Origin of the sequence: Kribbella sp. NPDC003505, from assembly GCF_040610875.1 — a bacterium.
Classification (GTDB): Bacteria; Actinomycetota; Actinomycetes; order Propionibacteriales; family Kribbellaceae; genus Kribbella.
Map to the genome: position 1 here is coordinate 333,083 of NZ_JBEXNA010000005.1, position 56,475 is coordinate 389,557.

Consider the following 56,475-nt stretch of genomic DNA (forward strand, 5'->3'; position numbering starts at 1 on the left):
GCGTCCTGCTGGCCCTGGGCACGGCGCTGCACGACGCGCCGGTGTCCCTCCCGTTCCTCGGACCTCCCCAGTGGTCCGAGTCCCCATCCCCACGAACCGCACCGAAGGAGGTGTAAAACATGGCACTTCTCGACCTTCAGGGTCTGGAGACCCCGGGTTACGGCCACGGCGGCCACCACCACGGCGGCTCCACGCTGACCGTGCTGGGCTGCGCTTCGCAGACCCCGAGCAACCTGAGCCTGCTGCTCTGCCACTGATACGGCACCTGTATTGCCAGGTAGTGAGGCCCTGGGCGGTGACCCCGCCCAGGGCCGACCTGTAGCTCCGGGCCTGGCTGCTCGTTGTGTTGGTGGGACCAAGGGGAGAGTGAGGTGATCGACCCGTGCAGTCTTATCCATGCGCCGAGCGTCTGACGCTCGTGGAGCAGGTGCACGGTAGTGACGTCGCGGACCCGTACCGCTGGCTCGAGGACTCCGTGGCCGCGCAGACCGAGCGATGGCTGCGTGACCAGGACGAGCTCTGGCTGACGTACGCCGCGTCGCTGACCAGCCGGTTCGGCTGGAAGAACCAGGTCCGGCGGTTGTCGGACGTCAGCAGCGTGTCCACGCCCGTCTGGCGCGGAGACCGCCGCTTCACGCTGCGCCGTGCGGCCGGGCAGCAGCACGCCGTCCTGTACGTCGACGAGACGCCGCTGATCGATCCGAAGCAGCTCGACCCGACCGGCCTGACCACGCTCGACGCCTGGCAGCCCTCGCCGGACGGCACGAAGCTCGCGTTCCAGCTGTCCCGCGGCGGTGACGAGCGCTCGTCGCTGAGCGTCCTCGACATCGCGTGCGGCCAGGTGGTCGACGGGCCGATCGACGGCTGCCGCTATTCGCCCGTTGCGTGGCTTCCCGACGGAAACACCTTCTACTACGTGCGCTTCCGGCAGGTGCGCCGTCACCGCCTGGGCGACCCCGACGAAGTCACGGTCCTCGCCGACGAGGCGTCGTACGGCCTGGAGATCAGCACCGACGGCCGCTGGCTGACGATCTGTACCGCGACCGACGTGTGGCTCGCCGATCTGACCACCGACGCACCGCCGCGGCATCTGCCGCAGGACGCGACCACGATCATGTCGGTAGGTCCGGACGGCCGTCTGTACGTCGTCACCGCGCAGGACTCGCCTACCGGGCGGATCTGCGTCGGCGACCCGACCGAGCCGACGGTCTGGCACGACTACCTCCGCCCGGACAAGCCGCTGACCGGCCTGGCGATCCTCGACGATGTGGTCCTGGTCAGCACGACCAACGAGATCACCGTGCACGACCGGGAGAGCGGCCGGCTGCAAACGACCCTGGACCTTCCCGGCAGCGGGTCAGTGGGTGCGTTGACCGCCTACGGGAACCGGGCCTGGTTCAGTTACACGGACAGCGTGACACCGCCGACTGTCTGCTGCTACGACGCGAGCACTCGCACCACCACTGGAGCCGTCGCCGCGCGGGACGCCAAGATGCGGCGGCTGACGACCAGAACCGGTGTCGAGCTGCACGTGATCGGCGAGCCGGGGCCGCGTCCGACGATCCTCTACGGGTACGGCGGGTTCGGGCAGTCGCTCACGCCGACGTACTCCGCCTTCGCGCTGGCCTGGGTCGAAGCAGGCGGGACCTTCGTGACGGCGACCGTCCGCGGCGACGGCAGCTCACACCACGCCGGAATGCGCCGCCGCAAGCAGAACGTCTTCGCCGACTTCATCGCCGCCGCCGAGCACCTGATCGCCGACGGCTGGACCACCGCCGACCAGCTCGCCATCTGCGGCGAGTCCAACGGCGGTCTGCTGACCGCGGCTGCGCTCACCCAACGCCCCGAACTGTTCGCCGCCGCGGTCTGCTCGGCCCCGCTGACCGACATGGTCCGCTACGAGCTCTCCGGGCTCGGCGAGCGCTGGACCGGGGAGTACGGCACGGTGCAGGACGCAGACGACTTCGAGGCCCTGCTCTCCTACTCGCCGTACCACCGCGTCGCCGACGGCGTGAAGTACCCGGCGGTCCTGCTGACAGCCTTCGGGAACGACACCCGCGTGGATCCCTTGCACGCAAGGAAACTGTGCGCGGCGCTGCAGCACGCGACGGCCGGTAGCCGACCGGTCCTGCTGAGGTTCGAACCGGACGCCGGGCACACCACCGGCGGCATCGGGCTCGCCGCCGACATGCTCGCGTTCGTCGCGGACCAGACGGGCCTCCGCCGATGATCACCTTCCAGGAGGTGGCCAAGCGCGGGAGGGGCTGGTTGCCGCTGATCGGAGTCAACGCGCTCATCGGCAGCGCCGTCACGCTCGCACTCCCGACGGTCCTCGGTCGTTCGGTCGACTCGATCGTGGCCGGCGACGGGTACACGCGCTGGCTGGTCGTCGCGGCGTCGCTCATCGGGCTCGGCATCGCGGCCAGCATCATCGACGCGTTCGCGGGCGCGGCCTGCGTCGCCGAGACCACGGCCTGGCTCCGCCACCGGCTGGTCCGGCACGTCGTTCGCGGCGGCCCCGGCGGCGCGCGCGACTTCGAGACCGGCGACCTCGTCACCCGCGTCTCGGCCAATGCGACCGACGCCGCCCAGGCCGGGCCGGCCGCGGTGACCGCGATCGCGGCGGTCGCTCCCCCGCTCGGCAGCCTCGTCCTGCTGGCCGTGATCGACCCGTGGCTGGCCGCCGCGTTCTTCGGCGGCGTCCTGCTCGTGGTCCTCGTGCTCTGGACCTTCGCCAAGCGGACCGCCGACGTCAGCCTGGCCTATCAGGAGACCCAGGGCCGGATCGCCGCGCTGCTGTCGGAGGCGCTCACCGGCATCCGCACGATCACTGCCGCCGGTACGACGGAGCGCGAGGAGCGCCGCATCCTCGGCCTGTTGCCCGAGCTGCACCGCAACGGCGTCGTCACCTGGCGGATCCTGGCCCGCTCCGGCGCGCAGGCCGCGGTCGTCGGCCCGCTCGTCCTGGTCGCGGTCCTGGCCGTCGGCGGCGTCCAACTCGTCGGCGGCGACATCACCGCGGGCGAACTGTTCGCCGCCTCGCAGTACGCCGTGCTCGGGGCCGGTCTCGGCAACCTGACCGGCGTGCTCGGCGAGCTCGCCCGCGCCAAGGCCGGCATCCGGCGGTCCGCCGAGGTGATCGCGATCGAGCCCGTCGCGCACGGCACGTTGACGCTGCCGTCCGGTCCCGGGCAGCTGACGTTCGACGGTGTCAGCGTGGTCGCCGACGGGAACGTCCTGCTGGACAACGTGAGTCTCGAGCTCCCCGGCGGCCTGACGGTCGCGGTCGTCGGCCCGAGCGGCGCCGGCAAGTCCGTGCTGGCAGCGGTCGCGGCGCGGCTGCGAGACCCGTCGACCGGTCAGGTCTCGCTGGACGGCGTACCGTTGCAGGCCGTCAGCCGGCGTGCGCTGCGGAGCGCGGTCGGGTGTGCGTTCGAGCGCCCGCAGCTGGTCGGCCGGACGATCGGCGAGGCGATCGACCCGCACGCGGTCAGCCCGGTCCGCACACTCGCGGCCACCCGCGCCACACATGCCCACGACTTCGTCAGCCGGCTGCCCGACGGGTACCTCACCTCGTTGCGCAAGGCACCGATGTCCGGCGGCGAACGCCAGCGCCTCGGCCTGGCCCGGGCCTGGCCGGCCCGCCGGCTCCTGGTCCTCGATGACGCCACGTCGAGCCTGGACACCGCCACCGAACGCCAGATCAGCCGCACCCTCACCGAGGACCGGCACCGCCGCACCCGCCTGATCGTCACCCACCGACCCGCCACAGCGGCCCGCGCCGACCTGGTCATCTGGCTCGACCACGGCCAGGTCCGCGCCATCGCCCCACACGCCGACCTCTGGCACAACACGTCGTACCGAGCCGTGTTCGGATGAAACGAGAGCTGTCAGACGGCGTTGCTGCGTTGCGGAGGCGGGCCGCGGTCGGGTTGATCGCGTGGTCGGTTCCGGAGATTCTGCCGACGGCGGTGTACGGGATCGCGGTAGCGCGGGCTACGGACAGCTTTCTGGGTGGTCACGCGTGGCAGGGAATCGCTTGGCTGGGCGGGCTGGTCGCGACCGCCGGTCTGGGCGCGGCTGGTGCGCGTCAGGTGTACGGGCGGCTCGGGGAGCTGGTCGAGCCGTTGCGGGACGATCTGGTCCGCCGGGTCGTCGGCGGCGCGCTCCGGACCGCGGACGACGGTGCCGTCGCCCGTCTGAACCGGCAGGTCGAGATCGTCCGGGACACGTTCGCGGGCCTGGTCCTCGTCCTGCGCAGTTTCGCGGTCACGCTGTTCGGCGTCCTGACCGGGTTGCTGTCGCTCGCCCCGCTCGTCGCCGCGTTCGTCGTACCGCCCTTCCTGCTGGGGTTCGCGTTGTCCCTCGCGGTGCTCGGGATGGCGGCGGACCGCGTCCGTGCGTCGCTGACCGCGGACGAGGACCTCGCGGCCTCGGCCGGGATGGTGTTCGCCGGCGTCCGCGACATCAGCGCCTCCGGAACCGAGGAGTACGCCGAATGGCTGGCCGGCGTGCCGATCGAGGCGCACGCGACTGCGGAACGCGCACTGGCGAAGGTCTCCGCGCTACGGACGCTGTGCTTCGCCGTGGGCGGCTGGTTGCCGCTGCTGATCCTGCTCGCGACCGGACCGTGGTTGGTGGGCCGCGGCGTGAGCACAGGTACGTTGCTCGGCGGACTGACCTATGTCCTGATCGGTCTGCAACCGGCGCTGAACACGGTGATGAATGCCCTGGGCGACAGCGGCCTGCGCTACGTCATCACGCTCGGCCGGATCCTCGACACCTCGACCCCGACCGACGCGCCGCGCACCGTCGACGTACTCAACGGCTATCAGGTCCGGCTGCGCGGATTGACGTTCGCGTACGGGCCGAAGGCCGAGCCCGTGCTCGACAAGCTCGAACTGACGATCCCCGAAGGCGACCACCTCGCCGTCGTCGGACCCAGCGGTATCGGCAAGTCGACGCTGGCCGGCCTGGTCTGCGGCATGCTGACTCCGACCGCCGGCCACGTACAGCTCGGCGGTGCTCCGCCGGCCGACGTCAACGTCGAGCGGCTCGCGCAGACCCGGGTCCTGATCCCGCAGGAGGCGTACGTCTTCAGCGGCACCGTGCGCGACAACCTCGCCTATTTGTTGCCCGACGCAACAGATCATCAGCTGGAGCTCGCCACCAAGACCGTCGGCGCCGAGCAGCTCGTCGAACGTCTCGGCGGCCTGCACGCCACGGTTCGCCCGGGCGAGCTCTCCGCCGGCGAGAAGCAGCTGCTCGCGCTGGTCCGCGCCTACCTCTCGCCCGCGCCGCTCGTCGTGCTCGACGAGGCGACCTGCTTCCTCGACGCGGAGGCCGAGCGCCAGGCCGAGGAGGCGTTCGCCAGACGTGAGGGGACGCTGGTCGTCATCGCGCACCGGATCAGCTCGGCCCTGCGGGCCAGGCGGATCCTCGTGCTCGACGGCAACAAAGCCGCACTCGGCACGCACGCCACGTTGATGCGCACGTCCCGGATGTACCGCGACCTGCACGGCAACTGGACGCCAGGCCCTCAGATCCAGCCCGCGTCCTGAGCCTTCCGGATCGCCTCGATCCGGCTCCGGGAGCCGGTCTTGGCGAGGATCCTGGACAAGTAGTTCCGCACGGTGCCCGCGCTCAGGCTGAGAGTCCGCGCGACTTCCTGCGCGGTCGCGCCGGTGGTGACCTGGCGCAGCACCTCGCACTCCCGGTCGGTGAGCGGGTTGTCGCCCGCCTTCAGCGCGGCCACCGCCAGCCGGACGTCGACCACCGGCAGCCCTTTCGCGACGTCGCGCACGGCCTGCACCAGTTGATCGGTCGTCGCGTCGGTCGCGATCAGGCCGATCCGCGGCGCCTGCTTCACCAGCGCCAGGCTGGTCGCGGCGATCGCCTCATGATCGATCAGCACCAGCACGCCGCGCCCCGCGAGCTTGCGGCAGAGCTCCTCGATCCGGATCCGGCCGGGCAGCTGCGGGTCGAGCAGGAACACCTCCGGACGTCGCCCTGCCACCTGCAGGACGTCCTCCGAGCGGTCCAGCTCGGCCACCACGTCCAGGTCGTTCTCCCTTGCCAGCACCGCGGCCAGTGCACCACGCACCAACGTGCCACGATGGCCGAGAGCCACTCGGATCACCGCTTCTGCCCCCATCACCGTCCGTCGCCTCACCACCCCCAGCGGTGAAATCCAGCTGCCGGACGGCGGTTGCCCGTGTTTCGATCAACGAGTGAACGCACCGAATGGCACGCACGAATCCACGACCTGCCCCGGGTGTGGCGCCGTCCTGCCGGTTTCGCCGTGGCCCGGTACGCCGAAGTACAACGCGTCCGGCGAATGCGCGGAGGTCGCCGGGGAGCTGCTCGGCTTCGAGGTGCAGCACGCGGCCCGGCTCGGATACCTGCACCAGCTCCGGATCGACGCGTACGGCGCGCAGCACGTCGCCCCGGCCGCGCCGCCGATCGGGCCGGTGTTCGCGCTCAACGGTCTCTACATGTTCTTCGAACGCGGCTCGGGCAACGTCGACGTCCGCACCGCGCACGGGATCATGGCGAACGCGTGCGACGACTGGCCGCGCCTCGTCCCGCCGACCCGCGTCGGCGCGCTGACGGCGTACGACGTGCTCACCGCGGGCGGCGTCGACGAGGTCGAAGCGGCACTGCTCGAGTGGGCCCGGGAGGTCTGGGAGTCGTGGCCGGACGACGACCGGGAGACCATCCGCGAACTGACCGTGCGACTGGTCCCGGAACGCTGGTTCAAGCGCTGAAAACTGATCGGTTCCCAGGCGTGCAGCTCGGCGTGTCGCGGCCCGGAAACCGTTCTGTTGTTGGGCTTTCGGAAGTTCAGGCTCCGGAAAAACTTCGGGGCAGATCACGGATTGGTCTTGCGTTTCGGGCGATCCTCACACAGGATGACTCAGGTCGCGTCGTTACCGTGGCGTGACCATTCGGACGCTGTCCCGTGACCTGGTCGGCGACGCGTCCGGGTGCCCTCCCCTGCACGGTGCGTTCCACCATGCCCAAGCTCACGAGGAGCGCTTTTCAGATGTCCAAGGCCCGACATGCGCGCGCCCGGCGAAGCACTCGCCGGGTGGCCCGAACCATCTCCATCGCCGGTCTGGGAGCCGGTATCACCGCCGCCGGCGCCGCTTCGGCGTTCGCGACCGACTACAAGGTCAAGTCCGGCGACACCCTCTCCGAGATCGCCCAGGCCAACGGCGCCGACTGGCACGAGCTGGCCCGGATCAACAACCTGAAGGACCCGAACCTCATCCTGATCGGGCAGACCCTCACGCTCGACGGTGTGCAGAAGGCGGCCGCCGACCCGGCGCCGCGGTCCACCCAGAAGAAGGCCGAGAAGGCCGAGAAGAAGAGCTCGAAGTCGGAGCGCAAGGCGAAGACCAGCCGGTCCGAGGACCGCCCGCAGAGCAGCGGCAAGGCCAACCTGAGCGGCGCCTGGGCGAAGGTCGCGAACTGTGAGTCCAGCGGCAACCCGCGCGCTGTGAACCCGGCCGGTTACTACGGGCTGTTCCAGTTCGACCTGCGGACCTGGCGCAGCGTCGGCGGCTCCGGCAACCCGGCGAAGGCCTCCGCGGCCGAGCAGCTGATGCGCGCGAAGAAGCTCTACGCGCAGCGCGGCGCTTCCCCGTGGCCGGTCTGCGGCAAGTACCTGCGCTGACAAGCCGACCCGGCCGGGCGACGGTAGATCATCCTCCACGCCCGTCGGGCCCACTGGACCGCTTCCCGCCCATCGTGGCGGGTCAGTGCGCACACTTATCCGTGAGCGCGATGGGCGGGAAGCACCAGAGGTCAGCTGCGGGTGATGACCAGCATCTGGTCGGCGCCGACCTGGAACTCGTACGGCACCTTCCGGATCTCGTACGTCACGCCCTGGAGTGACTCCAGCAGTTCCGGCAGCCACGCGATCGGTTCGCCGGCGCCCTGTTGCACCAGCGGGAAGATCCGCACCTCGGCGTTGCTGACCCGGATCAGCTCCCGCAACGCGGCCTCGTGCCAGTCCCGGTCGTACTTGTCGGACCAGGTGAACAACAGATGTGAGCACAGCACCATCTCGAACCGGCGATCCCCGAACGGCAGGTCCGGCAGGCCCGCGGCGACGTACCGCTCCGGCGCCGCCTCGACGTCCTGCAGGAATCGGTCGGCCGCCTCGATCCGGTACTGATCCTTCCGCTCCGGCGACCCGTACCAGTGCCAGACGAAGCTCCCCGCATGCTCGTCGACGATGCCCGACGTCGCCGGCAGGCTGCGCCGGACGCTGTCGACGAGCTCGGCATGGTCCAGCTCGTACGCCGGGTCGGCGGCGATCGCGTCCACGCCACGGGCGGCAGCCTCGGCGGTGAAGCCGGCGCCGCCCGCGCAGCAGTCGAGCACGGATTCGGGGAGTTCCACCAGGTCGAACATCGCTTCGTACTCGGCGTACGAGCGCGAGGTCACCAGCACGGGTCTACCTTTCGACGGTTGTCTTCCGGCGCAACCGGCGGTCGAGGGTGGTCGCCCCCGCCGCCAGAGCCAGGAACAGTACCGCCACCAGCAGACAGTTCAGTAGCACCCGTCCGTACCCGTGCTCGTCGACGTTCACGAACGGGTACGGATAGAAGTGCACGAACTCGCCGCGGATCAGCGTGAACCCGAGCCACAGCAAGGGGTACACGATCGACCACCCGACGATCCGCCAGTCGGTCTGACCGCGCGGCCCGAACAACAGCCAGCCGAGGACGCCGGCAATCGGGGCAGCCGTGTGCAGCAGGAAGTTGGACACCCAGGCCCACCCGCTCAGATCGTCCAGCCCGGCCAGTACCGCGTGATAGACGATGCCGGTCACCGCGATGCACAGCACACCGTTGAGCCGCAGTGTCTTGTACACCGCACTCCGCGTCCTGTCCGGCCACAGCGCGAGCACGAGGACCGTACCGCCGAGCAACAAGTTGGACTGGATCGTGAAGTAGGCGAAGACGTTGAAGAGGCGTTCGGGCGCGGTGGAGAAGAAGCCCTCCTCGTTCTGCGCCGACAGCGGCAACTGGATCACGATGCCCGCCAGGACCACCGTCACGGTCAGCCAGGTCCAGATACGCCCCGTTGTCGTCATGAACGCAATGTACGACGACCACGAGGCGTACGCCGGGACCTCAGACGGACTCCTTCTCCCGGTCCGGCGCCTCGGCGCCCTCGAAGGAGTAGCTGAAGGACACGATCGCGTCGATGACCAGCACGATCGTCCAGGTCCAGGCCGGCCCGAGCGCGGCGTCGTACCCGCGGCCGGAGAGCAGGCCGAGGCCGATCATGATGCCGACGCCAACGCCGTACGCGAGCAGGTGCCGGAACCAGCCGGCGCGCTCCCGACGGGCACGCTCCGGGCCCTTCTTCGGCGGCTTGACCGGACGCGGGGCGCCTGCCAGGTAGTGCGCGGCCCACTTGTCTGCCCACTTCAACGTCTGGTGGCCGAAGCCGACGCTGACGCCGATGAAGATCGCGGCCAGCGAGTGCTTGAACGACGGCTCCGCTCCCCGATGGATGTCCACGACGCTCGCGACCAGCATCACGACGTCGACCAATGGCACGCCGGCCAGGAGCACCAGACCGAGCTTCGGCAGCCGGAGCAGGTAGCGGGCCGCCAAGCCTGCGACGAGCAGGACCCAGAACCCGATCTCACACGCGGCGATGACAGCAAGCAGCACGGTGTTCCCCTCCCGAGTTTTTAAGTACGACCGTGTTGTAAAACGAGACTAACACAGCTGTGCTAAAAAGGACCACATGCCGAAGATCGTCGACCACGCCGCCCGCCGCGAGGAGATCGCCGAAGCGCTCTGGCGGGTGGTCCGCCGGGACGGGATCCGGGCGGCCTCGGTGCGCACGATCGCCGCCGAGGCGGGCTGGTCCGCGGGCGCGGTGCGGTACTACTTCCCCGACCAGGACGGGTTGCTCAGCTTCGCGATGGATCTGGTGTCGCGCCGGGTGACCGAGCGGGTCGCCGCGATCCAGCCGAAGGGCTCCGCGACCACGATCGCGCTGCGCTACCTCGAGGAGGCGCTGCCGCTGGACGCCGAGCGGCGCGCCGAGTTCGACGTCTGGATGGCGTTCATGGCGCAGGCCCAGGCCGAATCCGGAGCCGGCGGCCTGCGCGCGCACGTCGACACCGTGCACGACGGTCTGCGGCAACTGTGCGAGTCGCTGCTGAACGCGCTCGCCGAGGACGGGGCGCTCCGGGACGATCTCGATGTCCGCCGGGAGGCCGAGCGCCTGCACGCCCTGGTCGACGGCCTCGCTCTGCACGCCGCCATCCAGCCCGACCGCACCAGCCCGGCCCGGGTCCGGCAACTGCTGCGGCATCACCTCGAGACGCTGATGGCCCGGCAGTAACCCCTTACAAACCTGGGTTTTCGGACAAGAATCGCCGGGACCGGTCTAAAACCGCGCGGCACGTGGCACGATCACCGCATGGAGTCCGAGGGGGTGATCGTCGTCAGTGGAATCATGGCGGCGGGGAAGTCGTCGGTGTCCCAGATGCTCGCCGAAAGATTCCAGTACGGCGTGCACCTGCGGGGGGACGTTTTCCGGCGGATGATCGTGAGCGGCCAGGCCTCGATGGCCGACGACGTGCTCGCCGCACAACGCCAGCTGCAGCTGCGCTACCGGCTCGCCTGCCTGGCCGCCGACGAGTACGCGAAGGCCGGCTTCACCGTGGTCCTGCAGGACGTGGTGATCGGCGAGTTGCTCCGCGAGTTCCTGGACGGGATCCGGACCCGGCCGCGGTATCTCGTCGTCCTGACGCCCCGGCCGGAGGTCATCTCGACCCGGCTCGGCGGCGCGCACCATCTGGTCGACGAGCTCGACTACGAGCTGCACGCGTTCAGTCCGCGGCGCGGGCTCTGGCTGGACAACTCCGACCTGTCGGTGGGCGAGACCGTGGACGCGATCCTCGGCCGGCTCGACGAGGCGCGCTTCGACTGATGCGGCCGTCGCTACCCGGGGGTAGTTTGAGTGGATGACCGTACGCCGGACGTCCTGCAACCTGTGTGAAGCGATCTGCGGCGTGCTCGTCACCGTCGAGGACGGCCGGGTCACCGACATCCGCGGCGACGAGTCCGACCCGCTGTCCCGCGGTCACATCTGCCCGAAGGCGGTCGCGCTCCGCGATCTCCAGGAGGACCCCGACCGGCTGACCACACCGGTCCGGCGGACGGCCGACGGCTGGCAGCAGATCGGCTGGGAGGCGGCGTACGAGCTCGTCGCCGGCAAGCTCACCGGGATCCAGCGTGCGCACGGACGGAACGCGGTCGGGGTGTACCTCGGGAACCCGAACGTGCACAGCCTCGGCGCGCTCACCCATCTGCCGACGATGGTCCGGCAGTTGCGGACCCGGAACCGGTTCAGCGCGACCTCGATCGACCAGTTGCCGCACATGCTCGCGTCGTACCTGCTGTACGGGCACCAGCTGATGATCGCGGTGCCGGACATCGACCGGACGTCGTACCTGTTGATGCTCGGCGCGAACCCGCTGGCGTCGAACGGGAGCATGATGACCGCGCCCGGTTTCGGAAAACGCTTGAAGGAACTGCGGAAACGCGGCGGAAAGGTCGTCGTCGTCGATCCGCGGCGGACCGAAACGGCAGCGGTTTCCGACGAGCATCACTTCGTCCGGCCGGGGACCGACGCCGCCTTCCTGCTCGCCCTGATCCATCAGGTCATCTCCGACGGTCACGCGCGCGTTGCGGCGTACGTCGACGGTCTCGCGACGGTCGAGGCCGCGGTGGAGAAGTGGACCCCGGAACGGGCCGCGGACAGCACCGGAATCCCGGCGGACGCGATCCGGCGGATCGCGCACGAGTTCGCGACGGCCGAGCGGGCGGCCTGCTACGGGCGGGTCGGGGTGTCGACGCAGCAGTTCGGGGCGATCTGCCAGTGGGCGATCCAGGTGCTGAACATCATCACCGGGAACCTGGACCGGCCCGGCGGCACGATGTTCCCGCGGCCCGCGGTGAACGCGTTGCTCGGACTCGGGCGCGGCCACGTCGGCGTCTGGAAGAGCCGCGTCCGCGGGCTGCCGGAGTTCGGCGGCGAGCTGCCGGTCTCGACGATGGCCGAAGAGATCCTGACGCCGGGCGAGGGCCAGATCCGCGCGATGGTGACGGTCGCGGGGAACCCGGTGCTGTCGACACCCGACGGCCGCCGGCTCGACGAGGCACTGGGGTCGCTCGAGTTCATGGTCGCGGTGGATCCGTACATCAACGAGACCACGCGGCACGCCGACGTGATCCTGCCGCCGGCGCCGCCGCTGGAACGGGACCACTACGACGTGATCTTCCACCAGCTCGCCGTCCGGAACACCGCGCGGTGGAACGACGCCGTCCTGCCGAAGCCCGCGTCGGCGCGGCACGACTGGGAGATCTTCCGGGACCTGGGGCTGGCGCTGGTACGCCGTACCCCGTGGAGCCGGCGCCGCGTACAGACCACGGCACGGCTGCGGTTGTCACCGCGGCGGATCGTCGACGCCGGGCTGCGGCTCGGTCCGTACCGCTTGTCGGTCGGGAAGCTGCGCCGGTCACCGGGCGGGATCGATCTCGGCCCGTTGCAGCCGGCGTTGCCCGGAGCACTGCGCCGGACCTCGAAGCGGATCGACCTCGCCCAGCCGATGATCCTCGACGATCTACCGCGGCTGGATGCGCTGACGACCGTCGCCCCCGGCGAGCTGCTGCTGATCGGCCGTCGGCACCTGCGCAACAACAACTCCTGGATGCACAACTCCGCACGCCTGGTGAAGGGCAAGCCGCGGCACCAGCTGCTGATGCATCCGGGCGACCTCGCCGACCGCGACCTGACCGACGGCCAGCTGGTCACCGTCACCTCGGCGGCCGGCGCCGTCTCGGTCGAGGTTGCCTCTAGCAACGACATGATGCCCGGCGTGGTCAGCCTGCCGCACGGCTTCGGCCACAACCACCCGGGCGCGCGACTCTCGGTCGCGAGTCAGGTCCCCGGCCCGAGCGCGAACGACATCACCGACTCAGCCTTCGTCGACGCCGTCGCCGGCACCGCCGCGGTCAACGGTGTACCCGTCACCGTCACTGCCGGCTGAGCAGCTCCGACACACGCGGGGTTATCCGTTCGCGCGAGGTGGGGGCGCGGAGCTCTCGCGGATGAGCAGGAGGGGCGTCGAGTACAGGTGCGACTGCGGCTGGGCGCCGGCGAGGAGATTCAGCAGGCGGTGGGTCACCTCGGCTCCGTACCCGACCACGTTGTGGCTCAGGGCGGTGAGTGTCGGATGGGTGATCCGGCACAGCGGCGAATCGTCCCAGGCGACCAGCGTGATGTCGTCGGGGATGCGGAGGTCGAGCGCCTGGACGACGGCCAGTCCGGCCACCGCCATCAGGTCGTTGTCGTAGACGATCGCGGTCGGGCGCGGGGTGACGGCGAGGACCTCGCGGGTCGCGTCGGCGCCCTGCGTGGCGGAGTAGTCGGTGTGATGGGTCGAGGCCGTCAGCGCGAGCCGGCGGGCCGCCACGTCGTACGCCTGGTCGCGGATCCAGACGTCGCCGAACTCCGGCGGACCGGCCACCCGCGCGATCACCCGGTGGCCGAGCGACGCCACGTGGTCGAGCGCCGCGGTCATCGCCGCGGCGGCGTCCGTCCAGACGCACGGCATCCCGTCGGCGAGCGCTGGATCGCCGACCAGGACGGCCGGCAGACCGAGCGTGCGCAGCACCGGGATGCGGGGATCGGCGACCCGCAGGTCGACGACGATCACGCCGTCGACCCGGCGCTCGGCGGCCCATTTCCGGTACGTCGCGAGCTCGGCGTCCAGATCCGCGACGACCTGGAGCGCCAGCGAGTACGACTTCTCGGCCAGCACCGACTCGACCCCGCCGACGAAGCCCATGAAGTACGGCTCCTCGCTCAGCGTCTGCGCACTCCGGGCCAGGACGAGCCCGAACGTCTCGGTGCACGCCGCGGACAACTGCCGGGCGGCGCGGTTCGGCGCCCACTGCATTTCCGCGGCGACCTTCAGCACTCGCGCCCGGGTGGCCTCGGACACCCCGGGCCGATTGTTCAGCGCATAGGACACTGCGCCTTGTGAGACACCGCAGCGCCGTGCGATCTCTTTGATGGTTACGTGCGGCACGATGACGCTCCTCCCCAGCGACCGGACCGCTGACGGACGATCCGGACACTCACAGTGTCCTCCGTCACGCACACCATGTCAGGATCTCCGCACAGAAAGTGATCTCCCCGGAACCGCCGGGGCTGAACGGCCTGTCAGGTGACCGCCCAGTCGTTGGGCGGAGGGTGGTGTGGACGGGGCCGGGTGGGATACGGTTGCCGTCGTTACTTAACCGGTTCGGCTTATCAGTCGGCGCCAACCCCAGGGCAGCGGGTGCGGCGCCGCCGACAAGGAGAAACCATGGTCGCAAAGGACCACCTGTCCCTCCAGTTGTACACGGTCCGGGGCAAGCTCGAGGAGGACTTCGACGGCACCCTGGCCCGTATCGCGGAGATCGGCTACACCAAGGTCGAACCCTTCGGTGTGACCGCATTCGCGGACCGTCTGGCCGAGGCGCTGCCCAAGCACGGACTCTCGGCCCCGACCACGCACGCCGGCCTGCTCCGCGAGGACAGCGCCCCGATCTTCGCCGCGGCGCAGCGGCTCGGCATCACCACGGTGATCGACCCGCACACCGACCCGGCCCGCTGGCAGGCCGCGGACGACGTCAAGGCGATCGCCCAGGGCCTGAACGAAGCCGCGAAGGTTGCCGCCGACCTCGGCATCACGGTCGGCTACCACAACCACCAGTTCGAGCTCGAGTCGACGATCGGCGGCGCGCACGCGCTGGAGATCCTCGCGGACAACCTGTCCGACGAGGTCATCCTCGAGGTCGACACGTACTGGGCCGCGGTCGGCGGCGCCGACGTGCCGGCGCTGCTGAAGAAGTTCGGCGAGCGGGTGACGGCGATCCACGTCAAGGACGGCGACGGGACCCTGAACAACAAGGCCCAGGTCGCGGTCGGCGACGGCACCATCGCGGTCCGGGACATCCTGGCTGCGGCCCCGCAGGCGCTCCGCGTCGTCGAGCTGGACGACTTCACCGGCGAGATCTTCGACGCGGTCCAGGGCTCGTACACCTTCCTCACCGGAGAGGGCGCCCCGGAATGACCGCGGTCGGTGTAGGTGTGATCGGCGCCGGAGTGATCTCCGACGCCTACATCAAGAGCATGCAGAGCTTCCCGGACCTGAAGGTCGTCGCGATCGGCGACCTCCGGCCGGAGGCCGCCAAGGAGAAGGCCGAGCAGTACGGCATCGAGGCACACGGGGGTCCCGAGGCGGTGCTGAACAACGCCGACGTCGAGATCGTGGTCAATCTGACCATCCCGATCGCGCACGTCGAGGTGGCCCTCGCCGCGGTCGCCGCCGGTAAGCACGTCTGGAGCGAGAAGCCGTTCTCGCTGGACCAGGAGAGCGGCCTGAAGCTGCTGGCGACGGCCCAGGACGCGGGCCTGCGGCTGGGCTGCGCCCCGGACACCATCCTGGGCCCGGGGTTGCAGGAGTCCCGGCGGATCATCGAGCGCGGTGACATCGGTACGCCGCTGACCGCGCTCACCCTGATGCAGTCTCCCGGCCCGGAGTCCTGGCACCCGAATCCGGCGTTCCTGTTCCAGCAGGGCGCAGGCCCGCTGTGGGACATCGGCCCGTACTACCTGACCACCCTGGTGCAGCTGTTCGGCCCGGTCGCCGCCGTCGCGGGGATCGGCTCGAAGTCGCGGGACAAGCGCACGATCGGCTCCGGTCCGCTGGCGGGGACCGACTTCGACGTCACCGTGCCGACGCATGTCAGCGCGATCGCGAAGTTCGAGTCGGGGCAGTCGTCGCAGAGCATCTTCAGCTTCGACTCGCCGCTGCCGCGGGCCGGGTTCGTCGAGATCACCGGTTCGGACGCGACCCTCGCCGTACCGGACCCGAACGGGTTCGACGGTGCGATCAAGATCCGCCGGCGCGGCGCGGAGGACTGGGAGACGATCGCCGAGACGAAGGCGGTCGCACAGCGCGGGACCGGCGTCCTCGAGATGGCCCGCGCCATCCGGGCCGACCGGCCGCACCGGGCGACCGGCGCGCTGGCGTTCCACATCGTCGACGTGATGGCGTCCATCACCGACTCGATCGACACCGGCGCGTTCGTGGACGTGGCGAGCACGGTCGAGGTCGCGCCGATCCTGCCCGACGACTGGGACGTCACGGCGGCCACCCTGTGAGTGATCTGTGAGCATCCTTCTGGATCCCCGGCGGACCGTCGTGTTCGCCGGGGACTCGGTGACCGACTGCGGCCGCCGTAGCGATCCTTCCGGACTCGGTGACGGCTACGTCCGCGAGCTGTCCGACGAGCTCGGCGATCGCCGGCCGGCGATGGTCAACGCCGGCATCAGCGGCAACCGGGCGGCCGACCTGGCCGCCCGGTGGTCCGCCGATGTGCTGGCCCACGACCCGTCGCTGGTGTCGATCCTGATCGGGATCAACGACACCTGGCGGCGGTACGACGAGAACGACCCGACGCCCCCCGAGGACTTCGAGGCGTCGTACCGGTCGCTGCTCGACCCGCTGTCGTGCCCCGTGGTCCTGATGGAGCCGTTCCTGCTGCCGGTCAAGGACGGGCAGGAGGATTGGCGGGAGGACCTCGACCCGAAGCTCGAGGTGGTCCGGAAGCTGGCCGTCGAGTACGGCGCGATCCTCGTCCCCACCGACGTCGAGCTGACCAAGCAGGCCGCGTCGGTCGGTGCGGCGACGCTCGCCGGCGACGGCGTACACCCCACCGCTGCCGGACACCGCGCCCTCGCCGATCTGTGGCGACGGTACGTCCTGGACGCCTGACGTTCCCTGCTCCCGTGCCTGGCGGGAGCAGCGCGGTTCTACTAAACCGGTTCACCTACTGTTCGCCCGCGACTCGGAGCCCGACTGTGACATCACTCAAGACCTTCGACCTGACCACCGACGGCGGTGCCGCCTGGACCGTGCACGCCGTCGAGGGGCCGGCGCCCGACGGCCTGATCGGCCGCGCCGTGGCCGCCACCGTGCCGGGCGAGGTGCACACCGACCTGCTCGCGGCCGGCGAGATCCCGGACCCGTTCGACGGCGACAACGAGTCGCGGCTGCACTGGATCGGCCGGACCCGCTGGACATTCCAGACAACGTTTTCCTGGGTTGCTGACAGCAACGACCGGCAGGAGTTGGTGGCCGAGGGGCTGGACACGGTCGCGACGGTGACGCTGAACGGTCAGGAGCTCGGCCGGACCGCGAACCAGCACCGCTCGTACCGGTTCGACGTCACCGGCGTTCTGGTGGCCGGGGACAACGAGCTGACGGTCGAGTTCGAGGGACCGGTGACCGCCGCCGAGGCCGAGCGCGCGAAGGTCGGCAGCTGGCCGCACACCAACCTGCACCCGTACAACGAGCTGCGGAAGATGGCGTCGAACTTCGGCTGGGACTGGGGACCCGACGTCGCCACGGCCGGCATCTGGCGCCCGATCCGGATCGAGTCCTGGTCCGATGTCCGGATCTCCTCGGTCCGGCCGCTCGCCCGGGTAGAAGGTTCGGACGGCATGCTCACGACGCACGTCGAACTGGCCTGGGCCGACGACGCTGCCGGTGAGGCCACCGTGACGGTCGAGGTCGGCGGCACTCGGCAGTCGGCGACCGTCAAGCCCGGCACCGACACCGTGGAGCTGGTCAGCACGGTCGCCGACGTGGATGTCTGGTGGCCGCGCGGGTACGGCGAACAGCCGCTGTACGACGTGACCGTGACGCTGAACGACGACGACTGGCACGGTCGCGTCGGTTTCCGGAACGTCGCAGTGAACGTTGCCCCGGACAACGACGGCACGCCGTTCGTGCTGTCGGTGAACGGCAAGCCGATCTACGTGCGCGGCGCGAACTGGATCCCCGACGACGCGTTCGTCACCCGTCTGAGCGCCGACACGTACCGGACCAGTGTCGAGGACGCGGTCGACGCGGGCATGAACCTGCTGCGCGTCTGGGGCGGCGGGATCTACGAGAGCGAGCTGTTCTACGACGTCTGCGACGAGCTCGGCATCCTGGTCTGGCAGGACTTCCTGTTCGCGTGCGCGGCGTACTCGGAGGACGAGCCGCTGCGGAGCGAGGTCGAGGCCGAGGCTCGCGAGGCCGTCACGCGACTGAGCCGGCACGCCAGCCTCGCAGTCTGGAACGGCAACAACGAGAACATCTGGGGGTACGTCGAGTGGGGCTGGCGGGTCCCGCTGGCCGGGCGGCCGTGGGGCGCGGGCTACTACCTCGACCTGCTGCCCCGCATCGTCGCGGAACTCGACCCGCGGACGCCGTACTCGGCCGGCAGCCCGTACTCGTTCGACCAGTTCATCCACCCGAACGACGACCGGCACGGCACCATGCACATCTGGGACGTCTGGAACCAGGTCGACTACACGACCTACCGCAAGTACAAGCCGCGGTTCGTGTCGGAGTTCGGGTTCCAGGGGCCGCCGGCCTGGTCGACGCTGACGTCGGTGGTGCACGACGTGCCCCTGGATCCCTACGGTTCGCAGATGCTGGTGCACCAGAAGGCGTTCGAGGGGAATCTCAAGCTGGAGCGCGGCCTCGGCGACCACCTTCCGGCCTGGAAGGACATCGACGACTGGCACTGGACGACGCAGCTCAACCAGGCGCGCGCCGTTGCCTACGGCATCGAGCACTTCCGGTCCCTGTTCCCGTTGAACACCGGTGCGGTCGTCTGGCAGCTCAACGACAACTGGCCGGTAGTGTCCTGGGCGGCCGTCGACGGGCACGGTATCCGCAAGCCGTTGTGGTACGCGTTGAAGCGCGTGTACGCCGACCGGCTGCTGACCGTTCAGCCCCGGGAGGACGGCCTGGTCGTTGCCGCACACAACGACACCGACGAGGTGTGGTCGACCGAGGTCACCGTCACGCGGCGGTCGACGCTCGGCGACGAGGTGCTCGCCCGGGAGACGTTCGCGGTGGAGATCGCGGCCCGCTCCGCGGTGGTGAACGAGCTGCCGTCGTCCGTCGCGGTCGCCGGGAAGCCTGCCGCCGAGTACCTCGAAGTGCGCGGCGCGGACGGCGTCACGGCGTACTGGTACTTCGTCGAGGACACCGAGCTGCAGCTCGCGGGTGACGCCTATGCGGCCGCGGTCACGCCGACCGAGGGCGGGTACGACGTGACGGTCAGCGCGACTGCTCTGGCGAAGGATCTGGCGCTGTTCCCGGACCGGCTGGACGCGGCAGCGCGAGTGGACTCCTGCCTCGTCACGCTGTCCGCGGGCGAGAGCCACACGTTCCACGTCACCGGCGCCGACGCTCCGGCCGAGATCGCCGTACCGGTGCTGCGATCGGTGAACGATCTGCTGAACTGACTTGGCTGTCTTTACGTCGAGACCTTGACTAATGGTGCGGCGGGACCGCTACTTGGGGGTGAAACCCCTTGGTCCCGCCCCACCTCGGAGGTCTTGCCATCATGCGCGCTCTCGCCGTCGTCCTGCTGAGTTTCGCTTCCCTGCTGGTTGCTCCGGCCACCGCGTCCGCGGCCCTGCCGGCCTGTCAGCACTTCTACACCGGACCGATCCCCGACCGGCCGGTCTCCGGCGGGTACGGCAACGGTACGACGGCGCCGCCGTACGACGTCAGAGGCCGGTTGCCCGCACCGGGCGGGATCAACGGCGGCCTCGGCGCGGACGGGAAGGTGACGTTCACGTTCAACCGGGTGGTCGGCGCGAAGGCGTACCGGGCGTTCCGGAACGGGCAGGCGCTGCAGTGGATCAGCGACTGGGGTCAGCCCACGTTGCAGGTCACTGACGCGAGCCCGTGCGACGGCGCGCACTACCAGGTGTACGCGATGACGGCCGAGGACACAGCCGCGTCGTCGATCGGCCAGATCAGCACGTCGTACCGGCTGGACTCCTCGAACCGCTTGGCGGCGTACCGGATGCCGGCCGGGACCACGCTGAACTATCGCGTGTCGGCGTACAACGACGTCGCGCAGACCGCGCTCGGCTACAACGCCGGCACCGGGATCTGCGCAGTGGATGCGCGGATCATCCCGTGGGGTACGCGGCTGTACGTCCCCGGCTACGGGCACTGCTACGCGGCGGACATCGGCAGCTGGATCAAGGACGACATCGTCGACGTCTGGTTCCCGCCGGGATCGGACGCGGACAACTGGGGCATCCAGCGCCTCACACTGACCATAGAATGATCCTTTGTGACCTGGGGGAAACGCGTTGCGGTCGGTGTGTTGCTGCTGACTGTTGCCGGATGCAGCGACACCACGCCGACCGCCGGAGTCGTCACTGAGACACCACAGACGCGTGCTCCCGCTGCACCGGCACGCACGGTTCGCCCCACGCTTGCACCGGTGCACGCCAGACCAGGTGCCTCTAGCAACGTCAAGCTGATGCCGGTGCTCGACGACGGGCCGCGGGACCGCAAGCGGGTCGCGTTGACCTTCGACGCCGATCTGACCGCGCTCATGCGCAGACGGCTGGTGTCGGGGCAGGTCAAGTCGTACTACAACAAGGCACTGATCGACGTGCTCCGGGCGCTGCATGTCCCGGCGACCATGTTCTTGACGGGGATGTGGATGGAGCAGTACCCGCAGGTGGTGAAGGAGCTTGCCGCCGACCCGCTGTTCGAGCTGGGGACGCATACGTACGACCACCGTGGTTTCACCGAGCACTGCTACACCTTGGGGACCGTGCCGCGTGCGCAGATGCTGACCGACGTACAGCGCGCGGTCGTACAGCTGGACCAGCTGGATCCGCACGCCACAAGGTGGTTCCGGTTCCCCGGCGGCTGCTACGACGCCGCCGTACTGCACGAACTGGCCCCGGCCGGCGTCACGGCAGTCGGCCTGGACGTGCCAGGCGCCGACGGCTTCGCCAAGTCCCCGCAGCCGATCATCAAACAGGTCGTGGACCACGTCCAGAACGGCTCGATCGTCGTCCTCCACATGCACGGCGGCGACAACGCGCCGTACACCGCCCAAGCCCTGGGCCCGATCGTCCGAGAACTCCGCGCCCGCGGCTACGAACTCGTCACCGTCACCCGGCTCGTCAGTCGACGTTGACGGCGACGTACTTGATTTCCAGGTATTCGTCGATGCCGACGGTGCCGCCCTCGCGGCCGAGGCCGGATTGTTTGACGCCGCCGAAGGGTGCGGCGGGGTTGGAGACGATGCCCTGGTTGAGGCCGATCATCCCGGCTTCGAGGCGCTCGGAGACGCGGAGGGCGCGACTCAGGTCCTTCGTGAACAGGTAGGACACCAAGCCGAACTCCGTGTCGTTCGCCATCCGCACGGCCTCGTCCTCGGTCTCGAACGCGGTCAGCGGCGCGACCGGCCCGAAGATCTCCTCCTGCTGCAGCCGGGCACTCCGCGGTACGTCGGCGAGCACCGTCGGCTGGAAGAAGTACCCGTTGCCGTCAGCAACCGCTCCGCCGGTGAGCGCGCGGGCGCCCTGGGCGATCGCGTCGGCGACCAGGTCGGCCACTTTGTCGCGCTGCTTGCCGTCGATCAGCGGGCCGACGTCGACGCCTGCCTCGGTGCCGCGGCCGACCTTCAGCCGGGACATCCGCTCGGTCATCCGGGTCGCGAACTCGTCCATCACCGACGACTGCACGTAGATCCGGTTGGCCGCCGTACAGGCCTCGCCGCCGTTGCGCATCTTGGCCAGCATCGCCCCGTCGACGGCCTTGTCGAGGTCGGCGTCCTCGAACACCAGCAGCGGAGCGTTCCCGCCGAGCTCCATGCTGGTCCGCAGCACCTGCTCGGACGCCTGCTCGAGCAGTGTTCGCCCGACTGCCGTCGACCCCGTGAACGAGAGCTTGCGGGCGCGGCCGTCGCGGATCAGCGGCTCCATCACCCCACCCGCGTCGTGGGTGATCACCACGTTGAGCACGCCGGCCGGGAGCCCGGCCTCGGTCATCAGCTCAGCCAGCTTGAGCATCGACAGCGGCGTCTGCGCGGCGGGCTTGATCACCATCGTGCAGCCCGCCGCGACCGCCGGGCCGATCTTGCGGGCGCCCATCGCCGCCGGGAAGTTCCACGGAGTGATCAGCAGGCACGGACCGACCGGCTGGCGCATCACCAGGAACCGGCCGGAGCCGTTCGGCGCGATCTGGTAGCCGCCGTCGATCCGGACCGCCTCCTCGGCGAACCAGCGGAAGAACTCGGCCGCGTAGGCGATCTCGCCCTTGGACTCGGCGACCGGTTTGCCCATCTCGAGCGTCATCAGCAACGCGAGGTCGTCGGCCCGCTCGGTCATCAGCTCATAGGTACGGCGGAGGATCTCGCCGCGCTCCCGTGGCGGCGTCGCGGCCCAGTCGGCCTGCGCGGCCACGGCGGCGTCCAGGGCAGCCTTGCCGTCGGCCGGACTCGCGTCGGCCACGTCGCACAGCGCCGTACCCGTGGAGGGGTCCTCGACGGGCAGAGTCTTGCCGCTCTCGGCCGCCACCCACTTGCCGCCGATGAACAGCTCGGTCGGACAAGCCTCGACGACTTCCCGCTCTCGTGACATGAGCCTGCCTTTCGCCTAGTCGGGCAGTACCCAGATTAGGCGGTCTGGATGAGCGCCCCGAGAGGTACGCTCGCCGCAGCCGAGAGCTCACTCCGTGGCCGAGTAGCAGCGGCCACGGCCTGGCTCCCGGCTCCCGCACAAATGTGGGTGCCGATCCCCCATGCGCGCCGTCGCCCTGGCTGGCAACCTGTCAGCGTGCTCAACTCAGCGGTGCGCCGGGACAGCCTCGCGGCGGAGTCCGGCTGCGAGTTGTACGAGCTCGACGCGCACCGCCCGGACCAGGCCGAGGAGCTGACCAGCCGTCAGATCGCGATCGGCCGCCTGATGTCGACCGGCCTGAAGGACGCCGCAGTGGCCCGCGAGCTAGGTCTGTCGCTGCGGACCGTGCGGGCCGAGATCAGCGCGATGGTGGCCGCACTCGGCGCCAGGTCCCGCTTCCAGGCCGGCTGCTTGCTGACCCGCCGCTACGGCTGAGCCATGTTCTGACCTGCGGCGCCGAGGCGCCGTCGTTACAGTTGGCTGCCATGCAGCCCCGTTCGCCCGCGGTGGTCGGCAGACACCGGGAGATCGAGGGTCTTCACCGGCTGCTGGCCGATGCTCGCGGCGGGCGCGGCGGCGCGGTCTTCCTGGCCGGCGAGCCCGGGATCGGCAAGAGCCGGCTGGCCGCTGCGGCCGCCTCCAGCGCACTCGACGTCGGTATGGCGGTCCTGCGTGGCCGGGTCGGCGCGATCGGCACGATGGTCGCGTTCAGGCCGTTCACGGAGGCGCTGCTGTCGCTGGTGCGGCGCGGCGGGATGCCCGCGACCGACGCTCTCGGACCGTACCGGCGCGTGCTGGGACGTCTGGTCCCGGACTGGGACGACGGTACGTCGCACGACACCTCGGCTTCGCCGATCCTGCTCGGCGAGGCCGTACTGCGGCTGCTCGCGCTCGTCGGGAAGGACCGCGGCTGTCTGCTGGTCCTGGAGGACCTGCACGGTGCCGACCCGGAGACGCTGGCGGTCACCGAGTACCTGCTCGACAACCTGGACGGGCAGCCGATCGCACTGGTCGCGACGACGCGGGACGAGGCCTGTCCGGCGTACGACTGGCCAGCTCGTCGGCACAGCGTGGCGCGGCCGGACTGGTCGCGTTACCGCCTCTCCCGCGCCATGACGTGGCTGAGCTTGCCGCAGGCTGCCTAGAGGTTTCGGTTGATGGCGTACCGGAGCGACTTGTCGATCAGTTGTGGCTGGACAGCGCCGGAGTCCCTTTCATCGTTGAGGAACTACTGCAGGAGGCGGCCCGCTCCGGCCAGCTCGTGACGAGCCCGGACGGCCGCGTGCAGGTGGCCGATGACCTGCACGGGAACGTGCCGGACGCGGTAGTGCGCAGCGTCAACAGCAGGACGGCGCAGCTCGGGCCACAGTCGCAGAACATCCTGGTGCTGGCCGCTGTCATCGGGCACCGGTTCCCGTTGAGCGTCGTACGCAAGGCCACCGGGGCGGACGAGCGCTCGCTCCTGACAACGCTCCGGGCTGGTACGGCGGCGCAACTGGTCGAGCCCGACGAGCCCGCGCCGGACTGGTACGCGTTCCGGCATCCGCTCACCGCCGACGCGTTGGTGACCGGTCTGACGCCGACCGAACGGTCCGCGCTGGCCCGGCGCTGTGCGGACGCGGTCGAGGAGCTGTACCCCGGACTGCCCGGCGAGTGGTGCCCGATGGTCGCGGAGCTCGCCGAGACCGGCGGGGACCGCGGCCGCGCCGGGCGACTGTTCGCACTCGCAGGGCGCCGGTCGTTCGACGACGGGTCGGCCGGCTCGGCCGTCAATCTGCTCGACCGCGCGAACGCCCTGCTTGCCGATGCCGACGTCATCGACCGGGCCGACGCCCTCGGTTCGCTGCTGCTCGCCCTCAGCGCAACCGGCCGGCTGGAACACCTCGCCGTTCACGCGGACACAGTCGACGAGCTCGCGGACCGTAACCTCGACAGCCGCAAGGTGGCCGCGTTGCACGTCCAGCTGGCGAACGCCGAGATGATCGCCGGCCGCTGGGCGGACGCGCTGACACACGTGGCGACCGCCCGCTCGCTGCTCGGGCCCGAGGCGGACGATGCCGATCTCGCACCGGTCGACGTCGTCGCGGCGAACCTCGAACTGGCCCGGACCAACCCCGACCGGATCGAGACCGCCGCCGCACTGGCCACCCGGGCCGTCGCGGCCGCCGAGCGTGCCAAGCTGCCCGAGGTGGCCTGCGAGGCCCTGGACCTGCTGGGAATCCTGGCCCGGGAGCACGACCTGGACCAGTCGATCGCCTATTTCCACCGCGCACGCCAGGTGGCCGACGACCACTCGCTGGCGTTCCAGCGCGTCTGCTCGCACATCTTCCAGGCGGGCACGATCTGCCTGGCCGACGGCAGCGTCCACGAGCTGGAGCGCGCCCGGCAGCAGGCCCTGCGGATCGGGGCGATGCCGCTGGCCTACGAGATCGACGGCATCCTCGGGCAGCAGGCGGTCCTGCGGTCCGAGTACACGCGGGCCGCTGCGATCATCGACGAGTGTCTCGAGGTCACCCGGCGGCTGCGGGTCGGCCGCTCGGCGACGTACTTCCTGGCCACCAAGGCGATGCTGGAAGCCCACCAGGGCCGACGGTCCGCGATGGAGGCGGCCCTGGCCGAGGCCGCGAACTGGGGCGGCGAGCGGGCGTCGTACGAGCTGCCGTACTCCTACGGTCTGGCCAGGACTTTCTGCGCGCTCCTGGAGGAGGACCGTGAGCTGGCTGAGGCCGACATGGCACAGGCGCTCGAGTACGACGCGCAGAACCCGACCACGCTGCACATGGTGGGTAAGAACGGTCTGGGGCTGCTACTGGACGTACTGTCCGGCCGGAGCGGCTGGGCGCAGTTCAAGACGGTGACCGCGACGGCCGCCAGTGGGATGCGGTGGAACAAGCAGTTCGTGCAGCTGGCGCATGCCGTACTGCTCGGACGGGATGGACAGGTCGAGGCAGCCAATGCCGCGGTGCGGGCGGCGATCGACACCGCCTCCCTGTACCCGATGGCGGGTCAACTGGGTCTGCGACTGGTCGCGGAGCCCGCCCACGCGGATGGGTGGGGTGTACCGGTCGGGTGGTTGCGGCAGGTCGAGGAATACTTCCACAACGCCGGCATCCCGGCGGTGGCCAGCGCCTGCCGCGGTCTGCTGAGGCAGTTCGGTGCGACGGTGCCGCAGCGGCGGAGCGGTTCCGAACACGTACCGCCGTCCCTGCGTCAGCTGGGCGTCACCGCGCGGGAGTACGAGGTGTGCCGATTGCTCCTGGACCGGATCGGTAACAAGGCGATCGCAGCCCGGCTGCACATCTCGCCGCGAACCGTCGAGAAGCACGTGGCCGGTCTGCTCACGAAGACACAGCAACCGGACCGCGACGCGTTGAGCAGTTTCGTCCGGAGCGTTCTTCGGAACTGAGCAGTGCCGATTCCGGGCACGGATGCGTGTGCAGGACGCTCCGGGACCTCTCGGGTGATAGTTGTCGACTCACGCACCGGTGTCCGCCAGTCGGCGCGCGCAATGGACAGTATTTACGAACGCTCGCTATCTATACTGTGCGAGTGGCAGGCAAGGGGTCGGACATGAGCAAGGGAACGGTCGGCGGCGGCGGTACGACGATGCTGCGGCGGATCAATGTCGCCTCGGTCCTGGATGCGGTCCGCCGATCCGCGCCCGCACCGCTGCGCGTCGCCGAACTGGTCGAACGCACCGGTCTGGCGAGACCGACGGTCGCCCAGGCCGTCGACGAGCTGCTCGACGCCGGCTGGCTGCAGCAGCACGGCCCCGACTCCGCGGACCGCTCGCTCGGCCGCCCGGCCATCCGGGTCTCGCTGCGCGGGCGCGCCGCTCCGGTGCTCGGTCTCGACGTCGGCCCGCACCGCGTCACCGTCGGCGTGTCCGATTTGGCCGGTCGCAAGCTGTCGCTGGTACGGCGCTCCGGGCCCGGCTGGACCGCGCAGGAACTCCTCGGGGTCATCAGCGAGGTGATCAACGAGGCGCTCGCGGAGGCCGAAGTACCGGCCGAGGACATCGCCGCCGCAGTGGCGGCGAGCCCGGGCATCGTGGACGAGCACACCGGCCGGGTCCAGCTGGTGCCGAGCGTGCCGGGCTGGTCGGCGATCGACCTGATCAAGCACGTCCGCGGCCTGCTCGACTGCCCGGTCATGCTCGACAACGACGCGAACCTCGCCGCGCTGGCGATCGCGGCCGCGCGCGGCGGGACCGGCACCCTGCTGGCGGTCCAGTGGGGTGAGCGTCTCGGCGCCGGCATCGTGATCGACGGCCGGCTGCACCGCGGCACCGGCGCGGCCGGTGAGATCGGCTTCATCGCCACCGGCCCCGACGACGTGATCAACCCCGACGACAGCCGCGGCCCGCTGGAGCGCGCGGTCGGCTCCGAGGCGATCGCGGCGCTCGGTCGTCAGGCCGCGCTCGACAACCCGCAGTCGCGACTGGCCGAGCTCGGCGGCGAGCAGCTCGACACCGCGGACGTGTTCGCCGCGGCGGCGGAGCGTGACCCGGTGGCACAGGCCGTCGTACAGCAGGTCGCTCGGGCGTTCGCGCGGGCGTTGGCCCCGTCCGTCCTCGTGCTCGACCCGACAGCCGTCGTGATCGGCGGCGGTGTCGCGCGCGCCGGCGCCGTACTGCTGGACGCCATCTCGGACCAGCTGCGCCTGCTGACTCTCAACCACCCGAAGCTGGAGCTCTCCGCACTGGCCGAGGACGCGGTGGTGACCGGCGCAATGCGCATGGCCCTCGACGAGGTCTGGCAGCGCAAGCTCCCGACACCGGCAATGACCAGCACTACTTAGGCCCTTTCACCAGCTTGGTATCGGGCGCGCCGCACCGGCAGGTGTAGGCGAGCTCGTACAACACCTGCCCCCCAGATCCACCCGGCGGTCCAGGCCCGTCACCATGCTCATCGGCAGCAACATGCGCCGGTCACAGGCCGCACAGGTAATGACGATCATCGCCGGTGCCAGCCGTAGGCGCGGTTCAGGTAGAGCCGGTGAACCAGACGCCAACGCCCCTGAACATCATCAAGCCACCACTTCCACCGAAGGCTTGCCGCTATGCGCTCACTCATTGTGCCCATCCACTACAGATGATGACTGCCACGACTGTTTCAGTGGACTAATCGTACGTCGCCCTTGGCCCCCAGCGAAAGGGGCGCACATGGGCGAGCACAGGCGCGACTGATCGACGCCTGCCTTGTTGCAGACCGTCCATGGACCTAGTGCAATTGAGTACATGGCCAGCAAGGCGCTCCCAAACCAGGCTCGACCGCTGGACATCACTGGCAGTGCGGACCTGCAAACAGAGATCGACGCGGTCGCCGGCCTGCTCTCGAAAGGCCCAGTGGCAGATGGCGGCCTCGCGTGGGATGTGGACGGCAAGAAGGTGATCGTCCGCCTTGTCGGTCGTGTCGACGGGACTTCGGCGATCGTCGAAGGTGTGAAGGCGTCGGTTCTGACCGCGGCTGACGGATTGATGGCCAAAGGCTTCAGCGTCGAGTTCCGATCGGTCCGTTACTCGCGGTCCGAACTGGAGGAGCTGGCCGCCCGGCTGTTCTCCACTGTGGAGGAGTGGGCGCCGGGCCTGACGACGTACTCCAGACGGACCGGCACCCGCACTGGACTTGGTGGCGGTTGGGACCCCGAGAAGAACCGGGTCGTGCTTGTCGTTCCGCAGGAAAAGAGTGCGGCATGGAGCGAGCGAGTGGGCGCACTGAACGACGACCGAATCACCCTCGAGACCTACCTACCGACACCTGGCGGCATCGAGCAAAGGCGCCCGCGACTCTGACGTCACTAGGGCCGATCTACCCCGGAAACGGCGGCGGCGATGGCGTCAGGGCGGTCCAGGTGGACCAGGTGGGCTGAGTCGGGGAGGACTTGTACGGTTCCGGCCAGGTGGTTGGCCAGGCGTTGTTGGCCGGCTAGCCAGCGGTTGGCGGTGAAGCGGGAGGTGCCGCCGGTGGCTACCAGCAAGGTGGTGGGGGCTATGGCTGCTGCGGGGCCTGCCACCAGTTTGGCGACCTCCGCTGCCAGTTCCCAGCTGCCGGCCAGTTCGTCCCAGAACAGCAGCCACGACGTGTCTCCGCCGTACCGTGCTCTGGCTGTTGCCTTCGACAACAGATCCTGGTTCGACATGCTGCCGAGTCGCACGATCAACCGCCGCACGGCCGGACCCAGCAACCGCGGTACGCCGGCCCGCCCCAAGAAGCGGGCCACCGCACGCATCGCCCGGTCCCCCTGCTTCCCGGGATAGAAGGCGCGCAGCCCGGTCTCCGACGTGAGGCTGGTGTCGACCAGCACCAACCTGGTCACCTCGTGCGGCCGCGTCAGCGCCCACCGCAGTACGGCCAGTCCACCGATCGAGTGCCCGACCAACCCGATCTCCGCGCCCGGCTGTACGCCGGCCGCCGCGCGCAACGCGTCCACGTCGGACGAGATCGGCGTCCGCCACGGATCGATGACGCGAACGTCCTCCCCCGGCAACAACTCGACCACCCGACCGAACTCCTCCGGAGTCTCAGCCAGGCCAGGCACCACGATCCACGTCACGGTCATCGGGGTAAAGCGTGCCTCAGACCTGGTAGCAATGTCCCCAGCATTACGCAGACGAGCAGTATCGCTACGCGTTGGAGGATGCCTGGGGCGTGCAGGTCGTTGCCGGTGACGACGTCGTAGCCGGTCTGCAGGCCGAGCCAGGTCTGCGTCACTACGACCCCAAGAGCGAGTACGCCGACCACCTTGCCTCGGGCTCGGCCCCAGCCGGACCGGCGGAGGACCAGGACCGCGAAGACGCCCATGACGATGCTGCCGAGGCCTGCGAGTGTCGAGGTCACCTCGTGCAGGACCAGTGCTATCCCTACCTGGCCGTTCGCCTCAGCTGCGCGGCACGCGGCGCTGGCGGACGGTGCGCAGTCCATCGGCGAGAAGGAGTCGAACAGTGTGCCGAGGCCGAAGACCGCCGTACCGGTCAGCAGACCGGTCACTTCCCACCGGAACCGCGCTGCCGGTCTGGCCAGCAGTACGGCGACCAGCAGCAACACGCCCGTCGCCAAGTCCATGGCCCGTGCGTACAAACTCGTGGGCTGGTCCCGGGCGCCCAACTCACTGAGGAACGAGTGCTGGACGTCGAGCGGAAAACCGGCCGCCGCCTCCAGCAGCAGGCTGCAGTACAGCACACCGGCAGCGAGCATCAGGTTGCGGATGAGACGGTAAGGAAGGGCGGCCATGGCTACACCGTGGCATGTCAACCTAAGTATTGACTGTGGCGTCAGCTGTACTGTCGAGGTAGTGCTAGGTCGACCGAAGTCACAGCGAACTAGTGGGATGATCGGCTGGTGCGGTCGGAACAAGCAGCAGTGATCCCGGCGTGGCAGCACCGGGCCGCGGTCTGGGTGGGCCGCGTCGTCGTGCTTGCCTCGGTGTGGTCGTTCATCGCCATCCCGTTGCACGTCGCCGCCCCGATATTCGTCAAGCACGTCGACTTCGCGTTCGACTTCGTCGGGATCCCGGCCGGGCACACGATCTTCTCCGCGGTCTACCTCGCGGTGGTCGGCAGCGCGTTGCTGCGCGGGAAGCGAGCCGCGCTGCTCTGGGTGCTGTGGGTCTTCGAGGCGCTCTGGTTCCTTGCCCAGGTCGCCGGGATCGCGTTCACCAGCGTCCGGCTCGCCAACCCGACCGACGCGGACCTGCTGCGCGACTTCGGTCCGGCCAGTGTCCAGGATCTGGAATGGGGCATCGTCCAGGCGATCGTGGTGGCCGCGATCGTCGTCCTGCTGTGGAAGATCCGGGGCGCGTTCCCGGCCCGGCTCGCGCCCGGTAGCCGGCGGCTCGCCATCGGCGCGCTGGTGTTCGGCATGCTGATCTCGATCGCGGTCAGCATCACGCTCACGCAGCTCTTCCCGCGCACGCTCAGCGGGCAGCGGCAGAAGATCGGCTGGGCGGTGATCGCCGCGCTCGGTCAGTCCCGCAGCAAGATGGGCGGGCACGAGGGCCACGGCTGGATCGGCCTGACCGTCGGCGCGATCTCGGCGGCCTCGCTGGTGATCGCGTTCTGGATCTTCCTCCGCTCGGTTCAGCGCGTCCGGTACCTGACCCAGCCCGAGGAGCTCGAGGTACGGCGTCTGCTCCTGCTGCACGGCGAGCGGGACTCGCTCGGGTACTTCGCGACGCGCCGGGACAAGGCCGTCGTGTTCGCACCGGGCAACGACGCCGCGATCGCGTACCGGGTGGTGAACGGCGTCAGCCTGGCCAGCGGGGATCCGCTGGGCGATCCGGTCGCCTGGCCCGCGGCGATCCAGAGCTGGCTGACCGAGGCCCGCCGGTACGGCTGGTCGCCGGCCGTCCTGTCGGCGAGCGAGGAGGCGGCCCAGGCGTACGTCGACGCCGGGCTGCGCGCGTTGTCGATGGGTGACGAGGCGATCATCGACGTCGCGGACTTCACGCTCGAGGGCCGGACGATGCGGCCGGTGCGGCAGGCGGTGACGCGGGTCCAGCGGGCCGGGTACCACGCCGAGGTCGTGCGGCACGGGGACCTGTCGCCCGAGGCCTTGGCGCAGTACGTCCAGCTCGCCGAGCAGTGGCGCGGGGCGCGGACCGAGCGCGGGTTCTCGATGGCGCTCGGCAGGCTCGGCGATCCGACCGACGCGCGCTGCGTGATGGTGATCGCACGGGACGCCGAAGGCGCCGTCCGCGGACTGCTCTCGTTCGCTCCGTGGGGTGTCCGGGGCGTGTCGCTGGACCTGATGCGGCGCGATCCCGAGTCCGTGAACGGCTTGATGGAGTTCATGGTGACGTCGCTGGTCGACGCCTGCGGCGATCTCGGCGTGCACCGGATCTCGCTGAACTTCGCGATGTTCCGGGAGATCTTCAGCGACGCCGAGCGGGTCGGCGCCGGGCCGGTGCTGCGGCTCACGAACGCGTTGCTGACCGCCGGTTCACGCTTCTGGCAGCTGGAAAGTCTCTATCAGTCGAACGAGAAGTACCTGCCGCGCTGGTCGCCGCGGCTGATGTGCTACTCACGCGGTGCGTCGCTCGCCCAGGTCGTGTTCGCGGCCGGTACCGCGGAGGGCTTCCTGCCCGCGCCGCGGCCGTGGACCCGTGTCGACAGCGTCGAGACGGCCGAGCGGCACGCGATCATGGCCGCGGACGGCCGCGCGTTCGCGACCGCCGTCCACGAACAGGAAGAGGAGTTGCTGCGGCCGGCGCTGCCGACCCGCAAGCTCACCGAACAGGAGCAGATCCGCCGGACGAAGCTCGCCGAGCTCGTTGCCGCGGGCATCGACCCGTACCCGGTCGAGGTGCCGCGGACGGAGACCCTGGAGCAGGTCCGGGAGCGGTACCCGAACCTGCCGCCGGACCGCCACACCGGCCACACCGTGTCCGTGACCGGCCGCGTGCTGCGGATGCGGAACCACGGCGGCCTCGCGTTCGCCCAGTTGCAGGACGGGCTCACCCAGCTGCAGGTGATGCTCACCGCCGCGTCGTGCGGCGACGTACCGCTGGACCGGTGGCGGCGGCTCGTCGACATCGGCGACCACGTGAGCGTGACCGGCGAGGTCGTGACCAGCCGCCGCGGTGAGCTGTCGGTCGCGGCGACGGACTGGGTGATGGCGGCGAAGTGCCTGCACCCGTTGCCGGACAAGCGGAAGGGTTTCACCGATCCCGAGGCGCGGGTCCGGCAGCGGCACCTCGACCTGGTGATGAACCCGGACTCGCTGCGGATGATGCAGCAGCGCAGCGCCGCCGTCCGCGCGCTGCGCAACGGGTTCGAGAACCGCGGGTTCATCGAGGTGGAGACGCCGATGCTGCAGGCCGTGCACGGCGGCGCGAACGCACGGCCGTTCGTCACGCACATCAACGCCTACGACACCGAGCTGTTCCTGCGGATCGCGCCGGAGCTGTTCCTGAAGCGGCTGACCGTCGGCGGGATGGGCAAGATCTTCGAGCTGAACCGGAACTTCCGCAACGAGGGCGCGGATGCGACCCACAACCCGGAGTTCACCTCGGTCGAGGCCTACCAGCCGTACGCCGACTATCACGTGATGCGCGAGCTCACCCGCGAGCTGCTGATCGAGGCCGCCACCGCGGTGTACGGCAAGCCCGTCGTCCGCCGCGACGGCGAGGAGCTCGACATCTCCGGGGAGTGGCCGGTCGTCACGGTCCACGACGCGGTCGGCCGGGCGGCGGGTACGGCGATCGACTCGGAGACGTCCGTCGAACGACTCCGCGAGCTGTGCGCGAAGCACGACGTCCACACGACCTTCGAGATGTCGGCCGGCGAACTCGTGCTCGAGCTCTACGACGAACTCGTCGAGCCGACCACGACGCTGCCGACGTTCTACACCGACTTCCCGCTCGAGACGTCGCCGCTGACCCGTAATCACCGCACGAATCCGCGCCTCGCCGAGCGCTGGGACCTGGTCGCGTTCGGGGCCGAGATCGGGACGGCGTACTCCGAACTCGTCGACCCGGTCGAGCAACGTCGCCGCCTCACCGAGCAGTCGCTGAAGGCCGCCGCGGGCGATCCCGAGGCGATGTCGCTGGACGAGGATTTCCTGTCGGCACTGGAGTACGCGATGCCGCCGACCGGCGGTCTGGGCATCGGCGTCGACCGGGTGATGATGATGCTCACCGGCCAGAACATCCGCAGCACGCTGGCGTTTCCGTTCGTCCGTCCCGCACCACGGGACTGATGCCTTACCCTGGACAGCTCACGGGTCGGGGAGACCCTGGGGGTGGGATGAAGCGCTGGCTTGCGCTCTGTATCGGGGTGTGTCTGGTTGCGGGCTGCGGCGGGAAGCCGGAGGCCGCGCCGAGCCCTGGCACGTCGGCTTCCAACAGCGCCGTGCCCGCGCCGGCGTCCTCGGTACCGACCGCCGGTCCGCTGGATGCGGCGGCTTACCAGGCCGAGCTGACCCGCATCGACCAGGTGCTGGCCGGTCCGGCGCGGGCACTGACCCGGGTCCGGACGGCCGAGGGTCTGAGCGAGGCGATGAGCACCCTCGCGGTGTCGCTCAACACGGTCGGGATCCGGCTCGCCGCGCTGACGGTCACGTCGCGGCTGTCCGGCGCCCACGCCCTGCTGCAGGAACGCATCGGCGTGGCGGCGACGCGGCTGACGAGTTCGGCGCAGAAGACCGAGGAGGACGCGCGCTGCGGCGGCGCCGCGCACACCTCGCAGAAGGTGCAGCGACAGTTGCGTACCGACCTCGACGCCGCGCTCGTCCAGTTGCAGCGGCTCCGGCTGACCTTCGGCAAGACGCTCCCCGATCCGGGTCCGGCGCCGGAACAGACACGGCCCGACAACGGCGACGTGCTGGTACGGCGGGGTGCGAACGGAATCGGCCGGCTCAAGATCACCAACGGTACGTCGAAGGACGTGGCGATCTCGATCGTCGGCGGCGGGCAGCCACCCGGCAGTCCACAGGTGATGGTCTACCTCCGGGCGACCGGGTCGGCGACCGTGAACCGGATCTCCGGCGCGTACCGCCTGTATTTCAAGAGCGGCACGGACTGGGACGCCGACCACCGCAGGTTCCTCGCGGACTGCACGTTCAAGAAGTTCGACCAGACCTTCGGCAAGAACCAGGCCTGGCAGGTCAACCTCCAGCCCCGGCCGGGCGGCAACGCCGACACCACCGAGGTCGAGGCCTACTGAGCGGGACTCAGAGGTCGTCCGGAAACACCCTGAACGCCTTGTGCGGAGTCAGCGGCCGCACCGCCCGAAAGTCGCGCCGATCGAGCGTCAGAACCGCATCAGTCCGGTAATCGGCAGCCACCGCCACGGTGACCGCGTCGGCGAGATCGAGATCCAGATCGGCGTACCTGCTCATCACGGCCAGAGCAGCCGCCAAGGTCTCTGCGCCGACGTCCGGAATTTGGAACCGCATCCGTCGCACCTGGGTGGTCAACAACTCGAGGATCGTCGAGCGCGCAGCCGCACCGAGCCGAGCTCGGGCCAGGTGATCCACCTCCGCGAGGACAAGCGGCGACAGGACGACTGTCCCGGCTTCTTGCAGCAACTTCCTACAGGAGGGACCTTCCGGTGCGTTGCGATCGAAGGCCGCGATGATGCCGGACGTGTCGGCGACGACGATCACCGGTCGGTACGGCGCGCGACCACGTCGCGAATCTCGTCCTTCGTCACCGGCTCGCCGATGCCGTCGAACGTCGGCCAGTCGAGCGGCTCGTCCCACACCCGGTTCGCCATCGCGGCCAGATGGATACCCTCGCGGATGATTTCGGCCTCAGGAATTCCCCGCCGCCGAGAGGCGTCCTTGATCAGCGCCAGATCCTCGGGATCGGCGTACACATTGGTGCGCTTCATCGACATGTACCAACCCTAACACACGTACATCCGCGGCTAGGTCCTGTCTGGTAATTCGGCGCCGTAGCGACGAGTGCCCCGCAGTAGGCGATGGATTACCAGACAGGACCTAGAGGCCGAGCTTGTCGAGCAGGTGGCCGAGGATGCCGCCGAGGCCCCCGGAGGGTTGGTCGGGGTTGTCAGGTGTCGACGGCGGAGTGCTCGGCGTCGTGCTGGTCGGGGATGCCGTCGGGCTCGTCGACGTGCTCGGACGGCTGGTCGGCGTCGTGGTCGGGTCGGTGGACGGCGGCGCGGTCGGTACTGTCGGCGGCCGTTTCGTCGCGACCGGGACGGTCGGCTCGGTGGTCTGCACGATCTGCGGCGTCGGCGTGCCCGCGGCGACCGTGGGGTACGGCGTGCCGAGACCGACCGGCACCTGGACCTCGCCCGTCTTGGTTGCGCTCGGCAACGGCGTCGGCGCCGGCGGCGTGACGCCGGGCGTGGCGGCCGGGGTCGTGCTGGTGTGGGGCGGGAGCACGGCGACGTTCTGCGTCGGCTCGCCCGGCTGCGGGCCGGCGATCGGCGCGGCCGGCTCGGGTCCGCCGCCGGGCAACGGCAGGAAGCCCGCACCGATCCGCGGGCCGCCGAGCAGGGCGACGAGGACAAGCGCGAGGTAGCAGAACAGCAGGAGGCCGGCGCCGGCTGCGACCTGGCGGCGACGTCGCGGGTTCTGCCAGGGCGGACGGCGGGAAGCCGTGGCAGAAATTGGATTCACAAGTCCCGGAGGGTATCGGTTGCCGAGTAGTTTCAAACAGTAGGTGGAAGAAATTCCACCGAGAAACTCAATAGTTTAGTAATTCTGAACCACTTACGCATGCGTAGGAATGCGGTGCGTTAGCTGACAACGCGCCGATCTGCCCGGCGATATCCGAATTCATCTGCCAGCCTGCTCTCATGAATCTGGTGCTGCTGCACGGTCTCGGAGCCAACGGTCGGGTCTGGGACACCTGGCCGCCCGGCAAGTACGCGCCGGACCTTCCCGGCCACGGCACGGCCGCCCCGCTCCCGTCGTACACCTTCGCCGCCCTGGCAGCGGCGATCGCCGCGGATCTTCCGGTACGCCGGGACATCGTCGTGCTCGGCCATTCGCTCGGCGGCGTGATCGCACTCGAGCTGGCGAGCGGACGGTACGACGTGACGGTCACCCGGGTCGTCGCGCTCGGAGTGAAAGTGAGCTGGACAGCCGACGACTTGGGGCGCGCGACCGCCCTGGCGCAGAAGCCGGTCGCCTGGTTCGGCACCCGCGACGAGGCAGCCGCGCGTTTCCTGAAGGTCTCCGGCCTCGCCGGACTCGTGGACCCTGCCGACGCCGTCGTGGACCACGGCCTGCTGGAGCGGGACGGACGCTGGCGCCTGGCCATGGACCCCGGGACCTTCGGTGTCGGCGCGCCGGACATGCCCGCGCTGATCGCGGCGAGTCAGGCCGAGCTGGTGCTCGCACGCGGCGAAGGCGACCCGATGAACAGCGACGCCGAGCTGCACGCCCTGCACGACCAGGTCGTCACGCTGCCCGGCCTCGGTCACAACGCCCAGGTCGAGGACCCAACGGCGGTGGCGGCCCTGCTCAGGTGAGCGCCTGCAGGCCGATGACCGACAGCAGGCGGAGCTTCTCGGCCGCCTCGCTGTTCGGCGCGGCCGTGTAGACGACGATGCGCAGGTCGCTGCCCGGGACGGCGAGCACGTCGCAGTCGATGACGAGCGTGCCGACCTCGGGATGCCGGATGGTTTTCTGCTCGGTCTGGTGGAAGCCGACGACCGACTGGTCCCACAGCTGGGCGAACTCGTCGTACCCGGTCCGGAGCTCCTCGATCAGCCCTGTCAGCTCTGGGTCGTGCGGATAGCGGGCGAGGGAGACGCGCAGGTCGGTGACCATCGCCACCCGGAAGGCCCGCCGCTGGTCGGGGGTCTGCACGACGCGGTCGCCAGTTGACGCGAACTGCCGGTAGATGATGTTCCGCCAGCGGCCCTGCCAGGGCGACGGATCGCCGATCAGCGCAGCGAACAGCGGGTTCCAGCTGATGATCGTCCAGGCGGCGTCACAGACGCACAGCGGCGCACCCTCGAGCTGGTCGACGATCCGTTGCACGCCCGGCGGAATGTACGCCGAGATGCGGCCGGGCGACGGCTCGACCTCGCCCGCGAGCACGAACAGATGGTTGCGCTCGGCCTCGGACAACCGCAGCGCCCGGGCCAGCGCGGTCAGCACCTGGACCGACGGCGACTCCGAGCGGCCCTGCTCCAGCCGCACGACGTAGTCGACCGACAACCCGGCGAGCTGCGCCAGCTCCTCGCGGCGCAGCCCCGGCGCCCGGCGCTTCCCGCCCGACGGCAGCCCGGCCTCCGCGGGCGTCACCCGGTCGCGCCATGCGTGCAACGTCCTGCCGAGCTCACCCATGTCCCCAGTATCGCGGGCCGGCGGCGGTTCAGCCTGGTACTGCCGTTCCCTAGGACATCGCGGGCACTACCTGCCCCGGAACGCCGGCGCGAGGGTGGGGCCATGACCACAACACTCATCACCGGGGCCAACCGAGGCCTCGGCTACGAAACCGCCCGCCGGCTGGTCGAGGCCGGCCACACCGTGTACGTCGGCGCCCGGGATCCCCAGCGCGGCAAGCAGGCCGCGGACGAACTCGGCGCGCACTACCTCCCGCTGGACGTCACCAGCGACGAGTCGGTCGACGCCGCCGCGGAACAGCTCACCGAGCTCGACGTACTGATCAACAACGCCGGCATCCCCGGTCCGTTCAAGGAGGCCCGGGACCTGACTGCCGACGAGTTCCATCAGGTGTTCGACCTGAACGTCTACGGGCCGGTGCGGATGATCCACCGGTTCCTGCCGCTGCTCGAGCGCAGCGCCGACCCGGTGATCGTGAACGTGTCCAGCGGGCTCGGCTCGATCGCCGCCGCGGTGCAGGCGGACGCGATCGACACGGTGCCGGTGTGGGTGCCGGCCCCGGCGTACGGCGCCTCGAAGGCGGCGCTCAACATGCTGACGGTGCAGTACGCGAAGCAGCTGCCGAACCTGCGGATCAACACCGTCGACCCGGGCTACACCGCCACCGACTTCAACGGCCGCACCGGCTACCAGACCGTCGAGGAGGGCGCAGAGATCATCGTCCGGCTCGCCATGATCGACAAGGACGGGCCGACCGCGGAGTACCTGAGCCTGCACGGAACCATCCCCTGGTGATCAAAGGGGTGATCAAGGGGTGATCAGAGAGTGATCAGCACTCGATGACGTTGACCGCGAGACCGCCGCGGGAGGTCTCCTTGTACTTGATCTTCATGTCCGCGCCGGTCTCGCGCATGGTCTTGATGACCTTGTCGAGGGTGACCACGTGCACGCCGTCGCCGTGCATCGCCATCCGGGCCGCGTTGATCGCCTTCACCGAGGCCATCGCGTTCCGCTCGATGCACGGGATCTGCACCAGGCCGCCGACCGGGTCGCAGGTCAGGCCGAGGTTGTGCTCCATCGCGATCTCGGCTGCGTTCTCGACCTGCTGCGGCGTCCCGCCGAGCACCTCGCAGAGACCGGCCGCGGCCATCGAGCAGGCGGACCCGACCTCGCCCTGGCAGCCGACCTCGGCGCCGGAGATCGACGCGTTCTCCTTGTAGAGCACGCCGATCGCGCCGGCCGTCAGCAGGAACCGGACCGCGCCGTCCTCGGTCGCCCCGGGCACGAAGCGCCGGTAGTAGTGCAGCACGGCCGGGATGATGCCGGCGGCGCCGTTGGTCGGGGCGGTGACGATCCGGCCGCCGGAGGCGTTCTGCTCGTTGACGGCGAGCGCGAACAGGTTCACCCAGTCCATCACCTTGAGCGGGTCGACCGACCACGGGTCCTGGCTGAGCTTCTTGTGCAGGGCGTGCGCCCGGCGCGGCACCTTCAGCCCGCCGGGCAGGATGCCCTCGGTCTCGCAGCCCTCCCGGACGCAGTCCTGCATCACCTGCCAGATGTGCAGCAGGCCGTCGCGGACCTCCTCCTCGGTGCGCCAGGCGAGCTCGTTCGCGAGCATCACCTCGCTGATCGACAGCTGCGACTCCCGGCACCGCTCGAGCAGCTCCGCGCCGGTCGTGAACGGATACTTCAGCGGGGTGGTGTCCGGCACGATCCGGTCCCCCGCGGCGGCGTTCTGGTCGACGACGAACCCGCCGCCGACCGAGTAGTAGGTGCGTTCCCGCAGCACCGCGCCGGTCGCATCGCGGGCCACGAAGATCATCCCGTTCGGGTGGTACGGGAGGGCCTTGCGGCGGTGCATCAGCAGGTCGGTGTTCTCGTCGAACGCGATCTCGTGGGTGCCGGCCAGCAGGATCCGGCCGCGCTCGCGGATCGTCTCGACGCGGGCGTCGACCGAGTGCGTGACCACGGTCTCCGGGTCGGCCCCCTCGAGCCCGAGCAGGACGGCCTTGTTGCTGCCGTGGCCGTGCCCGGTGGCGCCGAGCGAGCCGAACAGCTGGGCCTCGACGGTCGTCGTCGCGGCCAGCAGGCCGTCGTCGGCCAGGCCGAGCGCGAAGGTCCGGGCGGCGCGCATCGGTCCCACGGTGTGGGAGCTCGACGGGCCGATCCCGATACTGAACAGGTCGAAGACGCTGATCGCCATCGTGTGGAGGTTCCTTCCGGTCGCCGTTGACCGTTTGGTGTCCTCCCCGCTCTGTTGGACTGGGCGTCCTCCAGAGGTGCCTCGCCCGCGCGGTGAAGGTGCCTGAGAGATTCTTGGGGAGAGTTGCTCCTACGGCGCCCGGTTCGTGTCCGGGTCTCTCCCGCACGGGTTCATGCGGCTGTTGAGTTGACTGACGCCTCGGACGGTACGGGGGTCCGCCGGGCCGCGTCAATCCGGCCGGTGCGGACCGCCCAGATCTCGAAGAACCAGGTGAACAACGGGGGAACGCTTGCCGCCAGCGCGGCCAGCGTCACCGGCCAGGACCAGCGCAACGGCCCGCGCACGGCGAGCACGGTGACCACGTAGCCGACGAAGATGCCGCCGTGGATCGGCCCGAAGATCTTGACCCCGATCTCGTTGTCGGACAGCACGTACTTGAACAGCATCCCGATCAGCAGTCCGGTCCACGAGATCGCCTCGGCGATCGCCACCGTCCGGAACCACGCCGCATGTTTGGTACTCATCAACGACCGACCCTAACAAGGCCCCCAAGCCGTGATCGGGGTCACGCGGGGCTCGTCCCGGATGCCGCCAGCAAGCGATTGCCCGAAGGATCGGCGGCATGACGTTCATCCGACGCGCCCTGGCCGGCGCGGTAGTACTCGGCGTCGGCGGCGCCGGGCTGACGGCCACCGCCTCCGCGACCAGCCCGCCGCTGCACTGGGCCGACTGCCAACCTGAGGGCAAGGACGATCCCGCGGCGGTGGAGGGCTCGCAGTGCGCGACCTTGCAACTGCCTGTCGACTGGCGGAACCCGGACGGGCCCACCTTCGGCCTCGCACTGGCCCGGAGAAAGGCATCGGAGCCGAGCGAGCGGGTCGGGGTGCTCGTGTTCGGCCCGGGCGGCCCGGGTGATTCCGGGGTCGACCGGATCAAGACGGGAATCGACCGGTTCAGCACGGACCTGCAGGACCGTTTCGACATCGTCAGCTTCGACCCGCGCGGTGTGGCGCGCAGCAACCCGGTGAAGTGCTCCGCCGATCTGCTGAACAAACAGCCGTCGCCGATCATCAGGAGCGCGGCCGAGTTCACCGCCACCATCAACTACAACCGGCAGCTCGCCACGGACTGCCGTGAACACACCGGCCCGCTGTACGACCACATCGACACCTGGCAGACGGTGCGCGACGTCGACGCCGTACGGCGGGCGCTCGGCGAGTCCACGATCTCGTTCCACGGCAGCTCGTACGGGACCCTGCTCGGAGCGCAGTACGCCGCGACGTACCCGCACCGCGTCCGCGCGATGGTGCTGGAGAGCGTCATCGACCACAGCTCCGCCACGACGCGTGACTTCCTGGACGCGCAGGCAGCCGCGGGACAGGACTCGTTCGACGAGTTCGTGAAGTGGTGCGACGCAACGACGAGCTGTGCACTGCACGGCACCGACATCCATGCGCGCTGGGCTGAGCTGCTGGCGAAGTCGCCGGATCCGTTCATCTTGAGCTACTCGGTGTTCCGGGCGCTCTACGAACCGAAGTGGACTGCGCTGGCCGAGCTGCTGAAGGCCGGTGTGACTCCCCCGAAGCCCACGCAGACCGGTGCGTACCCGCTGGCCGTTTTCTGCCAGGACTGGAACCTGCCGGTTCGGGACTACCGCGAGTACGCCGCACACCTCCAGCGGCTCGCCCGCAACAACCAGGACCTGCGCTATCCCGGTCAGCTCATGGCAGTGTCGATCTGTCTCGGCTCTCCGCCCGCGAACAACCCGCAGCACCGGCTGAAGGTACGTGGGCTCAAGACATCGGTACTTCTCGCCAACGCGATCCACGACCCGGCGACCGGCTACTCGTTCGCACAGAGCGTGGAGCGCCAGCTCGGGCGGAACGGCGTACTGCTGACCTACCAGGGCTGGGGGCACGGCAGCTACACGAAGAGCCCGTGCATGCAGAGCGCAGTCGACGACTACCTGATCGCGAAGGACGTGCCCGAGCGCGGCAGCAGCTGCGCCGCCGTACCACCTGCCGGGTAGCGGGTCAGACGGGAACGCCGGTCACTTCGAGGACCCGGTCCAGGTGATCGCCGCGGACCAGTCGCCCCGCCATCAGCCGGAGCTCGGTGCAGGCGCTCTCCAGCGCCTGCGCCTGGGTCCGGCAGTTGTCGACGTACCAGAACGGGTCGTCCGGTTGCGGATCGTCGGCGTCGTCGATGTCGGCGTACCAGTGCCGGCTGCCGCAGTTCACTACTCGCACACGCAGGTTCATGATGTAACTCCCCCGTACCCAGCGGACCCTGGGTTCCCCCCTTTTTCGGCCCCAGTCCAGGGCCGACTCGGCCTGGCGTGTGATCAGAGGCCCCCCACTCCCACACGCCGGCCGAGTTCGACCCTCCCCCGCCTGCTACATCGGGGCTGCCGCGGCGAACGTTACTGGCCGTGACGAGTAATTTTGATTACTTCGCTGCGAGCTGCGACCGGGTCCACTGCTCGAGACCGTCGGTGGTGATCGGCAGGTCCGCGGTGAGGATCTCCAGGCGGTCGGGATGGACCACGACGTTGTCCTCGATCCGGATGCCGATGCCGCGCAGCTCCGGCGGGACGGTCTCGTCGTTGGGGTGGAAGTACAGGCCGGGCTCGACCGCGAGCGCCATCCCGGCCTCGATGGTGCCGGCGAAGTACGCCTCCGGCCGGGACGCGTCGCAGTCGTGCACGTCGAGGCCGATGTAGTGCCCGGTCCCGCAGACGATGTACCGCCGGTGCTGCTGCCCGTCCGGGCCGAGCAGTTCGTCGATCGACGCGTCCAGCAGACCCCAGTCACGCAGCCCTTCGGCCAGCACCCGCAGCGCCTCGTACTGGAAGGCGCGGTACGGCGCACCGACCTTGACGGCCTCGAGCGACGCGAGCTGCGCCTTGTGCACCAGGTCGTGCACCTGCCGCTGGGCCGCCGTGAACTCGCCGGTGGCGGGGAAGGTCCGGGTCACGTCCGCGGTGTAGAGGGTGCGGGTCTCGACGCCGGCGTCCAGCAGGATCACGTCGCCCTCGTTGACCGGGCCGTCGTTGCGGACCCAGTGCAGCACCGGAGCGTGCTTGCCAGCGGCAACGATCGACGCGTAACCGACGCCGTTGCCCGCGGTCCGCGCGCGGCGATCGAAGGTGCCCTGCAGCCAGCGTTCGCCGCCGCCGCGGATCGCCTCGGGCAGCTCCCGCGCCACGTCACCGAACGCGAGCACGCTGGCCGCGACCGCTTCCCGTAGCTGGTCGAGCTCCCAGTCGTCCTTGATCCGGCGCAGTTCGGCGAGCGTCTGGCGCAACGCGTTGCCGTCGGTCGGCGAGGTCCGCACCAGGGCGTCCAGCATCGGTTCGACGCCCGGCACCGACAGCATGAACGGGACCGCGCCGCGCACCGCCGCGGGCAGTTCCTCGATCGGGCGGCAGGCGATCTGCAGCGCGTCCGACCAGTCCTTCAGGCCCGGCACCGGGCCGATCCACAGCTCACCGTCGCGCGCGTTCGCGAAGAAGTCCGCCTCGTCCGGCCCGGCCGTCTCGCGCAGGTAGAGCGTCGCGTCGCCGTCCCCGGAGATGACCAGGACGGCGCCTTCGGCCTGGCAGCCGGTCAGCCAGACGAAGTCGCTGTCGGCGCGGAACGGGTAGTCGGTGTCGTTCGACCGGACCGGCGCCCGGCCGGCCGCGAGCGCGATCCGGCGTCCGGGCAGCGCGGCGGCGAGCTTGCGCCGATGCTCCGCGGCCGCCTCGGCGAGCCCCTCCGGCACTGTCACCGAGCGGTCCACCGGCCCCCAGCCGCGAGAGACGAACTCCCAGAACCCCTTGGCGTCGATCGGGCGGTAGGACTTCGGCGTCTGGTCGGTCCGGGCGTCATCGGTCATGAGCTGAGCTCCCCTTACAGCTGTCGGTGTGAGCTCATCAACTCAGGTCCGCGCGGGGCCGCGCAAGCCCTTATCCCGGAACGCGGCGAGGATGCCGGCCTCGGAGTCGAGCAGGTACTGGTGCAGGTCCGCGGCGGCCTGCTCGTACTTGCGGGCCTCCAACAGCTCGAACAGCGTGCGGTTCCGCACGATATACGGCTCGTGCAGCTCCCGCGGCGTCGCGATCACCTGAAAGACCAGCCGCAACTCGGCCAGCAGCTGACTGGTGATCGCGTTCAGCCTGGCGCTGTCGGCGAGCCCGATCAGGTGCTCGTGGAACCGCATGTTCGCGGTGCCGGCCGCCGGCCAGCGATCCGCCAGCGCGGCCGCCTCGGCTGCCTCGACATCGTCCAGCAACGGCTCGAGCCGACTCGCTGGCACCTCTGGATCGCGCTCACCCAACGCCCGTACGACGTCCACCTCGAGCACCCGGCGGAGCCGGTACAGGTCGACCACGTCATGCTCGTCCAGCTCCGGGACGAACACCCCGCGGTGCAGCTTGTAGACCAGCAGTCCTTCGTGAGTGAGCAGCCGGAAAGCCTCCCGCAGTGTGTTCCGGCTGATCTCCAGAACCTCGGTCAGCTCGATCTCGGACAGCTGCGCACCGGGCGGCAGGGCACCCTCGGTGATACTGCGACGGAGGATGTCGGCCGCGCGCTCGGCCGAGCTGCTGCGATCCAGCCGCGCCACGTCGGCCGCGACCCTTCGCAGCCAGGCCTGCCGGCCGTCGTCTTCCGTCTCGCCCGTACCCACCCCCGCATCATCGCCCACGCCGCGCGCAGCGGGGAACTCTTGTCGAACGAAGCTCTTGCAGGATTGTTGAACAATTCCTAGTCTCGATGACACGGAACGCAGGCGAGAGGCGGGATCGGGTGGCAGCGAAGTGGGAGTTCTGGATCGATCGTGGCGGCACGTTCACCGACGTCGTCGCCCGGCGGCCCGACGGCACGGTGGTCGCCCACAAGCTGCTTTCCGAGAACCCCGGCCGCTACCGGGACGCAGCCGTCGAGGGGATCCGGCAGCTCCTCGGTGTGCCCGCCGGCGAGCGCCTGCCGACCGACCGGATCGACGTGGTCAAGATGGGTACGACCGTTGCCACCAACGCCCTGCTCGAGCGCAAGGGTGAGCCGACGGCGCTTGTCATCACCAAGGGATTTCGGGACGCACCCAGGATCGCGTACCAGAACCGCCCGCGGATCTTCGCCCGCGAGATCGTGCTGCCCGAGCTGGTCTACTCGCGGGTGATCGAAGCGGACGAGCGCGTTGCGGCGGACGGCGAGGTCGTCGTCACGCTCGACGAGCAAGCAGTGGCACGGGACCTACAGCAGGCGTACGACGACGGCTTGCGATCAGTCGCCGTGGTTTGCGTCCACGGGTACCGCCACACCCGGCACGAGGTGGCGATCGGGGAGATCGCGCGACGGATCGGCTTCACCCAGGTCTCGCTGTCCCATGAGTGCAGCCCGTTGATGAAGCTCGTGTCGCGAGGTGACACCACGGTCGTCGACGCCTACCTCTCGCCGATCCTGCGCCGGTACGTGGATCAGGTGGCGGCCGAGCTGGACGGCGTACGGGTGATGTTCATGCAGTCCAACGGCGGTCTGACCGAAGCACATCTGTTCCGCGGCAAGGACGCGATCCTGTCCGGCCCCGCCGGCGGCGTCGTGGGGATGGCGCGCACCACCACGGCGGCCGGGTTCGACCGAGTGATCGGATTCGACATGGGCGGCACGTCCACCGACGTGTCGCACTACGCGGGTGAGTTCGAGCGCGAGCTGGAGACCCTTGTCGCCGGGGTCCGGATGCGGGCGCCGATGATGAGCATTCACACGGTGGCGGCCGGCGGCGGATCGATCCTCACCTTCGACGGCAGCCGGTACCGGGTGGGGCCGGACTCGGCAGGCGCGGATCCCGGGCCGGCGTCGTACCGCAAGGGCGGTCCGCTCACGGTCACCGACGCGAACGTCATGCTCGGCAGGATCCAGCCGGACTTCTTCCCCGCGGTCTTCGGCGACCACGGCGATCAGCCCCTCGACGCGGACGTCGTACGCCGGAAGTTCGCCGAGCTGGCCGACGCGATCGCCGACGGCCGGAGCCCCGAACAGGTTGCGGCCGGGTTCGCCGACATCGCGGTCGCGAACATGGCGAACGCGATCAAGAAGATCTCGGTCCAGCGCGGGTACGACGTCACCCGGTACGTGCTGGCGACCTTCGGCGGCGCGGGCGGTCAGCACGCGTGCGCCGTCGCCGATGCGCTGGGCATGACCGAAGTACTGATCCACCCGCTCGCCGGGGTTCTGTCGGCCTACGGCATGGGGCTCGCCGACGTCGCGGCCCTCCGCGAGCGGGCGGTCGAGGCGCCCCTGACCGACGCCGTACTCCCGGAGCTCTCGAAGGTCCTCGACGAACTCCAGGCCGACGCCGCCGCCGAACTCGAGCGCGAAGGCGTCCCGGCCGAACGGATCACCGCGATCCGCCGGGCCTTGCTGCGCTACGACGGCACCGACACGGCGGTGGCCGTGTCGACCGGCACCGTGCAGGCGATGGTGACGGAGTTCGAGACCGCCTATCGCCGACGGTTCTCGTTCTTGATGCCCGGCAAGCAGATTGTCGTCGAAGCGGTGTCGCTCGAACTGCTGGGCGCGGCCGGAGACAGTGCGGCGACCTGGGACCGGCGGACCCGCGAGGACAGCGCTCTGCAGGCGGTAGCGAGCGTGCCGATGTTCTCGGCCGGCTCATGGACGGACGTGAACCTCTACCGACGCGCCGATATCGTTCCCGGCGACGCCGTGGACGGGCCGGCCGTCATCGCCGAGGACAACGCGACGACCGTGGTCGAGCCTGGCTGGCGTGCCGAAGTGAACGACCTCGGCCACCTGCTGTTGCGCCGGGTGACCGCCCGGCCGGTCCAGCGGGCGATCGGGACCGAGGCCGACCCCGTGATGCTGGAGATCTTCAACAACCTGTTCATGTCGATCGCCGAGCAGATGGGTGTGCGGCTCCAGAGCACCTCGCAGTCGGTCAACATCAAGGAGCGCCTGGACTTCTCCTGCGCACTGTTCGATGCCGAGGGCAACCTGATCGCGAACGCCCCGCACATCCCCGTCCATCTCGGTTCGATGGGCGAAAGCATCAGGATGGTCATTGCCGGTAACGCCGGACGGATGGCGCCGGGCGACACCTACGTGCTCAACAACCCGTACCGCGGCGGCACCCACCTTCCCGACGTCACGGTGGTGACCCCGGTCTTCGACCGGGCCGGACGGGAGATCCTGTTCTACGTCGCCTCCCGCGGCCATCATGCGGAGATCGGCGGGATCACGCCGGGATCGATGCCCGCGAACAGCACCCACATCGACGAGGAAGGGGTGCTGATCGACAACTGGCTGCTCGTCTCCGGCGGTGTCCTGCGAGAGCCCGAAACCATCGAGCTGCTCGGCTCCGCGGCGTACCCGTCACGCAATCCGACGACGAACATCGCCGATCTGCGCGCTCAGGTCGCGGCCAACGAGAAGGGCGTCGACGAGCTGCTCGCAATGGTCGACCACTTCGGACTCGACGTCGTGTCGGCGTACATGGAACACGTCCGCCGCAACGCCACCGAAGCAGTCCAGCGGGTCATTCCGACGCTCCGGGACGGCCGGTACAGCTACGAGCTCGACTCGGGTGCGCGGATCGAGGTGTCGGTCCGCGTGGATGCCGGCGCGCGCACCGCCGAGATCGACTTCACCGGCACCTCCGCACAGCAACCGAACAACGGCAACGCGCCGTCGTCGGTCGTGATGGCTGCAGTGCTGTATGTGTTCCGCACGCTGGTCGACGACGAGATCCCCCTGAATTCGGGCTGTCTGGAGCCGCTGCGGGTGATCATCCCACCGGGCTCGATGCTGTCGCCGGAGTACCCCGCGGCGGTTGCCGCCGGCAACGTCGAGGTCTCGCAGGCAGTCACCGGCGCGTTGTACGCCGCGCTCGGCGTCCAGGCGGAGGGGTCCGGGACCATGAACAACGTGACGTTCGGCAACGAGCGCTACCAGTACTACGAGACGGTGGCCAGTGGCTCCGGCGCCGGCGAAGGCTTCGACGGCGCCGACGTGGTGCAGACCCACATGACGAACTCACGGCTCACCGATCCCGAGGTGCTGGAGTGGCGGTATCCGGTCCGGCTGGAGAGCTTCGAGATCCGCGAGGGCAGCGGAGGCGACGGCCGGTGGCGCGGCGGCGACGGCGGCCGCCGCATGCTCCGCTTCCTGGAGCCGATGACCGTCACCACGCTCGCCAGCCACCGCCGCGTACCGCCGTACGGAATGGCCGGCGGCCACCCCGGGAGCCTCGGTCACCAATGGATCGAACGCACGGACGGCACCGTGACCGAGATGGACGGCTGCGACTCCGTTCAGTTGTCCGCCGGCGACATCTTCGTCATCGAGACCCCCGGAGGCGGCGGCTACGGCCCACCGTCCAGCTGAACTCGCCGGCCCAGGGCAGCCTCGGTACGGTTGCTCAGGTCTGGACGCGGCCGTGCATCTCGGCCGCGAAGGTGTCCTGCGCGATGCGCATGACGGCGAGTTCGTCCGGGTCTGCGAAGAGCTCGCGGGCCTTGCTCTCGGGGACGTCCTCGACGTGGGTCTGGAGCCACCAGATGTTGCCGACCGGGTCCTTCACCCGGCAGCCGCGGTCGCCGGTGATACCGGAGTACATCAACTCGGTCACCACGGTGGCGCCGGCGTCGAGGGCCCGCTGATAGGTGCGCTCGACATCGTCGACGTACACGCTCAGGAAGGACGGGGTGTCCGGCCAGTCGGCCGCCGCGTCGAAGGTCATCAGCACCGATTCGCCGACGGTGATCTCGGCGTGGCCGACGGTGCCGTCCTGGTTCGGGAACCGTCCGCTCGTCTTGACCTCGAAGGTGTGCTCCACGAACTCGAGGAAGGCGTCCGCGCCCTTCGCCACGATGTAGGGCGTGATCGTCGACTTACCGTTTGGTGTGCTCATACCTCGAGTCTGACGTTGATAGCGGACGGACTCTGTCCTCTTCCTCGTCGGATCGCGCGGCCCGGAAGCGGCGGCGGTACTCAGTCGGCGTCGTGCCGAGATGACGTGCGAACGCCCGGCGCAACGTCTCGTCGCTGCCGAGCCCGCTGAGGCGTGCTGCCGTGGTGATGCTGTGCCCGTCCAGCAGCAGTTGTTGCGCCCGGTCCAGCCGTACACGCTCGACCCATCGGCCGGGCGTGGTGTTGAACTCGCTCTGGAACAGCCGGGTCAGATGTCGTGGACTGACCGCGGCCGCCGCAGCCAGGCTCGGCAGGCTGTGGTCAGCCGCCGGGTCCGTGACCACGGTGTCGGCGAGTGCCCGCAGCAGATCGGTGCGCGGCGGAGGGGTCGCCATCGCGGTCGAGAACTGCGACTGGCCGCCGGGGCGCTGCATGAAGACGACGAGTTCACGCGCCACGGCTCTGGCCGTCTCGGAGCCGTGGTCTGCTTCGACCAACGCGAGTGTGAGGTCGATGCCGGCGCTGATCCCCGCCGAGGTCAGGTACCGCCCGTCGGTGACGTGGAGTGCGTCCGGCAGGACCTCCACCTTCGGATACTGCTGCGCCATCGCCGCCGCATGCCGCCAATGCGTCGTCGCCTTCCGCCCATCCAGCATCCCGAGCGCCGCCAAGACGAACGCCCCACTGCACACCGACGCCACGCGCCGGACCCCGTCCGCCAACCTCGCCGTCACCTGCAGAACCTCGCCCGGCACCCCGCGCACCAGATCATCCGCCCCAGCCACCACCACGGTGTCGACCACGCCGACGTCAGCAGCCCGGACCACCCCCGCCAGCACCACACCCGAGGCAGAAGTCACCTCCCCGCCACCCGCAGACACAAGCACCGACTCGTACCGCACACTCCCACCCCATCGATTGCCCGCGCCCGGTCGGTCCCCCTCGGTCGGCCGGTCCCACTCGGTCGGCGCGCCCCGAGCCGGCCTGTTGTCGGCCGTGACCAGGTTGGCCTGGTGGAGGACCTCGAGCGGTCCGGTCACGTCGAGCAGCGTCACCCCGTCGTACACGACGAGCGCGACTCGGCATGTCCGAATCTGTGGTTCACCTGGCGATTTGGACATGGCGTCAGCGTACCCCGCACCGCGAACCTGAACGCATGACCGAAACCATCGCCGGCATCCAGATCCCCGACAGCGCCCTCGCCCGCGAGGCGACCGACCTCGTCCGCGACGCCGCGTCGCCGCTGCTCTTCGACCACTCCCGCCGCGTGTACCTGTTCGGCTCCCTCCGCGGCCGGGCGCAGGGTCTCTCCTTCGACCCCGAACTGCTGTACGTCGGCGCGATGTTCCACGACCTCGGCCTGACCGAGCGCTACCGCCGGACGGACCAGCGCTTCGAGATCGACGGCGCCGACGAGGCTCGGAGCTTCCTGCGGCGGCACGGGATCAGCGACGACGCCGCCGACCGCGTGTGGACGGCGATCGCGCTGCACACCACCCCGGAGATCCCGCTGCACATGTCCGCCGAGATCGCCCTCGTCACCCGCGGCGTCGAACTCGATGTCCTCGGCATCGGGTACGACGCGGTCACCGGCGCCGAGCGCGACGCCGTGACCGCCGCGCACCCCCGTCCCGACTTCAAGAACCGCATCCTCGCCGCGTTCACCGAAGGTATCCAGGACCGCCCGGCGACCACCTTCGGCAACGTGAAGGCCGACGTACTGGAGCACTTCGTCCCGGGCTTCCACCGCGGCGATTTCGTGGACGTCATCAAGAACTCGTCCTGGCCCGAGTGACCGCGGACGTTGCTTGTCCGGGAGCCGGGGACAGGTGAGGATGTCCGGTATGACGGAAAGTTCTGGAACGCCAGGCATCGACAGCACAGTTCCCCCGAGCGGCACCGGATGCGTCGAGTGTCTGCAGGCCGGCGGCTGGTGGTTCCACCTCCGCCGGTGCGCGCAGTGCGGTCACATCGGCTGCTGCGACTCCTCCCCCGCCCAGCACGCTTCCGCCCATGCCGCCGAGAGCGGCCACCCGATCGTCCGCAGCTTCGAGCCCGGCGAGGATTGGTTCTGGCACTACGGTGAGTCCCAGTACTACGACGGCCCCGACCTCGCCCCGCCGGCCGCTCGCCCCGAAGACCAGCCGGTCCCCGGCGGCAAGGTCCCCACCAACTGGCAGTCCCAGCTCCATCGGTAACTTCTGCCCCAGTCAGCGTCGCCCGTTGGCGAGAGTCAGTGCCGCCGGCAGTCGACGCAACCGCAGCATGGCAACCGTTCCGAGCAGCGGCCCGATCGCCAGCGGCAGCAGCGCGTAGCGCCAACCCGCGACGCCGACGGCGAGGGGCACGAGCCGGATGCTGGCGATGGTGAGCGTGAACCCGAGGGCGAGCTGCAACGCGAGCACCGAACCCGCGTACCGCGGCTCGGCCAACTCCGTCACCGCAGCCGAGAACTGTGCGGAGTCGGCGATCACGGCCGCGCCCCAGATGAGCAACACCGCCACGAGCACCGGCAGCGCCGCGCCGTAGATCAGTGGGCTCGCGAGACAGCACGCCGCGCTGAGAAGCATCGCCGCGCTGGTGATCGTGGTGCGCCCCAACCGGTCGGCCAGCCGTCCGGCCGCAACAGCTCCGAGCAACCCGGCCACACCGATCGCAAGGAACGTGACCACACCGGTCTGAGCAGGGCCGGGTCGCGAATCCGCCCGTGCGGCAACGAAGAACGCGGCCAGCCAGCTCCACAAGGCATACAGCTCCCACATGTGCCCGAGATAGCCCATGGTGGCCAGCCGCAGTGGCCGCTCCCGGGCAAGGGCCCGGACCGCGGCGCCGACATCAAGCGGAGGGGACGATACGGCGGCCGGCCCAGGCCGCACCGTCGAGACCGCTACCGCAGCTAAGCCGGCGAGAACAGACGTGACCGCGATCGTCACCTGCCAGGGAACGTGCCCCAGTCCGCGCACCAGGTGCGGCGTCCCCGAGCCCAGAGTGAGCCCGCCGACCACAACGCCGGTCGCCACGCCACGCCCGCGCTCGAAGTGGCTAGCGACCAACCGCACGGCAGGGGCGTAGACCCCCGCCAGCGCGACACCGACCAGCAGACGGATCGGCAGCGCGAGGGCCAGCCCGTGCGCCAGCAGCAATGCGAGGTTGCACAGCCCCGCTGCAACCGACGAACCAGCAATCAGCCGGCGCGGCTGCAGGCGGTCGGGAAGGTTGAGCATCGCCGCGCCCACGCTGCCGGTCACGAAACCGATCTGAACGACGACCACCAGCCAGGCGGCGCCGTCTGCAGTCAGGTGCCACTGGTCCTCGAGAGCCGGCACGATCGCGGTCGCGCTGAACCAGGAGGCGTTGGCCAGCACTGCGGCCAAGGCCACGAGAACGAGGGCACGACGCTGCTCTTCGGTCGCCATCTCAGCCCTCGTGGGCCTTCAGATAGCGGAGGAACCCGACGACGTCGTCCGCGACCAAGCGACCGATGGCCTCGCTCGAGTACACGGCCGTGATGACGTCGCCCTGGGGATCGAGGACGAAGCCGGACGACTGCAGGTAGCGATGATCGGCGCTGACGTACGCGCCCGTCGCCTTCGACACCGTGTCCGGGTCCGCGCTGTGTGCGACCGGGAACTTCAGCTGGTGCTTCTCGACCAGGCCGGCGCTGGTCGGCCCGTCGTCCACCGACAGCGCGACAACCCTGGCGTTCAACTCCGCGAGCGTTTCCGACGCACGCGAGAACGCGGCGAGCTGGGCATTGCAGTACGGGCACCAGGACCCGCGGTAGATCAAGACGATGCCGAACGAGCCGGCGAGATCGTCCGGCAAGGAGACGGTTCCACCACCGACGACGGGGAGCGACAGGGACGGGAAGTGCTGGCCGTTGTGCAGACGAGACACGGTATTCCTCTCTGAATGCCATAACTGGACTGAGTGGTCCATGTTCATGGCACAAAATTGGACTATCAAGTCCAATTCGCCGTACACTGCGGCCATGGCGACGAAGATCCACCGGGGTACGGCACGCCTGACCGCGCGAGGCTCTCTGACCCGCGCCCGGATCATCGCGGGCGCCACGGAGCTGGTGTACGACCAAGGCGTGGCCGGCACCAGCCTCGACGACATCATGGCGGCCACCGGCACCAGCAAGTCGCAGCTGTACCACTACTTCGCCGACAAGGAAGCGCTCGTCCTGGAGGTCATCCGCAACCAGCTCGCCAAGATCATCGCCGGGCAGGGAACGGAGTTGCGTGCGGCGCGGTCGTGGGACGGTCTGCAGCGGTGGCGCGATCACGTCGTCGAGAGCACCCGCGCCACCGGCGGAGTGGGTGGCTGCCCGCTGGGCTCGCTGTCGAGCGAGCTCGCCGACCGATCGGAGTCGGCCCGTCGAGTGCTGGCGGCGTGCTTCGCCGAGTGGGAGGAGTACCTGCTCGACGGGTTCCGCGCGATGCGCGCTGATGGCGAACTGTCCCAGGACGCCGACCCGCAAGCGCTCGCGACCGCGGTGATGGCCGCGCTACAAGGCGGCCTGTTGCTGTCCCAGGCCACGCATGATGTCCAACCGCTGGAGCTGGCCCTCGACATGGCACTGGGCCACGTCCGCGGCTATCGCCCCGCGGATTGACAGCGGCGGCTGCGCCTTCGACCGGCCGACCCGTGACTACAGCACGAAGCCTGTAGGGAAGGGATCGCCGGGGTCGAGAAGGTAGTTGGCGGTGCCGGTGATCCAGGCGCGGCCGGTGACCGTGGGGACCACGGCAGGGTACGGACCGACCGTGGTTTCCTCGACCAGGCGGCCGGTGAAACGGGTGCCAATGAAGGACTCGTTGACGAAGTCAGTGTCCAGGGAGAGCTCGCCGCGGGCGTGGAGCTGGGCCATCCGCGCCGACGTCCCCGTCCCACACGGCGAACGGTCGAACCAGCCGGGGTGGATCGCCATCGCGTTCCGCGAGTCGGCGCCGTCGAGACCCGGCGCGGTGAACTGCACGTGCTTGCACCCGCTGATGCCGGGATCCAACGGATGCACCGGACGGTCGGTGGCGTTGATCGCGTCCATGATGTCGAGCCCGGCCTTCAGGATGCGGTCCTTCTCCGCCCGATCGAACGGGATGCCGAGCTGCTCGAGGGGCAGAATCGCGTAGAAGTTCCCGCCGTACGCCAGGTCGTACGTGACCTTGCCCAGCCCGGGCACGTCCACCGAGGCGTCGAGGGCATGCGCGTACGACGCGACGTTGCGCAACGTCACGTGCTCGGCGCGGCCGTTGCTCACGGCAACGTCGACGACGACCAGCCCGGCCGGCGTGTCCAGCCGGACCAACGTCCGTGGCTCCGTCACCTCGACCATGCCGGACTCGACCAGCACCGTGGCCACGCCGATCGTCCCATGACCGCACATCGGGAGCAGGCCGGAGACCTCGATGTACAGCACGCCCCAGTCCGCGTCGGACCGCGTCGGCGGCTGCAGGATCGCCCCACTCATCGCAGCGTGACCTCGCGGCTCGTTCATCAGGAACAGCCGCAGGTCGTCGAGGTGCTTGATGAAGTACTCGCGGCGTTCCGCCATCGTCGCGCCCGGCACCACACCGACCCCGCCGGTGACGACGCGGGTCGGCATGCCCTCGGTGTGCGAGTCGATGGCGGTGATCGTCCGGACGGACCTCATGACTGCCTCACTTCAGTGACTCCACTGCTTTCTTCATGTCCTGCTCCAGTTGTGCGACGTGCTCGGGGACGAGCGGTCCGCGCGGCGGGCGGCACGGTCCGCCGAACCGCCCGACGTAGTCCATGCCGTACTTGATCGCCTGGACGAACTCGGTGCGCGAGTCCCACCGGAACGCCGCGACCAGCGGCTCGTACAACGCGCGGGCCTCCTCCAGCTTGCCTTGCGTGGCGAGCTCGAACAACCGGACCGATTCCTTGGGGAACACATTCGGGAAGCCGGCGAACCAGCCGGTCGCGCCCATCAGCAGCGCCTCGAGGGTGAGGTCGTCGGCGCCGGCGATCACGGCCAGGTCGGGGGCCAGCTCGCGGATCTCGAGGATCCGCCGGACGTCGCCGGAGAACTCCTTGACCGCGACGATGTTCTCGATCTGCGCGATCTCGGCGAGCAGGTCCGGCGTCAGGTCGACCTTGGTGTCCAGCGGGTTGTTGTAGACCATCACCGGCAGTCCGGCCTTCGCGACCTCGGTGAAGTGCGCGATCACCTCGCCGCGGTTCGCGCGGTACATGGTCGGTGGCAGGCAGAGCACGCCGTCCGCACCGTCCTCGGCCGCCTTCTCCGCCCAGGCGCGGGCCTGGTGCGAACCGACGCCGTGGACGCCGACGACCACGACACCGTCGTTGCCGACAGCCTCGATCGCGGTCTTCGCCACGGCCCGGCGCTCGTCGTCGGTGAGCGACGAGTACTCACCGAGCGACCCGTTCGGCCCGACGCCGCGGCAGCCGTTGTCGACCAGCCAGCGGCAGTGCTCGGCGTACTTGTCGAGGTCGGGGCGCAGTCCTGCCGGCGCCGACGCGTCCTCGGCGTACGGCAACGCGGTCGCGACGATCACGCCGTCCAACTTCTCGCTCATGGTTCCTCCCTGGTTTCCGGTGATGGCGCGACCTCGGCCGCCGCCAGATCCCGCAGCCGCACTGGCACGGCAATCGGTCTTTTCATGCTTGGTTGCCGTGCGTCGCCCGGCTTGGCGAGCAGGGCGGCGACGGTGCGTGAGCACACCCGCCCCTGACACATCCCGAGCCCCGCGCGACTGCTCAGCTTCATCGCCCGGCCGTCGTCGAGCCCCCGCTCGTCGGCGGCGGTTTCGAGCTGCCCCCGGGTCACTTCCTCACACCGGCAGACGAGCGTGTCCGCGTCACTCCAGCTCTTCCACCCGTCCCGCACGGGATAAGCCTTGGCCAGCGCAGCCGCGAACCGCCGCCCCTTCGCACCAGCAGCCACAGCCGCCGCAGACGCCTCGGTGACGTTGGGTGGGGTGGCGTTGGGTGGGGTGGCGATGGTTCGGGTGTAGTGGGCCGCTGCGGTGCCGGCGAGGGTGCCTTCTGCGGTGGAGAGGGCGGCGCCGCCGATGCCGGTGAGTTCGCCGGCTGCGAAGACGCCAGGAGTGCTCGTTTGCTGACTGGCGTCGACGGCTACGGCTGGGCCGCCGTCGGGGCCGGTGGCGATGGTGCAGCCGGCGGAGACCGCTAGCTCCAGGTTTGCGGTGAAGCCGAAGCCCACGCAGATTGCGTCGACGTCGATGCGGCGTTCGGTGCCGCGGATCGGGCGCCAATCGGACGTGAGGCGGGCGATCGTCGCGGAGTCGACGTGGTTCGTGCCGTGGGCGGCGATCACCGTCCAGCCGTGGCGGAGCGGGACGCGGTGACGGGCGAGCAGGGCGCCGTACCCGACAGCCTCGCGAAGCTTGCTGCGGGCAACCAATGGATCGGTGGACCAGCCCTTGCGGACCGTCGTCAGCGTGTTGGCTTCGAGGAGTCCGGCGACGTGGGCACCTACGCCGATCAAGGACTCGGCGACCGGTAGCAGAAATGGACCGGTGCCGGCGACCAGGACGCGTCGGCCGACGGCGATCCGCTGGCCCTTCGCCAGGGCTTGGGCGGCGCCGGCGGTGTAGACGCCCGGTAGATCCCAGCCGGGGAAGGGCAGCACACGATCGAAGGCGCCGGCTGCCAGCACGACGGACTTGGCGTCGATGGGGAACGGCTGCCGGCCGCTCGCGTCTGCCGGTCCGGTCTGTGCCCAGAGTCGGAGACCCTCCACCGCCCAGACCGAAGTCTCCGGAAGGTAGGTGATCCGTGGATGTCCCTGCAGCCTGTCCCGCTGGCGCGCGAACGCCTTCCATTCGTGCTGCAGGCGATCCGGTCGCTGCGCTGCGAACTCGGCCGGTAGCTGCCGGTTGTACTGGCCGCCGACGGCTCGCCCGCTGTCGACCAACAACACCTCTGCCCCGGCATCCCCCGCTGCAAGCGCAGCCGCGATCCCGGCCGGCCCCGCTCCCACCACCAC

54 protein-coding genes and 1 riboswitch (2 of these 55 only partly in view) are annotated in these 56,475 nt (G+C 69.7%); of the genes, 30 read left to right on the forward strand and 24 right to left on the reverse strand.

Annotation, left to right across the window (positions count from 1 at the left end; translation table 11 throughout):
• From lanKC to ABZX12_RS19550, 5 genes are all read left to right on the forward strand, one after another.
• Positions 1–116, forward strand: partial view of a class III lanthionine synthetase LanKC gene (gene lanKC / locus ABZX12_RS19530; protein WP_355694880.1) — the 3' portion only. The gene continues 2,440 nt to the left of window position 1, outside the view; 116 of the gene's 2,556 nt are visible here — the last part of the coding sequence; its start codon lies off the left edge, out of view; the stop codon is at positions 114–116.
• Between the two features lie 3 nt (positions 117–119).
• Positions 120–257 (forward strand): SapB/AmfS family lanthipeptide, encoded by a 138-nt coding sequence (locus ABZX12_RS19535; protein WP_130387812.1) that lies wholly within the window; start codon positions 120–122, stop codon positions 255–257.
• A gap of 125 nt (positions 258–382) precedes the next feature.
• Complete coding sequence (locus tag ABZX12_RS19540; RefSeq protein WP_355694881.1) at positions 383–2,230, forward strand: prolyl oligopeptidase family serine peptidase; 1,848 nt, start codon at positions 383–385, stop codon at positions 2,228–2,230.
• Positions 2,227–3,879, forward strand: a complete 1,653-nt coding sequence (locus tag ABZX12_RS19545) for an ABC transporter ATP-binding protein (protein ID WP_355694883.1) — start codon at positions 2,227–2,229, stop codon at positions 3,877–3,879. Before ABZX12_RS19540 ends, ABZX12_RS19545 begins: the two co-directional genes overlap by 4 nt.
• Complete coding sequence (locus ABZX12_RS19550) at positions 3,876–5,561, forward strand: ABC transporter ATP-binding protein (RefSeq protein ID WP_355694885.1); 1,686 nt, start codon at positions 3,876–3,878, stop codon at positions 5,559–5,561. Before ABZX12_RS19545 ends, ABZX12_RS19550 begins: the two co-directional genes overlap by 4 nt.
• Here the strand turns inward: ABZX12_RS19550 and ABZX12_RS19555 are convergent.
• Positions 5,540–6,103, reverse strand: coding sequence for a response regulator transcription factor (locus ABZX12_RS19555; protein ID WP_355695450.1), 564 nt, complete (start codon positions 6,101–6,103; stop codon positions 5,540–5,542). The two genes, ABZX12_RS19550 and ABZX12_RS19555, sit on opposite strands and share 22 nt — an antisense overlap.
• A gap of 127 nt (positions 6,104–6,230) precedes the next feature.
• Here ABZX12_RS19555 and ABZX12_RS19560 point away from each other — a divergent pair, with 127 nt between their 5' ends.
• Positions 6,231–6,767: a DUF5946 family protein gene (locus tag ABZX12_RS19560; RefSeq protein ID WP_355694887.1), complete on the forward strand. Its 537-nt coding sequence runs from the start codon at positions 6,231–6,233 to the stop codon at positions 6,765–6,767.
• 323 nt (positions 6,768–7,090) lie between these two features.
• A complete protein-coding gene (locus ABZX12_RS19565) occupies positions 7,091–7,678 on the forward strand; it encodes a transglycosylase family protein (protein ID WP_355694888.1) in 588 nt (195 codons plus the stop codon).
• A gap of 131 nt (positions 7,679–7,809) precedes the next feature.
• Here the strand turns inward: ABZX12_RS19565 and ABZX12_RS19570 are convergent, their stop codons facing one another.
• Genes ABZX12_RS19570 through ABZX12_RS19580 form a run of 3 tightly spaced genes read right to left on the reverse strand, consistent with a single transcriptional unit; the run spans position 7,810 to position 9,695 of the window.
• Positions 7,810–8,460 (reverse strand): class I SAM-dependent methyltransferase, encoded by a 651-nt coding sequence (locus tag ABZX12_RS19570; protein ID WP_355694890.1) that lies wholly within the window; start codon positions 8,458–8,460, stop codon positions 7,810–7,812.
• Positions 8,461–8,464: 4 nt separating this feature from the next.
• On the reverse strand, positions 8,465–9,106 hold the full coding sequence (locus tag ABZX12_RS19575; protein ID WP_355694892.1) for a Pr6Pr family membrane protein: 642 nt from the start codon (positions 9,104–9,106) through the stop codon (positions 8,465–8,467).
• Between the two features lie 40 nt (positions 9,107–9,146).
• A complete protein-coding gene (locus ABZX12_RS19580; protein WP_355694894.1) occupies positions 9,147–9,695 on the reverse strand; it encodes a 2TM domain-containing protein in 549 nt (182 codons plus the stop codon).
• Positions 9,696–9,771: 76 nt separating this feature from the next.
• On the opposite strand from ABZX12_RS19580, the gene ABZX12_RS19585 reads away from it, so the two are divergent.
• The 3 genes from ABZX12_RS19585 to ABZX12_RS19595 all read left to right on the forward strand — a co-directional run bounded on the left by ABZX12_RS19585 (position 9,772) and on the right by ABZX12_RS19595 (position 13,090).
• On the forward strand, positions 9,772–10,377 hold the full coding sequence (locus ABZX12_RS19585) for a TetR family transcriptional regulator C-terminal domain-containing protein (RefSeq protein ID WP_355694895.1): 606 nt from the start codon (positions 9,772–9,774) through the stop codon (positions 10,375–10,377).
• Between the two features lie 78 nt (positions 10,378–10,455).
• Positions 10,456–10,968, forward strand: a complete 513-nt coding sequence (locus tag ABZX12_RS19590; RefSeq protein ID WP_355694897.1) for an AAA family ATPase — start codon at positions 10,456–10,458, stop codon at positions 10,966–10,968.
• A gap of 34 nt (positions 10,969–11,002) precedes the next feature.
• Positions 11,003–13,090 carry a molybdopterin-dependent oxidoreductase gene (locus tag ABZX12_RS19595; protein ID WP_355694899.1) on the forward strand — a complete coding sequence of 696 codons (2,088 nt, stop codon included), beginning with the start codon at positions 11,003–11,005 and terminating at the stop codon, positions 13,088–13,090.
• 21 nt (positions 13,091–13,111) lie between these two features.
• Here ABZX12_RS19595 and ABZX12_RS19600 read toward each other — a convergent pair whose 3' ends face one another.
• Entirely contained in the window at positions 13,112–14,134 is a 1,023-nt protein-coding gene (locus ABZX12_RS19600; RefSeq protein WP_355694901.1) for a LacI family DNA-binding transcriptional regulator, read from the reverse strand.
• 279 nt (positions 14,135–14,413) lie between these two features.
• Here ABZX12_RS19600 and ABZX12_RS19605 point away from each other — a divergent pair, with 279 nt between their 5' ends.
• The 6 genes from ABZX12_RS19605 (at position 14,414) to ABZX12_RS19630 (ending at position 21,110) form a co-directional block, all read left to right on the forward strand.
• Positions 14,414–15,163 carry a sugar phosphate isomerase/epimerase gene (locus ABZX12_RS19605; protein ID WP_355694903.1) on the forward strand — a complete coding sequence of 250 codons (750 nt, stop codon included), beginning with the start codon at positions 14,414–14,416 and terminating at the stop codon, positions 15,161–15,163.
• Positions 15,160–16,257, forward strand: a complete 1,098-nt coding sequence (locus ABZX12_RS19610; protein WP_355694905.1) for a Gfo/Idh/MocA family oxidoreductase — start codon at positions 15,160–15,162, stop codon at positions 16,255–16,257. The genes ABZX12_RS19605 and ABZX12_RS19610 overlap by 4 nt, the downstream gene beginning before the upstream one ends.
• 7 nt (positions 16,258–16,264) lie before the next feature.
• Positions 16,265–16,870: an SGNH/GDSL hydrolase family protein gene (locus tag ABZX12_RS19615; protein ID WP_355694907.1), complete on the forward strand. Its 606-nt coding sequence runs from the start codon at positions 16,265–16,267 to the stop codon at positions 16,868–16,870.
• Positions 16,871–16,956: 86 nt separating this feature from the next.
• Positions 16,957–19,401 (forward strand): glycoside hydrolase family 2 protein, encoded by a 2,445-nt coding sequence (locus ABZX12_RS19620; protein ID WP_355694908.1) that lies wholly within the window; start codon positions 16,957–16,959, stop codon positions 19,399–19,401.
• A 101-nt stretch (positions 19,402–19,502) separates the two neighbouring features.
• Complete coding sequence (locus ABZX12_RS19625) at positions 19,503–20,240, forward strand: 3D domain-containing protein (RefSeq protein WP_355694910.1); 738 nt, start codon at positions 19,503–19,505, stop codon at positions 20,238–20,240.
• Between the two features lie 159 nt (positions 20,241–20,399).
• Positions 20,400–21,110 (forward strand): polysaccharide deacetylase family protein, encoded by a 711-nt coding sequence (locus ABZX12_RS19630; RefSeq protein WP_355694912.1) that lies wholly within the window; start codon positions 20,400–20,402, stop codon positions 21,108–21,110.
• Here the strand turns inward: ABZX12_RS19630 and ABZX12_RS19635 are convergent.
• Positions 21,097–22,557, reverse strand: a complete 1,461-nt coding sequence (locus ABZX12_RS19635; RefSeq protein WP_355694914.1) for an NAD-dependent succinate-semialdehyde dehydrogenase — start codon at positions 22,555–22,557, stop codon at positions 21,097–21,099. The genes ABZX12_RS19630 and ABZX12_RS19635 overlap by 14 nt on opposite strands.
• A 195-nt stretch (positions 22,558–22,752) precedes the next feature.
• Between ABZX12_RS19635 and ABZX12_RS19640 the strand changes: the two genes are divergently transcribed.
• From ABZX12_RS19640 to ABZX12_RS19660, 5 genes are all read left to right on the forward strand, one after another.
• Entirely contained in the window at positions 22,753–23,031 is a 279-nt protein-coding gene (locus ABZX12_RS19640) for a LuxR C-terminal-related transcriptional regulator (RefSeq protein ID WP_355694916.1), read from the forward strand.
• A 50-nt stretch (positions 23,032–23,081) separates the two neighbouring features.
• Positions 23,082–23,741, forward strand: coding sequence for an ATP-binding protein (locus tag ABZX12_RS19645; protein WP_355694918.1), 660 nt, complete (start codon positions 23,082–23,084; stop codon positions 23,739–23,741).
• Between the two features lie 137 nt (positions 23,742–23,878).
• Positions 23,879–26,002 carry a LuxR C-terminal-related transcriptional regulator gene (locus ABZX12_RS19650; protein ID WP_355694920.1) on the forward strand — a complete coding sequence of 708 codons (2,124 nt, stop codon included), beginning with the start codon at positions 23,879–23,881 and terminating at the stop codon, positions 26,000–26,002.
• A gap of 164 nt (positions 26,003–26,166) precedes the next feature.
• Positions 26,167–27,396 carry an ROK family transcriptional regulator gene (locus tag ABZX12_RS19655; protein ID WP_355694922.1) on the forward strand — a complete coding sequence of 410 codons (1,230 nt, stop codon included), beginning with the start codon at positions 26,167–26,169 and terminating at the stop codon, positions 27,394–27,396.
• Positions 27,397–27,835: 439 nt separating this feature from the next.
• Positions 27,836–28,390 (forward strand): hypothetical protein, encoded by a 555-nt coding sequence (locus ABZX12_RS19660; RefSeq protein ID WP_355694924.1) that lies wholly within the window; start codon positions 27,836–27,838, stop codon positions 28,388–28,390.
• Positions 28,391–28,395: 5 nt separating this feature from the next.
• Here ABZX12_RS19660 and ABZX12_RS19665 read toward each other — a convergent pair whose 3' ends face one another.
• Both ABZX12_RS19665 and ABZX12_RS19670 read right to left on the reverse strand, forming a co-directional pair.
• Positions 28,396–29,157, reverse strand: coding sequence for an alpha/beta fold hydrolase (locus ABZX12_RS19665; protein WP_355694926.1), 762 nt, complete (start codon positions 29,155–29,157; stop codon positions 28,396–28,398).
• Entirely contained in the window at positions 29,154–29,828 is a 675-nt protein-coding gene (locus ABZX12_RS19670) for a DUF998 domain-containing protein (RefSeq protein ID WP_355694928.1), read from the reverse strand. The genes ABZX12_RS19665 and ABZX12_RS19670 overlap by 4 nt, the downstream gene beginning before the upstream one ends.
• A gap of 108 nt (positions 29,829–29,936) precedes the next feature.
• On the opposite strand from ABZX12_RS19670, the gene lysX reads away from it, so the two are divergent.
• Positions 29,937–33,293, forward strand: a complete 3,357-nt coding sequence (lysX, locus tag ABZX12_RS19675) for a bifunctional lysylphosphatidylglycerol synthetase/lysine--tRNA ligase LysX (RefSeq protein ID WP_355694930.1) — start codon at positions 29,937–29,939, stop codon at positions 33,291–33,293.
• A 47-nt stretch (positions 33,294–33,340) separates the two neighbouring features.
• Positions 33,341–34,258, forward strand: coding sequence for a hypothetical protein (locus ABZX12_RS19680; protein WP_355694932.1), 918 nt, complete (start codon positions 33,341–33,343; stop codon positions 34,256–34,258).
• A gap of 7 nt (positions 34,259–34,265) precedes the next feature.
• Here the strand turns inward: ABZX12_RS19680 and ABZX12_RS19685 are convergent, their stop codons facing one another.
• From ABZX12_RS19685 to ABZX12_RS19695, 3 genes are all read right to left on the reverse strand, one after another.
• Positions 34,266–34,700, reverse strand: coding sequence for a PIN domain-containing protein (locus ABZX12_RS19685; protein ID WP_355694934.1), 435 nt, complete (start codon positions 34,698–34,700; stop codon positions 34,266–34,268).
• Positions 34,697–34,933: a ribbon-helix-helix domain-containing protein gene (locus ABZX12_RS19690; RefSeq protein WP_355694936.1), complete on the reverse strand. Its 237-nt coding sequence runs from the start codon at positions 34,931–34,933 to the stop codon at positions 34,697–34,699. Before ABZX12_RS19690 ends, ABZX12_RS19685 begins: the two co-directional genes overlap by 4 nt.
• A 103-nt stretch (positions 34,934–35,036) precedes the next feature.
• Positions 35,037–35,681 (reverse strand): hypothetical protein, encoded by a 645-nt coding sequence (locus ABZX12_RS19695; RefSeq protein WP_355694937.1) that lies wholly within the window; start codon positions 35,679–35,681, stop codon positions 35,037–35,039.
• Between the two features lie 179 nt (positions 35,682–35,860).
• Between ABZX12_RS19695 and ABZX12_RS19700 the strand changes: the two genes are divergently transcribed.
• The gene (locus ABZX12_RS19700) at positions 35,861–36,538 is read left to right on the forward strand and encodes an alpha/beta hydrolase (protein WP_355694939.1); all 678 of its coding nucleotides are present in this window, start codon (positions 35,861–35,863) and stop codon (positions 36,536–36,538) included.
• On the opposite strand, the gene ABZX12_RS19705 is transcribed toward ABZX12_RS19700, so the two are convergent.
• Positions 36,531–37,361, reverse strand: coding sequence for a helix-turn-helix transcriptional regulator (locus tag ABZX12_RS19705; RefSeq protein WP_355694940.1), 831 nt, complete (start codon positions 37,359–37,361; stop codon positions 36,531–36,533). The genes ABZX12_RS19700 and ABZX12_RS19705 overlap by 8 nt on opposite strands.
• 102 nt (positions 37,362–37,463) lie before the next feature.
• On the opposite strand from ABZX12_RS19705, the gene ABZX12_RS19710 reads away from it, so the two are divergent.
• Positions 37,464–38,156 (forward strand): SDR family NAD(P)-dependent oxidoreductase, encoded by a 693-nt coding sequence (locus ABZX12_RS19710; protein ID WP_355694942.1) that lies wholly within the window; start codon positions 37,464–37,466, stop codon positions 38,154–38,156.
• Positions 38,157–38,190: 34 nt separating this feature from the next.
• Here the strand turns inward: ABZX12_RS19710 and ABZX12_RS19715 are convergent, their stop codons facing one another.
• Entirely contained in the window at positions 38,191–39,564 is a 1,374-nt protein-coding gene (locus ABZX12_RS19715; protein WP_355694944.1) for an L-serine ammonia-lyase, read from the reverse strand.
• A gap of 80 nt (positions 39,565–39,644) precedes the next feature.
• A riboswitch (glycine riboswitch) is annotated at positions 39,645–39,737 on the reverse strand.
• Complete coding sequence (locus ABZX12_RS19720) at positions 39,735–40,088, reverse strand: DUF3817 domain-containing protein (RefSeq protein ID WP_355694945.1); 354 nt, start codon at positions 40,086–40,088, stop codon at positions 39,735–39,737. Its footprint overlaps the riboswitch before it by 3 nt.
• Before the next feature lie 98 nt (positions 40,089–40,186).
• Between ABZX12_RS19720 and ABZX12_RS19725 the strand changes: the two genes are divergently transcribed.
• Entirely contained in the window at positions 40,187–41,593 is a 1,407-nt protein-coding gene (locus ABZX12_RS19725; protein WP_355694946.1) for an alpha/beta fold hydrolase, read from the forward strand.
• Positions 41,594–41,597: 4 nt separating this feature from the next.
• Here the strand turns inward: ABZX12_RS19725 and ABZX12_RS19730 are convergent, their stop codons facing one another.
• The 3 genes from ABZX12_RS19730 to ABZX12_RS19740 form a co-directional block, all read right to left on the reverse strand.
• Complete coding sequence (locus ABZX12_RS19730) at positions 41,598–41,825, reverse strand: hypothetical protein (RefSeq protein ID WP_355694948.1); 228 nt, start codon at positions 41,823–41,825, stop codon at positions 41,598–41,600.
• Positions 41,826–42,012: 187 nt separating this feature from the next.
• Entirely contained in the window at positions 42,013–43,443 is a 1,431-nt protein-coding gene (locus ABZX12_RS19735) for an aminopeptidase P family protein (RefSeq protein ID WP_355694950.1), read from the reverse strand.
• A 42-nt stretch (positions 43,444–43,485) separates the two neighbouring features.
• Positions 43,486–44,235 carry a GntR family transcriptional regulator gene (locus ABZX12_RS19740; RefSeq protein WP_355694952.1) on the reverse strand — a complete coding sequence of 250 codons (750 nt, stop codon included), beginning with the start codon at positions 44,233–44,235 and terminating at the stop codon, positions 43,486–43,488.
• 119 nt (positions 44,236–44,354) lie between these two features.
• On the opposite strand from ABZX12_RS19740, the gene ABZX12_RS19745 reads away from it, so the two are divergent.
• A complete protein-coding gene (locus ABZX12_RS19745; RefSeq protein WP_355694953.1) occupies positions 44,355–47,948 on the forward strand; it encodes a hydantoinase B/oxoprolinase family protein in 3,594 nt (1,197 codons plus the stop codon).
• Between the two features lie 34 nt (positions 47,949–47,982).
• Here ABZX12_RS19745 and ABZX12_RS19750 read toward each other — a convergent pair whose 3' ends face one another.
• Entirely contained in the window at positions 47,983–48,474 is a 492-nt protein-coding gene (locus ABZX12_RS19750; RefSeq protein WP_355694955.1) for a VOC family protein, read from the reverse strand.
• A complete protein-coding gene (locus ABZX12_RS19755) occupies positions 48,455–49,594 on the reverse strand; it encodes a helix-turn-helix domain-containing protein (protein ID WP_355694956.1) in 1,140 nt (379 codons plus the stop codon). The genes ABZX12_RS19750 and ABZX12_RS19755 overlap by 20 nt, the downstream gene beginning before the upstream one ends.
• 35 nt (positions 49,595–49,629) lie before the next feature.
• On the opposite strand from ABZX12_RS19755, the gene ABZX12_RS19760 reads away from it, so the two are divergent.
• On the forward strand, positions 49,630–50,268 hold the full coding sequence (locus ABZX12_RS19760; RefSeq protein ID WP_355694958.1) for an HD domain-containing protein: 639 nt from the start codon (positions 49,630–49,632) through the stop codon (positions 50,266–50,268).
• Between the two features lie 49 nt (positions 50,269–50,317).
• On the forward strand, positions 50,318–50,671 hold the full coding sequence (locus tag ABZX12_RS19765) for a UBP-type zinc finger domain-containing protein (RefSeq protein ID WP_355694960.1): 354 nt from the start codon (positions 50,318–50,320) through the stop codon (positions 50,669–50,671).
• A gap of 12 nt (positions 50,672–50,683) precedes the next feature.
• On the opposite strand, the gene ABZX12_RS19770 is transcribed toward ABZX12_RS19765, so the two are convergent.
• Both ABZX12_RS19770 and ABZX12_RS19775 read right to left on the reverse strand, forming a co-directional pair.
• Positions 50,684–51,889 carry an MFS transporter gene (locus ABZX12_RS19770; RefSeq protein WP_355694962.1) on the reverse strand — a complete coding sequence of 402 codons (1,206 nt, stop codon included), beginning with the start codon at positions 51,887–51,889 and terminating at the stop codon, positions 50,684–50,686.
• 1 nt (position 51,890) lies between these two features.
• The gene (locus ABZX12_RS19775) at positions 51,891–52,370 is read right to left on the reverse strand and encodes a peroxiredoxin family protein (protein WP_355694963.1); all 480 of its coding nucleotides are present in this window, start codon (positions 52,368–52,370) and stop codon (positions 51,891–51,893) included.
• 94 nt (positions 52,371–52,464) lie between these two features.
• On the opposite strand from ABZX12_RS19775, the gene ABZX12_RS19780 reads away from it, so the two are divergent.
• Positions 52,465–53,094, forward strand: coding sequence for a TetR family transcriptional regulator (locus tag ABZX12_RS19780; protein WP_355694965.1), 630 nt, complete (start codon positions 52,465–52,467; stop codon positions 53,092–53,094).
• A 36-nt stretch (positions 53,095–53,130) separates the two neighbouring features.
• Here ABZX12_RS19780 and ABZX12_RS19785 read toward each other — a convergent pair whose 3' ends face one another.
• The 3 genes in view from ABZX12_RS19785 to ABZX12_RS19795 are tightly spaced (at most 7 nt apart) and all read right to left on the reverse strand, a layout consistent with a single transcriptional unit that may run on beyond the window.
• Entirely contained in the window at positions 53,131–54,132 is a 1,002-nt protein-coding gene (locus tag ABZX12_RS19785) for a proline racemase family protein (protein WP_355694966.1), read from the reverse strand.
• Positions 54,133–54,139: 7 nt separating this feature from the next.
• Complete coding sequence (locus ABZX12_RS19790) at positions 54,140–55,042, reverse strand: dihydrodipicolinate synthase family protein (RefSeq protein WP_355694968.1); 903 nt, start codon at positions 55,040–55,042, stop codon at positions 54,140–54,142.
• Positions 55,039–56,475: the 3' portion of a 2Fe-2S iron-sulfur cluster-binding protein gene (locus tag ABZX12_RS19795; protein WP_355694970.1), read on the reverse strand. Its footprint extends 402 nt past the window's final position; the window shows 1,437 of its 1,839 coding nt (coding positions 403–1,839); its start codon lies off the right edge, out of view; it ends in the stop codon at positions 55,039–55,041. The genes ABZX12_RS19790 and ABZX12_RS19795 overlap by 4 nt, the downstream gene beginning before the upstream one ends.

Bases quoted from the DNA above. Each gene is read 5' to 3' on its own strand.
- ABZX12_RS19680 (WP_355694932.1), top strand. From the start codon at position 33,341: ATGAAGCGCTGGCTTGCGCTCTGTATCGGGGTGTGTCTGGTTGCGGGC.
- ABZX12_RS19765 (WP_355694960.1), top strand. From the start codon at position 50,318: ATGACGGAAAGTTCTGGAACGCCAGGCATCGACAGCACAGTTCCCCCG.
- ABZX12_RS19750 (WP_355694955.1), bottom strand. From the start codon at position 48,474: ATGAGCACACCAAACGGTAAGTCGACGATCACGCCCTACATCGTGGCG.
- ABZX12_RS19670 (WP_355694928.1), bottom strand. From the start codon at position 29,828: ATGGCCGCCCTTCCTTACCGTCTCATCCGCAACCTGATGCTCGCTGCC.
- ABZX12_RS19605 (WP_355694903.1), top strand. From the start codon at position 14,414: ATGGTCGCAAAGGACCACCTGTCCCTCCAGTTGTACACGGTCCGGGGC.
- ABZX12_RS19700 (WP_355694939.1), top strand. From the start codon at position 35,861: ATGAATCTGGTGCTGCTGCACGGTCTCGGAGCCAACGGTCGGGTCTGG.
- ABZX12_RS19780 (WP_355694965.1), top strand. From the start codon at position 52,465: ATGGCGACGAAGATCCACCGGGGTACGGCACGCCTGACCGCGCGAGGC.
- ABZX12_RS19645 (WP_355694918.1), top strand. From the start codon at position 23,082: ATGCAGCCCCGTTCGCCCGCGGTGGTCGGCAGACACCGGGAGATCGAG.
- ABZX12_RS19760 (WP_355694958.1), top strand. From the start codon at position 49,630: ATGACCGAAACCATCGCCGGCATCCAGATCCCCGACAGCGCCCTCGCC.
- ABZX12_RS19735 (WP_355694950.1), bottom strand. From the start codon at position 43,443: ATGACCGATGACGCCCGGACCGACCAGACGCCGAAGTCCTACCGCCCG.
- ABZX12_RS19785 (WP_355694966.1), bottom strand. From the start codon at position 54,132: ATGAGGTCCGTCCGGACGATCACCGCCATCGACTCGCACACCGAGGGC.
- ABZX12_RS19720 (WP_355694945.1), bottom strand. From the start codon at position 40,088: ATGAGTACCAAACATGCGGCGTGGTTCCGGACGGTGGCGATCGCCGAG.
- ABZX12_RS19545 (WP_355694883.1), top strand. From the start codon at position 2,227: ATGATCACCTTCCAGGAGGTGGCCAAGCGCGGGAGGGGCTGGTTGCCG.
- ABZX12_RS19665 (WP_355694926.1), bottom strand. From the start codon at position 29,157: ATGACCGTGACGTGGATCGTGGTGCCTGGCCTGGCTGAGACTCCGGAG.
- ABZX12_RS19550 (WP_355694885.1), top strand. From the start codon at position 3,876: ATGAAACGAGAGCTGTCAGACGGCGTTGCTGCGTTGCGGAGGCGGGCC.
- ABZX12_RS19790 (WP_355694968.1), bottom strand. From the start codon at position 55,042: ATGAGCGAGAAGTTGGACGGCGTGATCGTCGCGACCGCGTTGCCGTAC.
- ABZX12_RS19575 (WP_355694892.1), bottom strand. From the start codon at position 9,106: ATGACGACAACGGGGCGTATCTGGACCTGGCTGACCGTGACGGTGGTC.
- ABZX12_RS19635 (WP_355694914.1), bottom strand. From the start codon at position 22,557: ATGTCACGAGAGCGGGAAGTCGTCGAGGCTTGTCCGACCGAGCTGTTC.
- ABZX12_RS19610 (WP_355694905.1), top strand. From the start codon at position 15,160: ATGACCGCGGTCGGTGTAGGTGTGATCGGCGCCGGAGTGATCTCCGAC.
- ABZX12_RS19755 (WP_355694956.1), bottom strand. From the start codon at position 49,594: ATGTCCAAATCGCCAGGTGAACCACAGATTCGGACATGCCGAGTCGCG.
- ABZX12_RS19535 (WP_130387812.1), top strand. From the start codon at position 120: ATGGCACTTCTCGACCTTCAGGGTCTGGAGACCCCGGGTTACGGCCAC.
- ABZX12_RS19690 (WP_355694936.1), bottom strand. From the start codon at position 34,933: ATGTCGATGAAGCGCACCAATGTGTACGCCGATCCCGAGGATCTGGCG.
- ABZX12_RS19660 (WP_355694924.1), top strand. From the start codon at position 27,836: ATGGCCAGCAAGGCGCTCCCAAACCAGGCTCGACCGCTGGACATCACT.
- ABZX12_RS19625 (WP_355694910.1), top strand. From the start codon at position 19,503: ATGCGCGCTCTCGCCGTCGTCCTGCTGAGTTTCGCTTCCCTGCTGGTT.
- ABZX12_RS19710 (WP_355694942.1), top strand. From the start codon at position 37,464: ATGACCACAACACTCATCACCGGGGCCAACCGAGGCCTCGGCTACGAA.
- ABZX12_RS19585 (WP_355694895.1), top strand. From the start codon at position 9,772: ATGCCGAAGATCGTCGACCACGCCGCCCGCCGCGAGGAGATCGCCGAA.
- ABZX12_RS19770 (WP_355694962.1), bottom strand. From the start codon at position 51,889: ATGGCGACCGAAGAGCAGCGTCGTGCCCTCGTTCTCGTGGCCTTGGCC.
- ABZX12_RS19595 (WP_355694899.1), top strand. From the start codon at position 11,003: ATGACCGTACGCCGGACGTCCTGCAACCTGTGTGAAGCGATCTGCGGC.
- ABZX12_RS19725 (WP_355694946.1), top strand. From the start codon at position 40,187: ATGACGTTCATCCGACGCGCCCTGGCCGGCGCGGTAGTACTCGGCGTC.
- ABZX12_RS19590 (WP_355694897.1), top strand. From the start codon at position 10,456: ATGGAGTCCGAGGGGGTGATCGTCGTCAGTGGAATCATGGCGGCGGGG.
- ABZX12_RS19705 (WP_355694940.1), bottom strand. From the start codon at position 37,361: ATGGGTGAGCTCGGCAGGACGTTGCACGCATGGCGCGACCGGGTGACG.
- ABZX12_RS19715 (WP_355694944.1), bottom strand. From the start codon at position 39,564: ATGGCGATCAGCGTCTTCGACCTGTTCAGTATCGGGATCGGCCCGTCG.
- ABZX12_RS19730 (WP_355694948.1), bottom strand. From the start codon at position 41,825: ATGAACCTGCGTGTGCGAGTAGTGAACTGCGGCAGCCGGCACTGGTAC.
- ABZX12_RS19655 (WP_355694922.1), top strand. From the start codon at position 26,167: ATGAGCAAGGGAACGGTCGGCGGCGGCGGTACGACGATGCTGCGGCGG.